The organism is Staphylococcus nepalensis (assembly GCF_014635045.1).
Classification (GTDB): Bacteria; Bacillota; Bacilli; order Staphylococcales; family Staphylococcaceae; genus Staphylococcus; species Staphylococcus nepalensis.
Genome location: NZ_BMCF01000008.1, coordinates 57,672 through 115,342, shown reverse-complemented (window position 1 = coordinate 115,342; position 57,671 = coordinate 57,672). Strand labels below are relative to the sequence as shown.

The following is a 57,671-nucleotide window of genomic DNA, read 5'->3' as shown; positions in this document are numbered from 1 at the left end:
TATTCACAGAAGGCATTACCATCGTTAGCTTCGATTATAAATTTAAAAATATCATTCATCCATAGTCACCCTATATAATCATTATAAATATAATTATCCAACTAATTACGCCTTGATGCAATACAGACGCTCTTGTCAAATAGAAAAATCACTTTATGTTGCATCGCTGAACAAATGAATACAAAAATTTCACCTTTTTATTTCACGTTAATAAATGTACTACCTAAAACATCTCGCACGTCGTGAATAACGAGAAAGGCGTTTTCGTCTTCTTCGTGTACGAGTTTTTTCACTCTCGTTACTTGAGACTGGGGTACAACTACATATAGCATGGTTGTATCTGTCTTAGCATAGCCACCTTTCCCGGTTAAGAGCGTTGATCCTCGACCAGTAAAGGTATTAATTTTATCACTGATTACTTCATTCTTACTAGAAATAATTGTCACGCCTTTTTTAGGGTTGAAACCTTCAATTATAAATGACGTTGCGCGCTCAGTGATGAACAGCATAATAATTGTAAATAACACGTGTTTCAATGGCAACACCATTAAAAATGATAAAACAACGATGGCATCTAATATAAAAATACCTTGTGATGTTTTCATTTCTGTGTATTTACTAATGATTTTAGCAATTACAGATGTGCCTCCAAGTGTACTACCTGTTGAGATAACTAAACCAGCACCAATACCGATGATGGCACCACCAAAGACCGAGTTAATAACAAAATTATCGATACCGAGATTAATATTTTCAGTTAAATGTAAAAAGAAAGACAATGCAGTATTTGAAACCACTGTATAAATAGCAACCATTTTACTTAAAAATTTCCAACCAATAAAAACGACAATAGTATTTATTATTAATGACGTCCACGCAGGGGATAAACCAAAGGCATACAGTAAGGAAAGTGATATACCTACCGTACCACCATCACCTAAATCTGATCCAAGTAGGAAGCAGTTTACACCTATCGCATTAATAAATGTCCCCAGCAAGCATAAGATAATATTTTTGTAGTGTTTTTTGATAAATGCTGACATTCATTCACCCCTAATCTCTTCGAAAATAAATTACTATTTAAATATAGTATGGATTATATTAAAAAGAGAGCGGAATAGAAATCTTTTATCCAAAAAAGATAACATTATCCCGCCCCTGGCACTATTAGCTAGAAAAACACACAAATTAAAACGCTTGCCTAAGAACTGCTCATTTTCTTATGCATCTTATATGAGATGGGCGCATGCATAAGTATCACTAACTCAATAAAATGGCAAAGTGGTACTTTATAGAACCAATCGTTTTTTAAGTTAAATATGCGTGTATCGTCATTCCAGATAATTACTACCAAAGTGTATATGAAGCTTACATATTAATCTACATGAAAGCTTTATTCACACAAAAACTAATTCAATTATTATAATATTAATGTGTTATATTTATCAATGATATTTTTGCAATTTCTAAAATTGATGTATTCCACTCATGGTAAATTCTGTCGTCACGCATAGTCAAAATGTTATAATTCTATCGTTTCACCACTACGTATTTTATCGGCAATTTCATTTAGTTTTCTTAAACGATGATTTACACCAGATTTTGAAATGGCACCTGACGACATCATTTCACCTAATTCTTTAAGCGAAATTTCTTGATGCTCTATTCTTAACTTAGCTATTTCACGTAGTCTATCAGGTAGGTTATCTAAACCGATTTCTTGATCTATTAATTGAATACTTTCTACTTGTTTCATTGCCGCACTAACTGTTTTATTTAGGTTAGCAGTCTCACAGTTGACCAACCTATTAACAGAATTTCTCATATCTCTAACAATGCGTACATCTTCAAATTTCAGTAAGGCTTGATAACCGCCAATGAGACTTAAGAAATCTGAAATTTTTTCAGCTTCTTTTAAATAAGCTATACTACCTTTTTTACGTTCTAAGTGTTTCGCGTTGAGTTCATATGCATTCATTAGATTCGTAATACCTTCTGAATGATCCTCATATAATGAAAATATTTCCAAATGATAAGAAGAAGTCTCGGGGTTATTAACGGAACCACCAGCCAAAAACGCCCCGCGCAGATAGCTTCTTTTCATTTCATCCTCGCGAATCATAGAAGCGTCGATTTCATGTGTAAAAACTCCATTTTTTAGGATACCTAGCTCATCTAATATTTCTTTAGCACGTGCTTTAATTCTACAAATATAAATATTATTCTTTTTTAATTTCATTTTCTTTCTTACAAGTAGCTCCACTTCAACATTAAACACTTTTTTTATTAACGAGTATATACGTCTTGCTGTTGTAGCATTTTCAGTTTGCACATTAATAACAAATTGTTGGTTGGAAAGACTGAGTGCACCATTCATACGTATGAGCGCACTGAGCTCTGCTTTTGCATTTGTTTCATCTACTTCGATTCTAGTGAGTTCATTTTTCATTTCCGATGCAAAGCTCATACTGCTTCAGTCCCTTCTTATCTAAGTTTAACGCTTAGGTTATCTTTTTATCGCTTAAATTCTATTGTATCCGTCTCTCTCATTGCAATCTCATAAATCATTTTAGACAAGACTTCGGTATTATGTCTAACATAGTTTTCTTGGGATACTTCTACTAAATTAGGATGTGTAAAAACTTTTATATTTTGTGCTTCCATATCACTCATATTACATTTAACTGGTTCAGCACCATCTTCTTTATATCGTTTTAGGACATCAGCAGTAAAATTCTGTGTACTACATATGGCATAATTAATACAATTACGCCCCATGTGATTATGTATTGCATTAACATGATCTACCGCAGTGTAACGGTTAGTCTCACCTGGTTGGGTCATGACGTTAGATACATATAATTGAGGTGCATTACATTTTAATAACGATTCGGCGATACCTTTTACGCATAAATTAGAAATCACGCTTGTATATAATGAACCAGGTCCTAGTACGATTAAATCTGCTTCTTCGATTGCTTCAACAGCTTCTTCCATAGGTTCTACATCTTCTGGTTCTAAGAATACACGCTTAATTTTCTTATTCATTTTAGGTATATTGGATTCGCCGTAAACCATTTCACCATCTTCCATCACAGCATTTAAACTTACACTCGAATTTGTAGATGGTATAACACGGCCTCTAATATTTAAAATTTTACTTAATTCTTTTACTGCATGTCCAAAATCGTCATTCATATTCGTTAGTGCAGCAATTAACAAATTGCCTAATGAATGTCCTTCAACTTGATTTTCTTTAAAACGATATTGGAACAATCTTTCAATTGTTGTTTCAGAGTCACTTAATGCTGAAATTACGTTTCGTATATCTCCTGGCGCAGGTATATCCATTTCACTTCTGATTTTCCCGGTACTACCACCATCATCAGCAACAGTGACAATAGCCGTAATATCAATTGGAAAATCTTTTAATCCACGTGCTAAAACAGATAAACCTGTACCACCACCAATAAGTACAAGTTTAATTCTCTTCATTTTTTTGCTTCACGCCACTTTCAATATGAGCATCTCGATGACGCACATATACATTATAGTCAAAATTTTCATTTAGTTCTGTGCTAATCCGTTTAGCTAAAGCTACAGAACGGTGTTGGCCACCAGTACAACCAATAGCAATCACAAGTTGTGATTTACCTTCTTTTTTATAACCTGGTATCATAAATTTCAATAAATCCATTAATTTTTCATAAAAAATATTTGTCGTTTTCCACTTCATAACATAATTATACACCGCTTCATCGTCACCTGTTAATGGTCTTAATTCATCCACATAATGCGGATTGGGTAAAAACCTTACGTCAAACAATAAGTCTGCATCCATTGGGATACCGTGTTTAAAGCCAAAACTCGTCACATTGATATTAAACGTTTGGTAGTTACTTTGATTAAAATAGTCTCCAATACGCTTTCGAAGCTCTTTGGGTTTCATTGATGACGTATCAATTGTGTAATTGGCTAGGCTTTGAATCTCAGTTAATAAATTACGTTCTTCCTCAATTGCTTCAAGCAACGATCGCTGTCCTTGTTCATTTAATGGATGTGCACGTCTTGTTTCTTTATAACGAGAAATTAATTTTTCATTGGATGCTTCTAAAAACATCATATCAACAATAATATCTGAATTGCTTTTTATTTGATCTATTTCTTTAATTAGGGATTTAAAAAGTTCCTTTCCTCTTAAATCAATGGCAATAGCTACCTTTTGCAACGAAGGATTTCCTTGCCCCATCAATTCTACAAATTTCGGTAATAATATCGGTGGCAAATTATCTACACAAAAATAACCAATATCTTCTAAACTTTGAATTACTACAGACTTACCCGCACCTGACAAACCAGTTACCACTAATAATTCACTTTTAGTTACTTCCTTTTCTTCTCGTTGCATTACTTTACACCATCCAAAAATTATTTTTAAATATTCCAATTTGTCGTTTATTTGCTTTAAATCAAAAAGTTAACTTTTTATTATGGTCATTTATGACCACTATGCTATCATATTATATTTTACATGAAAAAGGACTTCGGTAGTAGTTTTATCACTTAGCAAACAAATTTTACTATTAATCGTTGATTTAATCACGAATTGATAACAAAAAATAATGTGAATTAAATAAGCTTATAGCATTTTATTATCATTTTTCTATGTAAAAAAGCTAGAACGCCTCAACTTACATGAATAATGTAAGTCAGGCATTCTAGCTATGTCAGTACCTATAGATAAAGTAATCTCTCATCACTCTAAAAGCGTGTGCTTTAAAGTTATGCTTCTATAGCGTCTTTAAGTTCTTCAATATATGAAATTGCACTTTGTGCAGCAATACTTCCATCGCCTGTTGCAGTTACGATTTGACGTAAGCCTTTCGCACGCACATCGCCTGCAGCATAAACACCAGGTATTTTAGTACTCATATCTTCATTTGTTACAATATAGCCTACTTCATTTGTAATACCTAAATTTTCAAACGGAGTTGTTAATGGTTTCATACCGATATATACGAATACCCCGTCAGCATCGAATGTTTGCTCAGCGCCATCTTTAGTTGATTCCAATGTTACTGAGCCTACTTTACCATCTTTTTCATTAATTGTTTTAAGTGTATGACTCCAAATAAAATCGATTTTATCATTTTTAAAAGCGCGATCTTGTAATATTTTTTGAGCACGTAATTCATCTCTACGGTGAACAATCGTTACACTGTCAGCGAATTTTGTAAGGAATGTACCTTCTTCAACTGCAGAGTCTCCGCCTCCGATAACAAATAATTTTTTGTTTTTGAAGAATGCACCATCACATACAGCACAATAACTCACGCCACGGCCACCTAGTTCTTGTTCACCAGGTACACCGATTTTTTTATATTCTGCACCAGTTGAAATAATTACTGCGCGCGCCGTAACTTCACTGTTACCAAGGTTAATAACTTTATATGAACCTTTATCTTCGATTGATTTGATATCGCCATATTGATATTTTGCGCCAAATTTTTTCGCATGTTCGAACATTTTAGTTGATAAATCAGGCCCAGTTATCATTTCAAAACCAGGAAAGTTCTCAACTTCTTCTGTATTTGCCATTTGTCCACCTGGCATACCGCGTTCGATCATTACTGTACTTAAATTTGCACGCGATGCATAAACGGCAGCAGTCATGCCAGCTGGCCCTGCACCTACAATTGCAACATCAAAATCCACTGTTTCAGCCATTTAAATTGCCTCCTATTTATTAATTCATTATATGCATTATATACGTTTTCTTGCATTTTATAAAATTATATGCTTATCAAATAATCAATCGTCTTATTCAAACGATATGTTGTTATGTCAAACCACTCAACGACTTGTTGTTTCGTAATTTTCATATCCATACTCCGATAATACATATACACGAAAGCAGCAACATAATCATCTACGTGCGTTAAATCTGCTTTTTCAGCAATAATTGCTTCTGCTTTATCAATCCATACAATAAATAATTCTGAGTTGTTTTTCAAATAATCGATATTATATAACATTAACATGCCTCTATGAATAAAATCTAACTTATTGAGTTGTAATCCTTGGATTAGATAAGTTAAATATAATTTCTCATAATCATTCATACCTTCTAGCACAGCCCATATGTCTTGCGTTAATAAAACTTCTCGACCTTTTAATTGATTTAATAAGAAAATGCCATATAACCTATGGTGGCTATCATCACTTAACAGTAACGGTAATACTTGGTGATTAAAATAATCTTTACTTTCCTCAATTACCCATGGGGCGTAACCTACATCAACTTGCGAAATTTCTTGTAATCTAGACCAAAAATATTTGCTATCTTCAATATGATTTAAATGGAAATGATTATGGCTTAGGGCATTATACATTTGGATTGAAAGAAACTTACCTTTTCTATATAGAGGTTGTAATAAATTTTGCGAAGCTTCATATTGCTTTAAATAACAAAGTACAATACCTAATTTAAAGGATTCGTCGTCATTCATCGGTATGACTTTACTTAAGATATTTAAATAGCGCTGATATTTTTCTTTATCATTTGTGTTATATAATAATAATGTATAATGACAAAGTGCATGTACATCTGTATTGTCTTCATTAAGCAGGCGTTCGAACATGACTTTGGCAGTATCATATTCGTTTAAATATAGGTAACACATTGCAAGCAGATTTCTGACAACACGATGATCTTGAATCTCTCCATTTTGGTTCAGAATAAAATTGCGTGCTTCAGGTAATCTACCTTGTGAAAATAAATATTGAAAAATGAGCTGAATAGCGAATAGTTGACACTCGGTCTCAATCTTTTCCTCAGAATTATAAGAGACCTCAAACATGTCTTCTAATTCTTCTCTATAGTCTTCATCTTCTGCTAAAATCACGTAATTCATCCCAAATAAAAACGCTTTGTTTGCTTCGTTTAATGTGATGTTTAATTGACTAAGTTGATAATAACTATCGATTACAGATGTTTGTTTAGCAATCATTTCATAAAAAATATGTTCTGCTCTGTTATGATAACCAAGATGTGCTAAGCATTCTGAAAATTTCACTTTAATTTCAAAATCATCAAATTCTTGGGGTGACATTTCAAGCACTTTTTCATAATATTCTGCAGCCTTTTTATAATCTTGTTGTTGAAATTTTTGATCAGCTAATTTTTTATAAAAAGGACTGTCTAGTTTCATTGATATAACTTTATTGTTTTTTTGCGCCATCCATGCTCACCTCCTGTATCACTAATTATTTAAATTGCATCGGATTGCCAAATGCTAATGTATCATTTGGAACGTCTTTAGACACCACTGTACCCGCTCCAACTTTTACATTATCTCCTATTTTAACGCCAGGTAATATTGTAACATTCGCACCAATTAACGTGTTATTTCCTATATAGACACGCCCTGTTCTAAATTCATCTACTAAAAATTCATGTGTCAAAATCGTCGTATTATACCCTATCACACAATTTTCACCAATTGTTATATATTCAGGGTGTAGTAAATCTGGCACCACTTTAAAAGCAAATGACGTATGACTACCTATATTCATATTTAATAGTTTATGGTAAATCCAATGTTTTAATTTAACATTTGGTAAATAGCGACAAACCTCTATAATGCATGTTTGTTTAAACATTTTAAAACCGTTTATATAACGATACATATACCATAGAGGATTTTTACCGTTTACCTTCGTCTTTTTTAAGTCACGCATTATATTCTATCACTTCACCTTTTGATTTGGCCATGTTAAAGGCCCCACATCTTTATATCTTGGTGCGTTATATTTCACTCTTCTTATAATCATAAGTATGACACCTGCAATAATAAGTACGATAGACATCACTTGCGCTACACGGATATCACTCGTAAGCATTAAACTATCTGTACGCATACCTTCTACGAAAAATCTGCCAATAGAATACCAAATAAGGTATAGTGCAAATGTATCACCTATACGTAAATGTTTTCTCAGCAAGATCAATACGACAAATCCTAAAATATCCCATACAGATTCATATAAAAAGGTTGGTTGATAATATTGGCCTTCTATATACATATTATTAATAATGAAATCTGGAATGTGAAGATTTTCTAAAACTGTTTTAGAAACTGGGCCACCATGGGCTTCATGATTCATAAAGTTACCCCATCTTCCGATACCCTGTCCTAAAATTAAACTCGGTGCGACTACATCACCAATCTGGAATGGGTTGATATTTTTTTGCTTACAGACGATGATGCCGGTAATAAAACCGCCGATAAGGCCGCCATGTATTGCAATACCCCCATACCAAATCATTGGTATTTCTATTAGGTTTTGTGCGTAGTATGGCCATTGAAAAATGACGAAATAAATTCTAGCCACGATAAAGCCAAATATGGCACTCCAGAAGATAATGTCTACTAAAGTATCTTTATCAAATCCTATGCGTTTAATGCTTTCTTGTGCAATAAAATAACCCATTAATATGCCAACAGCAATAATAATGCCATACCAATGTACCGATATAGGCCCTAGTTCAAATGCAATTGGGTCGATGTAATTCAGTACCATTATTCATTCTCCTTGTTATTACTACCGTTACGTAATATTTCAGCATTTAAGCGATCATTGAATTCTTCAGCGGTATTAATGCCCATAATATTAAGACGATAATTCATCGCCGCAACTTCTATGATGACTGCTACGTTACGCCCAGGTCTTACTGGAATTGTTTTTTTAGTAATTTCAGTATCTAAAATACGTAAAGTTTCTTCGTTTAACCCTACACGATCATATAGTTTATCTTTATGCCAATTTTCTAAATGAATATTTAGGCGTAAACGTTTTTCAGTTAAAATAGAACCCGCTCCAAATAATGTCATCACGTTAATAATACCTAAACCTCTAATTTCTAGTAAATGCTCAATGAGTTTAGGTGGTCGACCTATTAATTCATCCTTACTAATTTCTCTAATTTCTACATTATCATCTGCTACAAGTCGATGCCCGCGCTTTATTAATTCAAGCGCTGTTTCACTTTTCCCTATGCCTGAATCACCAGTAATGAGTACACCAACGCCGTATACGTCTACAAGTACACCATGTAGAGATGTTGTGCGTGCTAATTCATGTTCTAAAAATGTAGTTAAACGACTCATCAATTGGGTCGTTGCAACTGTTGATGTAATCAATGGTGTATCAAACTCTTTCGCTGATGCCACCAATTCTTCAGGCGGTTCTAAATCTCTTGTCACGATAATCGCTGGTGTTTCTGGGCGACATAATTTTCTCATTCTACCTTTGCGTTCTTCGTCTGGAAGTAAATTATAAAATGATAATTCTGTTGTTCCTAGTAATTGAATACGGTCAGAGGCATAATGCGAAAAATAACCCGCCATTTCTAATCCTGGTCTTGAAATATCTGTATTTTTTATTTGTTTATTTAAACCCGGTTCCCCTGCAATAAGTTCAAGGTCAAAGCGTTCAATTAAACTCTTGGTTGTTAACATAAGTTCACCTCTATTAATATTTCTCCTGAATTTTCATATGTCATTATCATATCAAAAAGGAATGATAATCTATATAAAAAAGGATAAAAGGATAAAATTAAATTCCCATCCTTAATATCATACCTTATATTATTTATTAACGATATTACTAACTTTTATTTTATTTACGATACACTTAGCATTTGACATAGATTATTCAATTTTACGGATAAAAAAACTACTCTGTACATCCGGTTATGCCAGTTGTATAGAGTAGTTCCATCTCATTTATGAGAAATGATTATTTATTTCTTATTGATGCACTGTATCTCGCTCTAAGATTGGTTTTAAATATTGACCAGTATAACTTTCTTTCACTTCTGCAATAGCTTCTGGTGTACCAGTTGCCACAATAGTACCGCCGCCATCGCCGCCTTCTGGCCCTAAATCAATAATGTGATCTGCCATCTTAATAACATCTAAATTGTGTTCAATCACAACGACAGTATCCCCATTTTCTACTAATTTATTTAACACTTTTAATAAACGACTAATATCATCCGCATGTAAACCAGTGGTTGGTTCATCCAAAATATATATCGAACGACCTGTAGAGCGTTTGTGCAACTCTGAAGCAAGTTTAACACGTTGCGCTTCTCCGCCAGATAAAGTAGTCGCTGGTTGACCTAAAGTAATATAGCCTAAACCAACATCTACTAATGTTTTCAATTTACGGTAAATTTTCGGAACATTTTCAAAAAAGTTTGTCGCTTCTTCCGCAGTCATTGCTAAAACGTCTGCAATATTTTTACCTTTATAAGTCACTTCAAGCGTTTCTCGGTTGTATCTTGAACCGCCACAAACTTCACAAGGTACATACACATCTGGTAAAAAGTGCATTTCTATTTTAATAATGCCATCACCTTTACACGCTTCACAACGTCCGCCCTTAACATTAAAGCTAAAGCGGCCTTTAGAATAACCTCTTACTTTTGCTTCGTTTGTTTGGGCAAAAATATCTCTGATGTTATCAAATACACCTGTATAGGTCGCTGGATTTGAACGTGGCGTTCTTCCAATAGGTGATTGGTCTATATCAATAATTCTATCAAGTTGATCGATACCTTGAATTTCATCATAATCACCAGGTTTAACTTTAGATTTATTAATTTGTTTAGCCAAAGATTTATATAGTATTTCATTGACTAAAGTACTCTTACCAGATCCAGAAACCCCTGTAACAAGCGTCATAGTTGAAAGTGGGAAGTCCACATCGACACTTTTTAAGTTATTACTACGCGCTCCTTTAATGCTGACCGCTCTATCTGTAACTTCACGGCGTGATTCCGGGACTTCTATTTTCTTTTTACCACTTAAATATTGACCCGTTAATGACTTAGCATTTTTCATAACTTGTTTAGGTGTTCCACTAGCAACAATTTCTCCACCATGGTCTCCAGCGCCTGGACCAACATCCACTAAATAATCTGCAGCACGCATGGTATCATCATCATGTTCGACTACGATTAACGTGTTACCTAAATCACGCATTTCTTTCAATGTATTGATTAAACGATCGTTATCGCGCTGATGTAAACCAATAGATGGTTCGTCCAACACATAAAGAACACCAGAGAGCCTCGAACCAATCTGTGTTGCTAAACGAATACGTTGTGCTTCCCCACCTGATAAAGAGCCTGAAGCACGGTTTAATGTTAAATACTCTAACCCTACATTATATAAAAATTCTAGCCTAGAATTAATTTCTTTCAATATTTGATTGGCAATTTTTCTATCTTGTTCTGATAATGAAATATGTTCATAATTATATAATGCATCCTTAATAGAACGTTCTACAACCTCGCCAATGTTTTTACCATCTACGTATACAGATAATGCCTCGCGGCTTAACCTTTTACCATGACAAGTTTCACATGTAAGTTCTGTCATATATTTACTCATCATTTCTCTTACTAGTTCTGAAGGGGAATCATGATAGCGTCTATTAATGTTATTTATAACGCCTTCAAAAACCATTGTACGTTTTCTGGTTTGACCGTTACGTTGTTTAAAAGTGAATTCAATTTCTTTATCTTTTGAACCATAAAGTATAATGTCCTTTTGACGCTCTGTTAGTTTTTCAAAAGGTTTATCCATGTTAATTTTATATACTTCGCATACACGATTCAACAATGTTGGATAAAAATCTGAACTCGATGACTCCCAAGCGACAATTGCGCCTTCATTCAACGTCTTATGGTTATCAGGTATGACTAAATCTAAATCCACCATAAGTTTTTGTCCTAACCCATCACAAGTCGGACAAGCACCAAACGGGCTATTAAAACTAAACATACGTGGTTCTAGCTCTCCTATTGAGAATCCACAGATAGGGCAAGCATGATTTTCGGAAAATTTTAATGCTTCTCCACCAATGATATCTACAATTAAGTTACCTTCTGCTAGTTGCAAAGCAGTTTCGATAGAGTCAGCTAAGCGTGTTTCAATGCCTTCTTTTATAACAAGACGGTCTACCACAACTTCTATCGTATGATTTTTATTTTTATCGAGGTTCGGCACCTCATTAACATCTGTAATTTCACCATCAACGCGTACACGAACATAACCTTTTTTACTAATATCATCAATTAATTTCTCATGAGCGCCTTTTCGATGTGACACTATTGGTGCAAGTAACTGTATCTTAGTACGTGCTTCCAGTTGCAATACTTGGTCTACCATTTGTTGTACTGTTTGTGATTCTATTTCAATACCATGATTAGGACAAAATGGTTTCCCAATACGTGCATATAATAAGCGAATATAATCATAAATCTCTGTAACTGTCGCAACAGTAGATCTCGGATTCTTGCTCGTTGTCTTTTGGTCAATTGAAATAGCAGGCGATAAACCTTCTATCGTATCAACATCTGGTTTATCCATTTGTCCTAAAAATTGTCTTGCATATGCACTTAAGGATTCAACATATCTGCGTTGCCCTTCTGCATATATTGTATCGAAAGCAAGCGATGATTTACCTGAGCCTGATAAACCTGTCATTACAATAAGTTTATCCTTAGGTATTTCTATATCTACATCTTTTAAATTATGGGCACGTGCCCCTTTAACTACAATGGATGGTTGTTTCATATTTGTCACCCTTCTGCTTTTAATTCAAATAACATATCTCTGAGTTCAGTTGCTTTTTCAAAGTCTAGATCTTTAGCTGCTTGTTTCATTTCTTTTTCTATATTAGCAATTGTTTTTTCACGTTCTTTTTTCGTCATTTTCTTAGGTACTTCTGTACGTTGTTGTTCATTGGTTTCATCAGTTTCAACTGTAGCACTAATCACGTCATGTATTTTCTTGTTAATTGTAGTAGGCGTAATGTTATATTTCTCGTTATATTCTTTTTGGATGGAACGACGCCGTTCTGTCTCATCTAGCGCATAACGCATAGAATCAGTAATTTTATCACCGTACATAATAACTTCCCCACCACTATTACGCGCGGCACGCCCTATCGTTTGGACGAGTGATCGTTGTGAACGCAAGAAACCTTCCTTATCCGCGTCTAATATCACAACAAGAGATACTTCTGGTATATCAATACCCTCTCTTAATAAGTTAATACCTACAATAACATCATATGTGCCTACACGTAGGTCGCGAATAATTTCAATACGCTCTAATGTCTTGATTTCTGAATGTAAGTAATTGACTTTGATACCAGCTTCTTTCATATAAGTGGTCAAGTCTTCACTCATTTTCTTAGTCAGTGTTGTAACTAAAACACGTTCATTGCGATCGATACGTTCTTGAATTTCTCCAAGCAAGTCATCAATTTGATTCTCCGTTGGTCTTACTTCTATCTGAGGATCTAATAACCCGGTAGGACGTATGATTTGTTCGACCATTTCATCGGTATGTTCTAATTCATATGGCCCTGGCGTCGCAGAAACGTATACAAGTTGTTTTGTTTTATCTTCAAACTCTTCAAACTTTAATGGTCTATTGTCTAAAGCGCTAGGAAGCCTGAAACCATGATCAACTAAAACTTGCTTACGCGCACGGTCACCGTTATACATACCTCTAATTTGTGGCAACGTTACGTGTGATTCGTCTATCATAACAAGCCAATCGTCGCCAAAGTAATCTAGTAACGTATATGGTGTAGACCCCATCGGCCTTAAAGTCAAGTGTACTGAATAATTTTCAATACCTGAACAAAATCCCATTTCTCTCATCATTTCTAAATCATAGTTTGTTCTTTGTTCAAGACGCTGCGCTTCTAACAACTTATTTTCTGCACGAAGCTCTGCCAAACGTGCCTCGAGTTCATTTTCAATGCGCTGAATAGCTGATTTCATTTTCTCTTCACGTGTAACGAAGTGGGAGGCTGGGAAGATTGCAAAGTGTTCTCGGTCTCTCAATACTTCACCTGTTAAATAATTCACTTCGCGTATACGATCAATTTCATCACCGAAAAATTCAACGCGAATACACATTTCTTCACGAGAAGCTGGGAAGATTTCTACAACGTCACCTCTAACACGAAATGTACCACGTCTAAAATCAATGTCGTTTCTAGTATATTGTACATCTACAAGTTTTTTCAGCAATTCACTTCTATCCATTTCCATACCTACGCGTACACTTACTACTAAGTCACGGTATTCTTCCGGGTTCCCCAAGCCATAAATACAACTGACACTAGCAATAATGATTACATCATCTCTTTCAAACAATGCACTCGTAGCAGAATGGCGCAATTGGTCAATTTCATCATTGATTGACGCATCTTTTTCTATGAAAGTATCTGTCGATGGGACATAAGCTTCTGGTTGGTAATAATCATAATAACTGACAAAATATTCCACTCTATTTTCAGGAAAAAATTCTTTAAATTCACTATATAATTGACCAGCTAAAGTTTTATTATGGGCAATGATTAAGGTTGGTTTGCCAACTTGTTGAATCACATTACTCATCGTAAATGTTTTACCTGTACCTGTAGCACCAAGTAATGTCTGATGCCTTTTTCCTTCATTCACGCCATCTACGATTTTTTGTATTGCTGCTGGTTGATCCCCTTTAGGATCAAAATCTGATTTCAATTTAAATGGGTAGTGTTCCATAATAACACATGCCTCCTATTGTATTTCTATCGTACGAACATAACTTAACTAGCTAATTAATCACTCGACTAATTTATTTTTGGCGTATCTAGATTTTATTAAAATATACTCTTAACATTTTATATTTTAACAGATGCACAGATTCAAATACAAACATTTGTTCGTAGTTTCATATTACTTTATTCCTAAATAAAAACAAACATAGTAAACCACCATGTTTGTCTAAGTTACTATTTTTAATTCTAGAAAATGAAGTTAAATCATTATATACCGTTCCTAATATCGTATCAATTAAGTTGCTTAATACCTATTATTCAATCATCATCTTTTTTATGTAGCTCGAGTTGATCAATAATCAAGTAACCAGTTAATAATGAAGCTACATCTATAAAAATTATCCATTCATCATGGAAAAAGCCCTTTTCAATTGAAGTCCCTATTAAAATTAAAGTTAAAATAGTTCCTACCCATTTACTTCTTGTCAATACGCTAAAAAGCACTACAAGTATACAGGGAAAAAAGGATGCAAGTATATACCAAATCATTTATGTCACCCATTCCTATTATTTAAAATAGACATCGTCGTTTCTCGTAGTTCAGATTTAGGTATAAATTTCTCTGTTAGCATTTCTGGGATAATATTTTCTATAAAATCTTGTACTGAGTTTAAATGGTCAAACTGCATGATTGTTTCGAGAGACATTTCATATATCTCAAAAAATAAAGGTTCAGGATTACGTTTTTGTATTTCACCAAATGTTTCATATAATAAATCAATTTTATCAGCAACAGATAGAATTTGACCTTCTAGCGAATCATCTTTGCCTTCTTGAAGACGTTTACGATATATCGCTTGATATTGCTCTGGTATTTCTTCACTGATAAAATGATCAACCATTTCTTCTTCTACTTGAGAGAATAATTTTTTCAATTCACCACTAGCATATTTGACAGGCGTTTTAATATCTCCTGTGAAAATCTCAGCGAAATCATGGTTTAAGGCTTTTTCGTATAAACTTTTCCAATCTACTTCATTGCCGTGGTATTCTTCGACTGTACCTAAATATTGAGCAATTTTAGTTACCTTAAAGGAATGGGCAGCAACATTATGCTCAAAATATTTAAACTTTCCTGGCAATCTAATTAATTTTTCTAAATCTGATAAGCGTTTAAAATATTGATGTATTCCCATGATAGCGCCTCCTCATTTATTTAATGATTGATTATACTTGGTTTTATAATATCATTCAACAAGTAAAATGTCTTTTTAATATGGTTGATTGTCAATAATTAATACTGATTTAAAGATATAATCAAGTATACGCTTGTTTCAAGTTTTATCTGTTTTGATATTTTCAAAATACCACAAAAGTAGTTTAGAGATGTTATACGTTAAAAGTGGCATTATCTTACTATATAATGAATGATTTTATACAACATGTTTAATATAAATACATTTTCGCATCCATTTATTTAAGAACGTCATCATAATTAAGAGGCCGTGACATAAATAATGTCTCGACCTCAAATATGGTATCGTCAGCATATGGCTAAAATGAAAATAACTTAAGTTTAATTTCTAATGCATTATTGCTTATAAAGCGTTGCTTCTAAAGTACTACTTTTAAAGACATACTTATGCATGAGCTGAGCTCATGTAATACACTGAAACTAGCTAGTAGGAAAACTATAGCCCATGTATCACACTTGTTTCTAGTCATCTTTGCTAGGGTGGGTAGCAACGTGATTTTAGAAAATACGTTTTCTGTGCCATATCATCGTTTCATATATAAATGCTTATTGTTCCTACTGAAATGGAATCTATTTTATGGTAGTTAATGAATGTAATTATATTGTCCTGTATTATGAATCGTTCTATAAGATTTTTGGCCAAAGCCGTTCCAATTCATTTCTGACACTAAAATGGATCCGTCCGTATTTTGACGTTCAACAACGCCTACGTGACCATAATTTCCGGCACTGCTTTGAATGATAGCACCTACTTCTGGTGTGGAATTAACCACGTAACCATTTTGACGTGCTGCTGACGCCCAGTTATTTGCATTGCCCCATAGGCTACCCACTGATTTGCCAAGTTGTTGGCGTCTATCAAATGCATAATACGTACACTGACCCCAATCATAGTAATTCTGTCCATTGGCTACAGTTTGAGACGGTTGATAATAACTATCATGATGACCAACGTCGTTTACTTCATTATTTGAAGCCACGGCATTTGAATATGACCAAGTCTGTTGATATACAGGCGTTGAATGATTGGATAACGATGTATAATGATGTGTATTTGAAGCTGTTGATTCATTTATACTCGCAATACCAGACTCATTATTTTCATTGTTCGCACGTTGTGCATACATACTTGTTATTTGATTATTTAAATGCGATGAGCCCTTTTGCGACACAGCAATTAATTGTCCAGGATAAATGATTTCATTTAAATATGGATTTAATTGGTAAATTTCATCCAAAGTTAATTTATACTTATTCGCAATATCTTGTAGCGTGTCTCCTTCTTTAACTTCTACAATATCTGTATCTGGAAGTACTAATGTTTGGCCAACTTGAACTATTTGTACGTTCTCCAAGTGATTTAATGATTGTATTGTGTTTGTCGTTGTTGCAAACGCGCGCGCAATATCTGACAAGTTAGCCTCTTCTTTTACTGTATGAGTTTGATCAGCCGATGCTAATCCATTTATTCCTAAAAACAAAGCTGCTGATGTTACAGAAAATGTTAAGCCTTTCTTCATTATAAGTTTCAATCCTTTGCTGTCTAAATTTAATCAATCATAATATAGCATAAGCACTTAAGATTTAGGTGAATGTTATAGTTTTGTAATACAATAGATAATTATTAAAATATCTTTTAAAGTATAACGAATAAAAATCTTTCTATCTCTTGATACTGCCCCCTTATGTAAGAGGGCTGTTTTATATAAAAAAAACGACTGTAACATTTTAGTTTGCGTTTTACATATAACTTAAAATATTTTAAATTTTTGATAAAAATAACACTAAACGCTATATACTTACTTAAAATGATTGATTACATCAACAACAACTTTAGGTGAATATTTAAAAAGAAAGATAATGAAATAGTAGCTTATTAAAAACAGGAGTGAGTTAGAAATCAAATAAACTAAATTGGTTTCTTATACTCGCTCCCGTCATAAAAATATAATGCGGTTAAGGTAACAACAAGCAAACTTAACTTCAAAAAATATATTGGTAGATAACTGAGGTAGTACATGCATTTATAGTTAACTGTTTTCTGGTCAGTCGTCAGAAAGTTTCCAACCTACTCAAGCTTTACTATTTTCAGTATAATACTCTTCTAATTAATCCATTTGGCTTCGTAAATACGCTTCAATAAATGGACCTAAATCACCGTCCATGACTGCGTCTACTTTTCCTGTTTCTTCATTCGTTCTATGGTCTTTAACCATTGCATAAGGATGGAATACATACGATCTAATTTGACTGCCCCATCCGATTTCTTTTTGTTCACCACGAATTGCAGCCATCTCTTGTTCTTGCTCTTCTATTTTTAATTGATACAATTTCGCCTTCAATGTTTTCATTGCTGCTTCTCTGTTTTTGATTTGTGAACGTTCGTTTTGGTTATTCACAACGATACCTGTTGGATGGTGTGTAATTCTAATCGCTGATTCCGTTTTGTTGATATGTTGGCCACCTGCACCTGAAGCTCTAAATGTATCAACCGTAATATCGTCAGCATTGATTTCCACTTCTATTTCAGTGTTATTAAATTGAGGTATTACATCACATGATGCAAAGGAGGTATGTCTACGCCCAGATGAATCAAATGGTGAAATACGAACGAGTCTGTGCACGCCTTTTTCCGCTTTTAGATAACCATACGCATTATGACCTTTCACAATCATAGTCACACTTTTAACACCCGCTTCATCGCCTGGTAAATAATCTGCAATTTCAACTTTAAATCCTTTTTGTTCGCAATAACGTTGATACATTCTTAAAAGCATATTCGTCCAATCTTGTGATTCTGTGCCACCTGCACCTGGATGTAATTCAATGATTGCATCATTTGTATCATAAGGACCATCTAATAATAATTGCAATTCAAATTGATTTAGTTCTTTTTCAAAGTTGTTGACGTTTTCTTCTAACTCATTTTTCATAGAAGCGTCATCTTCTTCTAATAATAGTTCTCTTGTTGTTTCCATATCTTCAATACTCGCTTCTAAACTTTTATAAGCATTGACAACTTGTTTTAAGGTATTATTTTTATCAATGATTTCTTGTGCTTTGTCTTGATTGTCCCAAAATGTAGGATACGTCATCATTTCTTCGTATTCTTGTATATTCGTCTCTTTTTCTTCTAAGTCAAAGAGACCCCCTAAGCTGTTCTAATTTTTCCTTGTAAGCATCTAAGTTACGCTTCATTTCAGATAATTCCATTATGCATCTCTCCCGTTTTGTACGAATGAACATTTTCATTTCTATATTTATCACTATACTATCATACTTATTTTACAAAATTTAGAATAGTCATTTCAAATCAAGCATAGAAACAATACACTTGAACCTCACAAAAAAGCACCCTTTACAGATAGGCTAAAGCGTCTAATTGTAAAAGGTGCGTAGTATTCATGGTTTTATTAGTATCTATTCAACTGTCACAACAATATGCTGATTTTAAAGTATGACTAAGCACCATGACAGTTTTTGTATTTCTTACCACTGCCACAAGGACATGGGTCATTTCTGCCTATATGTTCATCTTTGACATATGGTTCCGCTTTGGCTTTTTCTTTTCCATCTTCTGCTGAAACATGTTCAGCTTTACCAAAATCAGTTGTCTTATCACGTTCTACATCATCTTCCACGGAAATAACTGATTTTAAGATATACTTGCTTACATCTTCCTCGATGTTCTGCATCATTGTATCAAATAGTTGGTGACCTTCATTTTGATAGTCACGTAATGGGTTTTGTTGGCCATAAGAACGCAAATGAATACCTTGACGCAATTGATCCATTGTATCTATATGATCTGTCCAATGTGTATCAATAGAACGAAGTAAAATCATACGTTCAAACTCATCAAATTGAGAGCCGATTTTCTCTTTTTGGTTTTTTAACGCAACCTCTATTTTAGACCATACAATATCAAAAATATCTTCATTATCTTTACCTTTAATCTCTTCTTCTTTTAATTCGCCTTCATTTAAGAACACGTCACCAATATAATTGATAAATGGCTCATAATCAGGCTCATCTTCTTCTTCACTTACATAATATTGAACGCTTCTTTCTAAAGTTGAACGAAGCATCGTATTAATTAATTCACCGCTCTCATCACTATCAATAATATTATTACGCTCACTGTATATAATTTCACGTTGTTTGCGTAAGACATCGTCATATTCAAGCACACGTTTACGGGCGTCGAAGTTATTACCTTCAACACGTTTTTGTGCTGATTCAACGGCACGTGATACCATTTTAGATTCAATCGGTGTCGAATCATCCATACCTAAACGGTTCATCATATTTTGTAATCGTTCAGAACCAAAGCGCACCATTAATTCATCTTGTAGCGATAAATAGAAGCGGCTGTCACCTCTGTCACCTTGACGTCCTGAACGACCACGCAATTGATCATCAATACGACGTGATTCATGACGTTCTGTACCAATAACTGCTAATCCGCCAATTTCTTCTACGCCTTCACCTAGTTTAATATCCGTACCACGGCCTGCCATGTTTGTAGCAATCGTTACAGCACCGCGCTGCCCTGCACTCGCAATAATATCGGCTTCACGTTCGTGATTTTTCGCATTTAACACATCATGACGTACGCCATGCTTTTTCAATAAATTAGAAATATATTCACTTGTTTCAACTGCTACTGTACCTAGTAAGACAGGTTGACCTTGTTTATGTTTTTGAATCACATCTTCAACTACTGCGTCAAATTTACCTTTTTGGCTAATATAAATTAAATCTGGTTTGTCTATACGTTGAACAGGTCTATTGGTAGGAATTTGGGTTACTGTCATATTATAAATATTTCTAAACTCTTCTTCCTCTGTTTTAGCAGTACCTGTCATACCAGACAATTTATTGTACATTCTAAAGTAATTTTGGAAGGTAATAGATGCCATTGTTTTTGATTCATTTTGAATCTTTACGCCCTCTTTAGCTTCAATTGCTTGGTGCAAGCCTTCTGAAAAACGACGCCCTGGCATCGTACGACCTGTAAATTGGTCAACAATTAACACTTCACCGTTATTTACCATATAGTCTACGTCTCTTTGTAATGTCACATGAGCACGTAATGCTGTATTGATATGACTAATAATATCAACATTTTTCACATCGTACAGATTATCTATTTTAAACATACGTTCTGCTTTATCAATACCTTGTTCTGTTAATTGAACTGCTTTTGTTTTTTCATCATAATTATAGTCATCTTCATTTTTAAGCATTTTGGCAAAAACATTTGCTTGTGTATAAAGTGAAGTTGATTTTTCTGCTTCCCCTGAAATGATCAGCGGCGTACGCGCTTCGTCAATTAAAATAGAGTCAACCTCATCAATAATCGCAAAATTAAGTGGTCGCATTACGCGTTCTTCTGCGTAGTTCACCATATTATCACGTAAATAATCAAAGCCTAATTCGTTATTTGTACTATACGTAATATCGCAAGCGTAGGCTTCTCTTTTTTCAGCAGTTGTCTTGCTATTTAAATTCAAACCGACACTTAATCCAAGGAACTCGTATAGTTCTGCCATTTCTTCACTTTGTACACTAGATAAATATTCATTGACCGTGATTACATGTACACCACGTCCAGTCAGAGCATTTAAATACACAGGCATGGTTGCTGTTAATGTTTTACCTTCACCAGTTCTCATTTCAGAAATGTCGCCACCGTGAATAGCGATACCGCCCATAACCTGTACTCTATATGGCGTCATATTGAACACACGTTTCGAACCTTCTCTAACTAATGCAAATGCTTCTGGTAAAATATCATCTAACATTTTATTTTGTTTTTTAATATCTTCTTCTTCTTGTAATTGTTCTTGGAATGATTTTGTTTTTGCTTTAATTTCTTCATCAGTTAATATCGACATATCCTCTTCTAATGCAAGGACTTTGTCGGCTAATTTACCAAGGCGTTTTATTTCTCTTTTATTGCCATCTGCAATTTTTGATAAAAAACCCATTTTGTTCGCTCCTTTAGCTTTATAACTCTTTGTTTACAACAATTTATAATATCATTTATTAGCTTAAATTTACACTTATTACATTTATTGTTTTACTATTTCCGCTGCTACTTTACTTACAGTAGATTGAATATTTTACAATTCATTAGATAGAATATACATAAACCTACTGTCTTACTTTCAAATTATTACATAATAACACAGCAAAAAATGAGCGTCCATGATTTCACTCAATCATGAACGCTACAGTTTTACATATTATGGCGCTAATGCAACTGAATTATTCAGTTGTTTCAATCAGTCCATACTTTCCATCTTTTCTTTTATATACGATACTAGTACCATCTGTTTCACGGTCCGTGAATATGAAGAAATCATGGCCTAATAAATCCATTTGTAACACTGCTTCTTCTGAATCCATGGGTTTTAAACTGAAATTTTTTGAACGAATAATTTCGATTTCACTATCATTGTCATCGTTTTGAAGATTTTCTGCTTCTTTTTCTTCGGGCAATGATGCAAATGCTTCTTGTTCGTCATTTTTTCTATTTTTACGATTTACGCGTGTTTTGTATTTTCTAACTTGTCTTTCTAATTTGCTGTTAATTAAGTCAATACCCGCATATAAATCATCATGACGCTCTTCCGCTCTTAGTGTAACATTCTTCAATGGAATAGTTACTTCTATTTTAGTAGTTGAGTTTTGGTATGTTTTCACTTTAACGTGTGCGGTTGCATTGGGCACATTGTTAAAATAACGTTCTAATTTACCAATTTTTTCCTCAATATAGTTGCGAATCGCATCAGTAATAGTGAGGTTCTCTCCGTGAATTTCAAATCTGATCATAGTAATCGACTCCTTTAAAACCTCTATATTGGTAATAGTGCTTATCTATATAATACCACGAATCACCTAACGTGCAAACGTAAACACATCGAATTTTCTGATTTTTCTATCAAATAATAGTTGTGCGGCATGATGAGCCGTTAAACCCGTGGTATAGATATCATCTACCAACAAAATATTTTTTTCTTTTAAATCAACCATTGAGATAATTTCAAATGGATTCGCTAATTGTGCACGCATTGGCTTACTTAACTTTGATTGTTTAGGACGTGATTGCATACGAAGCAAGCAATGATAGTTAACTTGTTTTAAATCTAAAACAAATCGGACGGGGTTAAATGTTCTTTCTTGATCTTTATAAACGGAAGAAGGTATAGGCACTACATAGTCATACTTTTGATGAGGTAATCTTATTTTTTCTACTAATATCTCAGCAATTGCAACGTCTTTCATAAATTTGTATTGATGTATCATTTCTTTTACAATGCCATCATATTGGTATGCGCAGTACAATTTATCCATTAAATTAAATTTTTCGGACAAGAATGCACAATCTAGACATATTGTTTCTGCGACGTTTAATTGCTTCAAACACTTTTGACAACGACCATCTATCTCTAATTTCATTTCGTCCCACTGTTCGTTACATACAGTACATAGTTTTGATGCTTTCTTATAAAATGTGGTAGCGTTCAAGGATTCAAACAAACGTGTTTGGCATTGCATGCATGTCTTTTTCAATCAATCCACCCTCTTTTTTGTGCGAGTTTGTTCATTTTCTTTATACTATGCCTGGCTTGTAACATCGGTAGTGTAATACCTTCATGCATACACAATACAAGACCTGTGGGTGCTTCGGCTTTTCTCCCTACTCTACCAGCAATTTGGACGATAGCATTGGCTTCGAACAAATGACTATTTAAAATCAAGACATCTAAATAGGCCATGGTAAATCCTCTTTCTAAAATAGTCGTCGTAAATACAATTTGGTGGTCGCCTCGTCTCAAACGCTCTATTTTATCAAATCGTAACGCGTCATCACTATATACATAAGTTAATGAAGGCACCTCATTTTTATATAGATGAAATAAACGTTTCATCACATCAATATTATTAAAAAAGACTAAAGTGTAGCGCTGTTGTTCGATTTGTTGTTGCAAGTACTTTAATAATTTATATTGCTTTTTATGGGGATTTATTTTTAAAAATTGGAAGCGAGGTACTGGTAAAGGATATCTGTGGAAACGGGCAGGTAATGCTATAACTTCTAAGTGTTTAATTTGTCTCATTAAAACACGTGGAGGCGTAGCCGTCATCAATATATGACAGTGTTTAAACTTTGAGGCATGTACTAATGTCTGCATTAAGGTAGGATCTACAGATAAAGGAAACGCGTCGACTTCATCGACTATAATTAAATCGAAATGTTGTTTAAAGCGGTAAAGTTGATGTACTGTAGCAATAACAAAATGACCGTCAAATTGTTGTTGTGAAGATTGATGTAAAACGTCGATATCTTCATCAACAAAAGCTTTCTTAATTCTCATACTTACTTCTATCACTACATCGACCCGTGGAGATACAATAGCAATATTAAGCCCTTCATTTCTCGCATATTTAATGCCTTCAAATATCATTTCTGTCTTACCCGCGCCTGTGACTGCATGGAGTAATAATGAACGTAAATGCGCAATGGCTGTTACTATTTTTTTAGAAGCAAACTGTTGTTGTTCAGATAATTCAAAGGGCAATTGGTAATGACATGAGGATTTAACATTGTGGGTTTCAATTAGAAACACATCATTCATATTATCCACCCTGCCGATATTCACACAATTACGACAATAAACTATCTTTTTATCCAAAATTACAGACCTATATTGATAAAAATGGGATTGCCGAGTTGAATGACATTGTGAACAAATCCATCTTCCATGCTTAAGCGTCACCCCCTTAGAAATTTGTTTCACATGTTCTCCAGTTAATAATGCTCGATTATGAATCACTCTTCCATAGTATTTAATCTCTTATAACCTCCAAACAAAAAAGCGGATTAGAAATTAAGTATTCACTTTTAATTTCATCCTCCGCTCTATAAAATATCTAACCATTTTTTAATATATATTAATCTAAACGAATTGCTCTACCAGTGTACCCTAAACCCATACCGCCAGAACCTAGATGCGCTGCTATAACAGGCCCTAAATGAGAGTAGTGAACTTTATATTGCGGGTATTTTTCTTGTAATTCGTTATACATCCAGTCTGCATCTTCTTTAATATCGCCACCAATTACAAATAAAGTCACGTCTTCATAATCTTTAACTAAATGTATCACTTTATTTATGATTTCTTGTAATGCACGTTTTTTGGTACGTACTTTTTCATCCGGTAAAATAAGTCCATCTTCAAATCTTAAGACAGGTTTCATTTTTAACATTGTACCAATCCACGCTTGAGCACCAGTAATACGACCACTTTTTTGCAAATTTTTCAAATCATCGACCATCAATATCGCACCTGTCTCTGCACGCATCGCTTTTAAATCGTCGATAATTTCTATTGGTTCATAACCTTGTTCTATCATTTCAATTGCGCGAAGTACATAGCTTCCTTGTACCATTGCTGAAATTTTCGAGTCGAATGTATGAACATCGATACCTTCTACCATTTCCCCTGCTTGTGTAGCAGTTTGGTAACTACCACTAATACCTGCAGAAAGAAAGACACAAATAACATCTGTATAGCCTTCATCACGTAACTTTTCAAAATTCGTTATAAATTCGCCAATCGCTGGTTGACTTGTCGTAGGAATTGTTTTAGATGATTTCATTCTTTCATAGAATTCATCTGCTGAAATCGATGCATTTTCCACAAAATTTTCACCATTGTCAAAAGTTACACTTAACGGAGCAATTTTTATATTATATTTATCAATTAATGTTTGAGACAGATAACTCGTTGAATCTGATAACACAGCAATTTTCATCATAATCCTCCTCAATTATACTCACAACTATGATACATTATTTTATATTAAAAGAAAATTTATTTTTACATTAAACTCCAATTCATAACAGTGTATAATACGATATAATGAATTGATGTATACTATGACTGGAGTGATTAGACATGGACGAAGCAATCATTACAATAAAAGAAGCACATACAATAGAGAATGTAATTAGCAAATCGCGATTTATCGCCCATATTCAACCTGTTGAAACTGAAGCAGAAGCCAAAAATTTTATAAAATCTATAAAATCACAACATCACGAAGCAACACATAATTGCTCAGCTTATACTGTTGGTGATCAAATGAACATTCAAAAAGCAAATGATGATGGTGAACCAAGTGGAACTGCTGGCATACCGATGCTAGAAGTATTAAAAAAACTTGAAGTACATAACGTTTGTGTCGTTGTAACACGTTATTTTGGAGGAATCAAACTAGGGGGTGGCGGTTTAATTCGGGCTTACAGTGGCGCGGTGAGAGATGTCATTTATGATATAGGTCGCGTTGCACTCCGTTCAGCTATACCTACGACTGTAACGATAGATTACGACCTTACTGGTAAGTTTGAATATGAGTTAGAACGGACATCTTTTTTCTTAAGGGAAACGCAGTATACTGATAAGGTCAGCTATCAAATAGATGTAGTTGAAGCAGAGTATGAATCATTTATCTCATTTTTAAATAGCATTACTTCAGGTAAGTATGGCCTGATTAAACAAGATATGGTTCAATTACCATTTGATATACCAACAAACTAACCGGTATAAAAAAGATGTTTTATCATATAGTTAGTTCAATTAACATTTAAAATAACCGGTAATTTCAAATTCTGTTGAAATTGCCGGTTACTTTTTATGGTATGTCATTATTTATTTTTCTTTATGCCTATCTTTATTTTCAATTAATTTCAATAGTGGTTTGTAATCATCATCTATTAATCCTGTAAACTCTACGATAAGTTCGATTGTAATTAGTATTAGAATGAGCATCATAAGTACGCCCCACGGTTGTGATAAGTATAAGATGATACTCGAAAGACTAAATAACAATGCGATAGAATAAATAAGGATAACCGTTTGACGATGAGAATACCCCAATTCTAGCAATTTATGATGCAAATGTGATTTGTCTGCTTGCATAATATGTTGACCTTTTTTCACGCGTCGAATCATAGCAAACAGCGTATCAATAAATGGAACAGCTAAAATAACAATTGGGAAAAATAAAGACACAAACGTAATATTTTTAAAACCTAAGAGTGAAAGGAAGCCCACTATAAATCCGATTAGCAATGCACCACTATCACCTAAAAATATTTTAGCAGGATGAAAATTAAAGAATAAGAACCCTAATAGTGCACCAATTAGCACACTACAAATCATCATGATAAATATATTTGCTTGTAATATAGCTATAAACCCAATAGTCATTAAAGCGATAGTTGCTACACCAGAAGCTAACCCATCTAACCCATCGATTAAGTTAATCGCATTGGTAATCGCTACAATCCAAACGACAGTAATAGGAATACCTAATATACCAAAATGTATGGTTGGCCCAATTGGTAAAGATATGAAATCAATGGTTACACCATAGTATACTACAACTAATGCTGCAATCACTTGCCCTAATAATTTAATTATTGGCGTCAGATCATAGATATCATCTATTAATCCTACTAAGTAGATTAATACTGCCCCAATGACAAGTGGTTTCACTTCTGTTTCGATTGGATGTCCCAACCAAATACCTAGTAAAAAAGAAAGAAGTATAACGGTACCTCCAAGCACAGAGGTTGGGTTTTTATGTACTTTTCTAAAATTAGGCTGATCTACAACCCCTAATTTATGTGAAACTTTGATAACAATGGGTGTAAGTATTAAACTGACAATCATTGAAAAAATGATTAATAATAATGTATACATCAGTTCACCTTCATTAATTTAAGTCTTTAAAAATTGAATTTAAATATCAATTATCTATATATTTCAAATACGAAATTTTATTTATAATGAATACACATAGTGTGTTTTATGCCATAATAAAATTTATTTTTATTGAGTGATGCTATGAACAATCTCATTAATTCTATAATACATGATGTACTTTTGCTAATACAAATAGTAATGTGGTGGTTAGAGCAAAATAACTCGTAACTTAGTATTTTTATAGAATAATCAAATTATTTATTTTATAGTCACTCAAATTAACATTTTAACATGAATTTTAAACAAATGTTATTAATATCTATATATCAATGATGACAAAATGTAACTTTTCACTTACAATAACTAAGTGTTTATTTAAAGGAGCGTAAGGAAATGTTTGAAGCTATTATTTACAATATTGCGGTTACTGTCGCAGGCATCTATTTATTCCATCGTTTACAGTACTCAGAAAATAAAAACATGGTATTTTCAAAAGAATATGTCACAATTTTAATGACAATTGTAGCGTTGTTATTAACCATAAAACCAATACCTATTTTCCATGAATATGTACTTTACTTATCTTTTGTTCCTATTCTATTTTTAGGTAGATATACAAACATGGTTTATACAGTGCTAGCAGCATTTATAGTTTCTCTCGTCAACGTATTAATTGGTGATTATACCATCATTAGCGCAATGATACTCATTGTTATTGCTATAATTGTAGGCGCAGTCGGACCATTTTTAAAACAAAATGATATTATCTCGTTACAGATTCTCAACTTAATTACGTTAGTTATCTTTATCATCTTGTCATTTATCAGTCCTTATTATGAATTTAAAGAAGTATTATATTTAATTCCATTATCTTTCATCTTAACTATCACTTCTTCGATTACGTTCGTGGACATTTGGCATTTCTTCTCATTAGTAAATCGATACGAAAACGAAGATAGATTTGATTATCTAACGGGGTTAGGCAACGTCAAAGAATTCGATAGACATTTAAACGAAACGACGCGTATTGCTGAGAAAAATGGTGAAAGTTTAGGTTTATTACTTATTGACATAGATGGATTTAAAGACGTGAACGACACGTACTCACATGATTCTGGCGACGCAGTGTTAAGACAAATCGCCCAATTGTTAAAAAATTACGTCCCACAACAGTTTAGTATCTATCGTAACGGGGGCGAAGAGTTTTCTGTAGTTTTATATGACTATACATTAGATCAATGTGTAAAATTGAGCGAAAGCATCCGTAAAGGGGTTGAACAATCAACGTTCCACTTGCCAAATAAAGAAGTTATTAAATTATCTGTTTCTATCGGTGTCGGTTATCTAACCAAAGATGATTATAAATCTCAACGTACAGTCTTTAAAGTCGCGGATGATATGTTACACATGGCTAAAAATGAAGGCCGCAACCAAGTTATGTTCAACCCTATTGTTAAGCTATAACGCTCGAATAATATAATGATAAAAGGCATTGAATTTTGTTGGATTATTAAAATGAACGATTTGTTTTAAATTGATCGTGCTAGGAATAAGACAGAAATTACATTTTCATTCCAGCCATCCCTATCCCTTACTTGTACTATATCTGGCCGAAACATCTTTATGTTTCGGCCCTTTTTGTGTTATATAATGAAAATATCAATGAATGCTATTTAAAACAATAGTCTTCTTGGGCACATATGCTTTTAAAATCAAATGTAAAACATATCATTTCTAAATTTAAGTTTGTTACAATATAGAAGGTAATTATAAAAACCATCTATACAGATGAAACACGAATGAAAGTTGCATGCGTATATTGTAAACTTTTTATTCATTTATGAACTACTTAGGAGGTGCAAAGCTATGACCGATTCAATCACTATCATCGATGAAGATAAAGTAATTGATGTTGTACTCATTGCAGGCAGAATTTTGCTTGAAAGTGGTGCAGAAACTTATCGTGTAGAAGATACGATGACACGAATTGCCGCTAGTTTCGGTTTGGATGATACATATAGTTTCGTGACATCTACTGCGATTATATTTTCACTTAATAATCGCACGAACACTAGATTAATACGTATACGTGAGCGGACTACTGATTTAGAAAAAATTGCATTAACTAATAGCTTATCTCGAAAAATTTCAAGTAATCAATTGAGTATAGATGAAGCAAAATCAGAACTTATTCACCTACACCACGCGTCATTACAATTTTCATCTGTCACTAAATTCTTTGCAGCTGCTATTGCATGTGGATTTTTCTTATTTATGTTCGGTGGCGTTATAAATGATTTCTTTTTTGCTATACTTGCAGGAGCTGGCGCATTTTTAACATTTGATTTTGTGCAGCGCTATATTCAAATAAAATTCTTTTCAGAATTTATCAGTGCTGCCGTTGTTATTATGATAGCGGCCACATTTTCAAAATTTGGCCTAACAGAAAACCAAGATATTATCACCATAGCCGGCGTTATGCCTCTTGTACCTGGTATTTTAATTACAAACGCAATTCGAGATCTCATGGCGGGGGAATTACTTGCTGGCATGTCACGTGGTGTAGAAGCAGCACTAACATCATTTGCTATTGGTGCTGGCGTTGCAATCGTTTTATTAATATTTTAAAAGGGGTGCTTGTATGGTCATTGGCTACTATGTTTTACAATTTATAATTAGTTATCTAGCAACGATGCTATTTTCTGTTATTTTTAATGCACCCCGACGTCTCCTTTTAGCTTGTGGTTTCGTTGGCGCTATGGGGTGGATTATTTATAAAGTGACATTTGATTTAGAATTAGGTAAAGTAATGGCCTCATTTTTAGGTAGTTTTATTTTAGCTATTATGAGTCACACGATGAGTAGACGTTATAAACGGCCCGTCATTATTTTTATCGTGCCTGGGATTATTCCACTTGTTCCTGGTGGACTTGCATATGAAGCTACACGTTTCTTAGTGAGTAACCAATATACCCATGCTGTAAATACTTTTCTTGAGGTAACACTGATTTCAGGCGCCATTGCTTTTGGTATTTTATGCGCCGAGATTATATACTACATCTATACGCGTATTAAACAGCATTACGGTAAAATGCATGGTAAAATATATAAGAAGTCGTATAATATGAATAACAGAGCATAAGGGGTGTTTTTAATGAAAAACGATATTATAGATAGGCTTACAAGATATGTAAAAATTGATACACAATCTGATCCACAATCTAATTCAACACCTTCCACTCAAAAACAGTGGGATTTATTGAATTTATTAAATGATGAAATCACAGACTTAGGGTTAGAAACAGATATGGATGAAAATGGTTATTTATTTGCAACATTAGAAAGTAATGTTGACCAAGAACTTCCTACTGTAGGATTTTTAGCACATGTTGATACTTCTCCAGATTTCAACGCTACAAACGTTAATCCACAAATTATTGAAAGTTACGACGGGCAACCCATAAAACTTGGAGAAACAAATCGTACTTTAAGTCAGGATGTATTCCCTGCTATGAAAGAAGTAGAGGGACACACATTAATGGTTACTGATGGTACATCATTGTTAGGTGCAGATGATAAAGCTGGCGTAGTTGAAATTATGGAGGCTTTAAAATACTTAACGATGCATCCAGAAATCAAACATGGTCGAATTAGAGTAGCTTTTACACCTGATGAAGAGATTGGTAAAGGTCCACATGCCTTTGATGTCGAACGTTTCAATGCTGATTTTGCCTATACAATGGATGGCAGCCAATTTGGAGAATTACAATACGAAAGCTTCAATGCTGCAGAAGCGATTGTCACTTGTCATGGTGTCAACGTTCATCCAGGTTCTGCCAAAGATGCAATGGTTAACGCTGTGCTTTTAGGTCAACAATTCAATACTCTATTACCACAAAATGAAGTTCCTGAGCGTACCGAAGGCTATGAAGGTTTCTATCACTTAATGAAGTTTGATGGTGATGTTGAACAAGCAAAACTTTACTACATTATTCGTGACCATGATAGCGTTAAATTTGATTTACGTAAAAAACGTTTAGTGGAAATTCAAAATGATATCAACAGTCACTTTGAAGATGAACCAATTGAAATTGAAATGAACGATCAATATTACAATATGGGCGAAAAAATTAAGCCAAATCCACACGTCATAGATATTCCTAAACGTGTCTTTAGTAAATTAGGCATTCCAGCTAATACCGAGCCTATTCGTGGAGGTACAGACGGATCCCAATTATCATTTATGGGACTTCCAACACCAAATATCTTCACTGGCTGTGATAATTTCCATGGTCCTTTCGAATATGCTTCAATCGACGTCATGGAAAAAGCAGTTCGCGTTATTATTGGTATAGCACAAGAAGTCGTACAAACTTATGAGAAATAACGAGTGGGATAAAATCTATATTTCTATGGTATGATTTTATTGGTCCCTTTCAGTAAGAATGAATAGAAAAAAGAGTACAATTAAATAATTAAAGTTGTTAACTAGGCTGACTTCCTACCATTCGGTACGTAGTCAGCCATTTTTAATGAAATTAAATAAAAAGTGATGTTAACCAAATGTCAGTTTATGAATTCAATCTAAAACTGGTTGATTTATATGAAGTGTTTGATTTTGAAAGCGCCCCACCATTCTAATACTCTCATTGAGTAACTTTTTTACTTTATGACTAGAAAACACAGTTCGTGTATAAGCGTATAGCATAATTTTCAGCATGATTTTTGAATGTTAAACAGATGCCTCACGATGATGTTGCAATTTGTCGAATTCGTTTTCAAGTGTTGCTTCAATAATGTTATTTACATAGCGTGGTATATCTTTAGTAGAAGTTAAAATTGAAGTTTCCAGTGTTAATGTAAATTGAGTCATGTTATGACTATTATACGTACCGCGCTTCGCTAATTTAGTTTAGTGATGTTTATTAAATTATACAAAGTATCTTATTTTTGTAATAAAAAATCTGTGATAATGATATGTAGTTTAAAAAATCGTTTCGGTTGTGAAGCACCTGCAGGAAGGCCGTGTCCTAAAGGAGCAAAATAATATGAAGGGACATAAAACAAGCCCCAAAAATTCCTTGTGTTAGAAATATTTTGGGGCTGAATGATGAGATTGATGTCTCAACTTCTAGCATATCTATACTACATTATTTATTAAACACGCTATAAAAGCGTGGCGCGCAGTTGTACAAAATAAATAAGGTGTTATAGATTATAACTTTATCATCGTGTGTAACTTATGATTTTTCAAAATTTGAATGTTATAACGCTTCTACTAAATAATATTTAAGCCAAAACTAATTTAAAAAATAATCCTTTTCTGACCATATGAACCCTTTTTCAATAGGTTTGAAAGCAACTTGACGAGTAATCCTAATAGTTCTTCTAACCATTCAAAAAATTGGTTGACTTATCATTTTAAATTTTTAATCATACTTGTTCGTCTCACTCATCTATATGGCTATTATCAGTGATAGCCTCTTAAGCTATTATTGGTTTACATCAAATTGCGTTTTTAATAGCTTAATCGCTTGAATCGTATAATGTCTAATTTGAATACCCATTTTAAAATCTGTAAATGTTTCTGGCATTTCAATAAACGTGTTAAACATTGCTGTCACGCCCATTGATTCAAATAAATCGAATTTATCATCTGTTGCACAAATTGCTATTGAAGGTTTTTCATGTTTCGTAGCCAGTTCTGCTAAACGCACTGTTGTCGTTTCTAAAATTTGATCAGCTTCATTCACACCTTCACCAAATATAATTAAATCCGCTTGTTGTATTAAAGTGTCCAAATGCGTTATTTGGTCTACTAATTCATGACTTGTCATAATTTCAGCACCATATAGTCCATTGAATACTGCAGCGATACCGCCGCCAGCTCCACCTCTTTGAACGGGACCTAACGCGATTTTCAGCTCTGCTTTAAATATCTCGCTTAAATACCAAACTAAATTATCAATTTCAGCAGCTTCTTGATGTGTAACATGATATGTTTCATACGTTTGCATAATTTCACTGTTTTTACCATATAATTTACTATCAAAATCTGACATTAGTTGAATGCGCATATCTTTCAACTTAGGGTTGATTTGAGACATATCAACACGACGAATATATTTTAAAACTTGACTACCTTGCGTAACATCAACCACTTCAGCTTCATCATCAAAGAACCTAACACCTAGTGCTTGTAGCATACCAGCTCCACCATCAAAGCTACCAATACCTCCAAGAGAAATGATTAAATGCTCAGCGCCGTTATCAATAGCATCTTCGATTACTTCACCCAGACCAAAACTTGTTCGTTCTTTTATAGGTTTTTGTCCTTTTAAAAACAAATTGCCTTCAATAATCGTCATTCCATTATCTGTAATGCCATAGACAGCTTCTACTTCATTCATATCTGCATCATGTGCAGCCACTCTATATTTCGTCCCAGATTGCCATAAAAAAACTGAATCCATAAGCTCATGTCGACCATTAAATAAAGGTACTTGTACAATGTCAGCTTTCTCTATTTGACTAGCTACTGCTTCCTCCACATAACGATTAGCTTGATAGCTAGATATAATACCATTAAATTCATCCATTGCCACTAATACTTTCATTTTGTCACCTCTAATATTAATATACATCGTTAACTGTATTTTATTTTAATATAATGTATTTAGACTTTATGTAGTATAATTAACTAAATCTTACTTTTATCATTATATTGTTGAATTTCAAATACTTGGTACATTTTAATCCAATTTTTATTATTTTACGCTTCAAAGTTAGATAGATTTTCAATCAGGCTAGACTATAGTCTTTTTTTGAAAACACTCTCTTTCATCCATGTGCATTTTTTATAAAAAATACGCACCTCATTATTCTAATCGTAGGGATTCGAGATAACATCTAAACCACACCATATCAGTAGTTGATATGATGAAAATTACTCAAAACATGCAATTGATTTTATCAAACTATTCTCCACACAACTTATAAACCATCACGATTTCTAGTATGGTTTTAGGCATAGCGAGTGTATATGATATATTACATGTTTATTTAGTAAAATAATCATATATAAAATTGAACGCACTGTTCCTAAACTTTTTTACTAATTCAACTACTTATTATACATGTCCTAAGACTTTTTTTCACATTATAAGAAACGCTTGTTAAACTTCTCAATGTTAATTAGAGTCCAACAAGCGTTTCATTTTAACGTATTTATTTTTTATTCTTCAGCATCTGCTAAAGATTTGACATTAATATGATCGTGATCAGCATTCCAAATCGCTTGTCCCTTCACAAAATAAAATGCTTGTGGCGATTCATGCTTCACTTTTGTTTTTTCTTCAATGTAATCTGATAAATCTCTTTCTTGTTGTACAATTAAATAATAGCCATCCATATCTCTTTCATATAAAAATTTGTTGAATTGATCCATCGCGTTTGCTGAAATCGGGCATGTTTCAACACAAACACATAATTATTTTCTTTTAAAACTTGCTCAAACTGGTCAATCGAACTCAGCTTTATAGCCATTCTATTCACCTCTAAAAATATTTAACACACCATATCGTTTCTAAAAGTGTGAAATTCCAACGATATTCACATATCATTGTTTTCAATTATACACAAATACCTTTTTATTGTTAACAGTTTATTCTAAATCTTATGACTTAACTAGATCATTTATTTTTGATATTTATCTTTTATATCGGCATATTTCTCATTAAACTTCTTATCATATGGCTCCAAATCTTTGCTTTCTTGAGGTAATTTATTGATGTCGATTTTAGCCAATGATTCACCAATTTCAATTGTCTCTTCTCTAGTTTCATAATAATTTTGTAGACTATAGTACATTTCAATCGTATTTTTACGTGCATCGTTGACATAGCCATCTGTAATCTCTGCCTTGTTTAAATCTTTAATTTGTTTATTTATGAGCGGCATAATTTGTGTCTCTATTGTTTTCTTTTCTGCTTTAGCATCCATCATATTGGATTGTTTTTCTGCAGTAAGTTTCAAATCTCTATTATTCTGTTCTAATTTATGTTTAAAATCTTTTACATTTTCACCAGCATTATTAGCTTTTTCCATATTATCTTCTACTTGTGATCTGTTTTTCTCAAAGAGTTTTGTATAATCTAATATATCTTCATTCGCTTTAACTGATTGATTATATAAATCTACAAAGTTTTTAACTTCATTAATTGCGTCTTTTTTCTTTTTAACCGCTTCTAAGTATTCAGCTTTTAATTCTTTAGTTTCTTCTGATTCTGCTGGTAACTTTTTAGCAGCTTTATCATAAGCCTCAAGTTTAGGCATTAACTTGCTATTTAACTTGTTTTGTAATTGATTGAATTCTTTTTTGTTTTTATCCGTCATATCTGTTTTACTTAAATCATCGATATAGCTCAAATCAATTGAATCCATTGTTTTATTGAACGCTTTTTCTTTGTTATTCACATCGCTTAGCGTGCTATCAAAATCTTTAAATTCATTTGCACCTTCGCGTCCGCAAGCTACAAGTACTACAGAAACACACACTAATAAAATAAAGCATATTATTTTTTTCATTTCTGCACTCCTTATCATTTTGTATTATACAGAAACTTATTTGACTTGAAAATAATATATGATATATTATTTCAGAATTTACAGTTTAACAATTAAATATTCATATTTAAAGGAGTGTTTTAATTCAATGCATTCTGACGTTCAACCTTTTATCAAAGACGATGTTCAGCAAAATTTTATAAAACAATATGAGGCGCTAAGCCATAAGTTATTTAATCTGTTAGATACGCCAATCCGATCAACGCATCACATAGGTGAGACGAGCCATTTCAATTATCCAACAGAGCCTATTTTAGATATTTTAGCCGGTGTCAATCATTTACATGACATTACTTCTTTAGGTGAAAAACGCTTGATTTATGAAGGGTTTTATAGGCTACATCATCCATATAATAAAAAAGTAATCATGGCTAAATTTAATAATTTAATTGACTTAAAACAAACCGTACGGTTACATATTATTCAAAAACACTCAAATCTTTATGATGATTATTTAAAAACAAATGATTTTCTATAAGCCAACCCATCTTTAGCAACACATTTTGGTGAACAAAAATATTCTTTAGCCAATGATGTATTACAAATACGTATTTATAAAAATCAAAACAAGCGCTTTTTAACCAATTGTTACGGCAGCTAAACAATGAATGACCTAGAAACCAAAAATAATTATTTATAACTTAAATCGTAAGTCACCTTATTAACTTTCAAAATAAATATTTCAAATTATCCTTTATACTATTTAACAAATATGGTAAATCATTGGTATAATATATAAATGAATTCAACAGGAAAGGATGTTCTATAATTGCATAAAGATGACATCTTAAAAGAATTAGAATCGATTGTCCCAAAAGAAATTATAAAAGTAGATGAACCTCTAAAACGTTATACATACACAGAAACAGGAGGACAAGCTGACTATTATTTATCTCCAACTCAAAATGAACATGTTCAAGCCATAGTTCACTTTGCATACACAAATGATATTCCTATTACTTATTTAGGCAATGGATCAAATATCATTATACGTGAAGGTGGCATCAGAGGTATTGTAATTAGTTTGCTTCAGCTAGATTATATCGATGTATCTGACGATGCGATTATCTCAGGTAGTGGCGCTGCGATTATTGACGTATCCCGTACTGCACGCGATTATGCGCTCACTGGTTTAGAGTTTGCATGTGGTATTCCAGGCTCTATAGGCGGCGCTGTATTTATGAACGCAGGCGCATATGGCGGCGAAGTCAAGGATTGTATTGATTATGCACTATGTGTTAATAACAAAGGTGATTTAATTACACTTACCAATAAGGAACTTGAATTAGATTACCGAAATAGTATCGTTCAGAAAGCGCACTTAGTGGTATTAGAAGCTGCATTTACGTTAGCGCCTGGCGTTAAAAAAGAGATTCAAGCAAAAATGGACGATTTAACGGAAAGAAGAGAATCTAAACAACCTTTAGAATACCCATCTTGTGGCAGTGTCTTCCAACGACCACCAGGTCACTTTGCTGGGAAATTGATACAAGATTCAAATTTACAAGGCTATCGTATAGGTGGCGTTGAAGTATCAAAGAAACATGCTGGCTTTATGGTAAATGTGGGTAAGGGCACAGCAACTGACTATGAAGATTTAATTCACTACGTGCAAAAGACAGTTAAAGAAAAATTTGATGTTGAACTTCACCCTGAAGTAAGAATTATTGGTGAACATCCAACAGATTGATAGGAGCAGGTCAATGATACCCAAAATTTACGGTGCGACTATAGATAATGAAACTCGTTGTACACACTATCACACGCCTTTAGATATTATTGCTATCAAATTCAAGTGCTGTGATAAGTATTATCCATGCTACAAATGTCATAATGAAGATGTATCTCACGCGATAAAAAGATGGTCTGCTGATGAATTTGATACGAAGGCTATTTTATGTGGTGTATGCAAATACGAGATGACAATCAATGAATATATGCTTATTGAAGCGTGCCCAAACTGTGATGCGCATTTCAATAATCGATGTAAATACCATTACAGTACTTATTTTGAAATATAAATAATGACAAAATAAAAAATCTGGAACACAAATGAATGCCCCAGGTGTGCCCATGCTATCGTCAGATACAATTAGTAATTTGTATACAATCAAGCGCTTGGGCTTTTGTATTCTGTTACTCGTTACCTTTTAATAATAGCGCAACAAGACCCAATTTAAAAATTAGGTTTCTGTCTGCGCTTTTTTATTTATTTTAAACTTTAAACATTTGGCTTTAAATGTTGCATAAACGATTTAATTTGCCTCAGATATTCTAGTCAAATATCTATTCTATTTTATCATTAACATATTGTACGAACGCCTCAGCATCGCCCTTTTGTATCGCTTTCATTGGCATAAGACCGATGTTAAATGTGAAATGAATTTGGCCATCTTCATATGTAATATTTTCTACTTCATCATATCCAATATTTCTATAATAAAATTCTCCATTCATATCCACATTTAGAATAATTCGCTCATTGGTAGCTATAAATGCCCCTTCAAATTCAGAAGTACCTTGTACTGAGTATTCAATTGTACCTAACACGCTTGGCCCTTTCTTCTCTGTTGGAAACAAATCATTTGGGTTTACATTATCTAAAATCATTGACATCCTACCTTTCTCGTATTTTAATTCATTATACAAGTTTTCACATTATTTTATTATCGAACTGCTCAACTAGAAAGTTAGTAAAGCTATCAAATTTTCCAATAAGTATTTATGCTCTTAATTATTGAGAACGAATAATGAAACATTTAATATAAATGCTTTTTCTGACTTGGTTAACGCATACGCATATTATATGCAACTTAGAAGCTAATTTTGAGCCCATTTTGAATTTTTATAAACATATGCCAGCTATAACTTCATCCTCCCCCCTTGTTAATGCGTAAAAAAGCAGCAGTGAAAAATCATATTTATCGATTCTTCACTGCTGCTTTTAAAAAGTCATACTTTAGACAGTCCCCACTTAATGTCTATTTTATTTTTTATCTAATGCTTTTTCTACTTCGTCAATTTGTTTGATTGCTGTAGTCGTTGAACCACTTGCAAAGTACCAAAGTTTTGGATCTAATTCATAAACTTTGTCATTTTTAATTGCATCAACGTTTTGAATAACATCGTTACTTAACGCTTGTTTAGCAGTTGACTTACCACCAATGGCTTGTCCACGGTCCATAGCAAAGATAATATTTGGATTTTTCTCTGAAATATATTCGTTTGTCACGTTTTGCCCATGTTTACTATTTTTGATATTGTCATCAGCTGCTGTGAAGCCCATTGTATCAAAAATCATTGCACCAAAACGTTCACCAGATCCGAATGTAGATAGTTCACCTTCATTAACTAATAAGAACATTGCTTTTTCGTCTTTTAAGTCTTTAGTTTTATCTTTGATGCTTGAAATTTTGTCATCTAATTTTTTATTTATAGATTTAACTTTATCTTCTTTTTGATAAATTTCACCTAATTTTTCAGCATTGTCTTTTAATGATTTCACTTCATCTTTATCGTCAGCGCCCATGTATACTACTTTTGCATCAGGAGCTGCTTTTTTAAATTCATCAAGATTTTTTTGATTTGCTGTACGTCCAGATATGAAGATAACTTCTGGTTTAGCTTCTGCAACTTTATCAAAATTAACTTCTTTCAGGCTACCAGTGTTTAAGTATTTTTCGTCTTTAAAATCACTTAAGAAATCAGGTAGTGATTTATTTCCTTCACCTTTAGGAACTGCTTTAACTTTATCTTCGACACCCAATTCTTTTAATGTATCTAATGTACCATAGTCAAATACAACTGCATTTTTAGGGTTTGTAGGTACTTCAACTGTTTCTTTAACTTCTTTAGCGTCACTACCGTCACGCTTTTCCCCACTCGCTTGATATTTATTTTCAATTTTTACAGTTTTATTTGAATCTTCATTATCTGATTTAGTATCTGATGATTTTTTATCATCTGATCCACCATTACTACATGCTACTAATAAAAACATTAATCCTACTACTAACAATAAAGCAAATTTTTTCATGTGCTTACTCCTCCTGAAATCCTAATGGTTTGTCCCTTTTATACACCTAAAAAGTTAAACAACGTTACAGGTGCATCACTCCTTTCAATGAATATATCTATTTGTACATCATACAGATTCTACTAACGATAATTCTTGGTCTGTTGTTAATTCATCGAAATAAATACAAATACGTTGGCCTCGAATTTGTTCGATTTGGACTTCCATTTCATATAATTCTCTCAATGTGTCGCATTGAATCACATCATCCTTAGTACTCGCTTTAATGACTTCGCCATCTTTGAGCGCAATGATATCGTCTGAATAACATGAGGCAAAGTTAATGTCATGTATTACTACAACAATAGTTTTATTCAGTGACTTCGCAAGTTGACGTAGCGTCTGCATAATTTGAACTGAATGTTTCATATCTAAATTGTTTAGCGGTTCGTCTAACAATATATAATCAGTATCTTGGGCTATGGTCATCGCAACATATGCACGTTGGCGTTGGCCTCCAGAAAGTGTTTTTAAATAGCGATGTCTGATTTCTTTAAGCTGTAACAATTCTAACGCGTATTCAACTTGTTCTTTATCCTCTTGTTTTAAATGTCCTTTTGAGTATGGAAAACGCCCAAAATTAACTAATTGTTCGACCGTAATATTCAATTCTGTATGGTTAGATTGTTTTAAAATAGATAGTTTTTTAGCTAATTCATTACTTTTATAATCTGAAATAGATTTATTCTCTATTTCTATACCACCATCTTCAAAATCTATAAGTCGCGTAATAGCTGAGAGCAGTGTACTCTTACCAGCCCCATTAGGCCCAATTATAGAGGTCAATCGACCTTTATTTATATCAACATTTATCTCTTTTAAAATCGCTTTATCTTGAATCGTTTTATTAAGACCTTGTACACTAATCAATTTGCATGTCTCCTTTTTATCAATAAATAGATAAAGTAAGAACCACCTACTAAATCAATAATAATACTTACTTGCGTTGTTGCTTCGAATAAATTTTCTACGACACCTTGTGCAATAAATAAACTTAACCAACTAATACAAATTGTTGCAGGCAGTATATATTTATGTTCATACGTTTTCATCAATTCATGTGCTAAGTTTACTGTTAATAAACCTAAAAATGTAATTGGCCCTACAAGCGCAGTAGAAATTGATACTAATATTGCCACAAGAATGAGCAATAGCCGTGTTAACCGCTTATAAGAAATGCCCAAATTAATAGCCTGGTCTTTACCTAATAAAAGCACATCTAGGTAAGGTATGGCTATCACTGTAACGAACACCAATATAATTAATATGATGCCGCATAATGTTACTAATTTACTATTAGAAGCATCAAAGTTTGCAAACATAGCACTTTGGACTGCTAGAAAATCTTCTGGGTTAATGATAAGCTCTAAAAATCCAGTAATGCTTCTAAAGAAAGTACCTAGAATGACACCGACTAGCAAAATAAAATAAACTGATACGTTTCCTATTCTAAAAATGCCTTGGAATAATAATAATGAAAAAGCAACCATAACAATTAATGTAATCGCAAAGCTCAAATACAAGTTAGTTACTAAAGCTGATTGAACACCAAATACAAAAACAATTAGAACTTTAACAAACATATATACTGCATCCAGCCCCATAATTGAAGGCGTTAACAGTCGGTTATTGGTAATTGCTTGAAAGATAACTACTGATGCAGCTATTGCCCCTCCAACTAACACCATAAGAATAAGTTTTCTTAATCGACTAGAAAATTGATATTGGAAAATATCAAAATCAATACCTATAACAAGATAGAGTCCAGCTGCTAACAGCGTTATTGCTATTAAAATAAATAATTTTGTCTTAGCGCTAATTTGCATAATCATGTCGTCCTTTCATCAGCAAAATCAAGAAAATAATAGTGCCAAATACACCTATCGTTAATCCGATGTTAATTTCGTACGGATATACTATAATTCTGCCGATTATATCTGAAAACATAACAAAAACAGCGCCTAACATGGCCGTATGAGGCAATGCGTTTTTCAAGTGGTCTCCTCTAAAAATTGACACAATATTCGGAACTATTAATCCTAAGAAAGGTAAAGTTCCAACAGTAACAACTACTAACGCAGTAATCGTTGCTGTGATAAATAAACCAATATTAGTTATTTTTTCATAATTAACCCCTAAATTATTGCTAAAATCTTTCCCCATGCCAGCAATTGTAAAATGATTGGCAAATATGTATGTAAGAATTAGTAATGGGATGCTTAAGTATAATATTTCATATCTTCCACTGGTGATGATTGCAAAATTGCCATTTAACCAGTTTCCAATACTTTGAACTGTATTGGTTTTTAACGCTGTAAATGTTGAAAAACTAGACACAATACCACCGAGCATAATACCTAATAACGGAATAAAAATAACATCTGTAAAACGTATATATTGAACTAATTTCACAAATATAAATGTTCCACCAATACTTAAGATCACAGCGAATATTAATTTAATGATAATATTTTCTTGTGGAAAAAAAATCATTGATATCAATATGCCTAACTTAGCCCATTCGGTCGTTCCTGCAGTCGTAGGACTTACAAATTTATTTTGCATCATCTGTTGCATAATGAGACCCGAAAGTGCCAAAGTGCTTCCTGAAATTAATATACTAACTGTTCTAGGTATTCTACTAGATACAATGATATTAATTTGCTCTTGGGATAAATGAAAAATATCAGTAATCGACACCTTACTTACACCGATAAATAAAGAAAGGATAGTTAAGATGAATAAAATAATAGATAAGACCACACCATTTAATAAAAATTTCATAGTGAGTATATAATCCTTTCATAAACTTTTATATTTCATTGGCGATGATAATCATTATCAACGTTTATAATTAAATTTTATCATCTTTATATGTAAATTCAATAGCTACTACTGAGTTTGTACAAATAATTAGCTTAATAAATGAATAATCTGCAATAAAAACCCATCCAATCTATTAATAGCCAATAGAAAGGATGGGTTTTTTAATTATTATAATTATATTTATGTGACTTTCACTTAATCTTCAAATATGAAATCTTCGTCTTGTAGTGCTTCAACATTTAGCGCTAAAGTATATCCATCGCCTTTAACAGAGAAGAAATCATGGTTTTTTGTGGATGTATCTAAAGCATTTTCGATAATTGGGTTAAATTCTTTTTCTTCAAAATACGGATCAAATCCAAGGTTAGATAGTGCTTTATTACCATTATATCTCACATAATTCAGCACATCTTCAGTTAAACCAATATCATCATATAACGACTGAGTATAAGAAACTTCGTTTTTATATAATTCATCTAGTAGTTTGTACATTTCTTGATCAGCTTGTTGTTTTTCACTTTCAGATAATTCATTACGTAAACTTTGTGCATCCATACCAGTAAACACACCATGAATAGATTCATCTAATAAAATTTTACGAATGATTTCTCCTGACGTCGTCATTTTTCCTTGTCCAGCTAAATATAATGGATAATAGAAACCAGAATAGAATAAAAATGTTTCTAGAAAAACACTTGATACACGAGCGATGTATTGATCATAAATTGAGGCTTCTTTGCCCCAAAGTTTATGATAGTTATTTACAATTTTATCTGATTTAAATTTCAAGTGTGGTTCTTCTAACACCCATTTATCTAATAAATAATTAGTTTCGCTAGATGGTAATAATGTAGTAAAAATATGAGAATAACTTTTAGCATGAATTTGTTCCATCATTGCCATAAAAGAATACACAGCCTTTTTACGTAAATCTGTTGTATGTAACATGATTAAAGGCATACCATCATCTGCTTGATGTGTGTCTAAACCAGTTAAACCAGCTAATGCTTTTTTGAATGCATTTTTTTCTTCATCAGATAATGTCTTCCAACTTGCAATATCCTTTGATACTTTAAACTCAGTTTCTACCCACATTTGTGAAATATTTTGTCGCCAAAACATATTTGTCATATCTTCTTGAGTATTCCAATTGACTGCTTTCATTTAGATAATTCCCCTATCTAGTAAATATTTAATTAATAAGTGACTTACAGAAAACGGGGCAGAAATCTAAATTTAAATCTAGATTTCCTCCCCTTTGCAAAAAGAATAAATTTCGAAAAACTCGGTATATATTACTTTGAAATTCATTCTCTTAATACACTTTAACTTTACCTACTTAAAGCATATGCTATTTCCATTCTTATCAACGCTCGTTATCATTAATACAAAAGTTACATTTTATATTGAACAGCTCGTACATTCTTCAACACTTAATAATTTATTTCTAGTGTAATATAAAGATTTCAATCCTTTATGATGCGCATAAACGTATAATCTAGATAATTCACGTGTAGATATTTCTGAATTAACATAAAGAATTGTAGAAATGCCTTGATCCACATGTGTTTGAATCGTTGCAATTAAATCAATTAGCTTCATTTGATCAGTGTTAAATGCTGATTTATAGTACCACATTGTTTCTGGTGATAGGAATGGCATCGGATAAAATGTTTCCGCATTGCCATAAGTACGACGTTCAATTTGGTCTACAATAGGCATAACAGAGCTTGTAGCATTTTGCACATATGAAATACTTTGAGTCGGTGCAATCGCTAAACGATAAGCATGGAATAAACCGTGAGTTTCAACTTCTTTTTGCAATGCTTTCCAATCTTCAGGCGTTGGGATTTCTAAACCATCAAATAATTTACGTACTTTTTCGTATTTCGGTTCAAATGATTGCGAAGTATAAAATTCGAAATATTTTCCATTTGCATAATCTGACTTATCAAAGTCTTTAAACGTTTCCTGTCTTTCTTTTGCTATTTGCATTGATCTTTCAAGTGAATAGTAATTCATCATCATAAAGAATATATTAGCAAAATCTTTAGCTTCTTCCGACTCATAGCCAATTTTGTTTTTAGCAAGATAGCCATGTAAGTTCATAACACCTAAGCCGACTGAATGAAGCTCACTATTGGCTTTTCTAACGCCCGGCGCATTTTGTATATCAGCTTCGTCACTCACTACAGTCAACGCGTCCATGCCTGTATGCACTGAGTCTTTAAACTTCCCTGATTCCATAACGTTAACAATATTTAAAGAACCTAAGTTACATGAAATATCACGTTTAATTTCATCTTCCATACCATAGTCATTAATGATAGAAGTTTCTTGTAATTGGAAAATTTCAGTACATAAGTTGCTCATTTTAATTTGACCAATATTAGAGTTTGGGTGCACTTTATTAGCATTGTCTTTAAACATTAAATATGGATACCCAGATTGTAGTTGTGTTTGAGCAATCATATTTAACATTTCACGAGCATCTTTTTTCTTTTTATCAACATTTGGATTAGCAACTAAATCATCATAATATTCATCTAAATTAATATCATCTAGTGTAACACCGTACTCATTGTAAACTGTATGCGGCGCGAACATATGAAAATCTTTACCTTCTTTAGCTAAGTCAAAGAATTTTGAAGGTACGATTAATCCAGTAGAAATCGTTGATAAACGTAAGTCTTCATCTGCGTTCACTTTTTTAGTATCTAAAAATTCTTCAACATCGTAGTGGAAGATATTTAAATATACAGCACCCGCACCGGGACGTTGGCCTAATTGATCTGCATAACTAAAGCCGCCTTCAAGAGATTTTGCAACTGGTAAGACACCTTTGGCTACGCCTTTAATGCCTTTAATCGCTTCACCTCTTGCACGTAATTTAGATAAGTTAATCGCAACGCCGCCACCAATTTTACTCAATTGTTTAGCTGTGGAATCGATAAAGTTAATTGAATTTAAACTATCATCTACTTCCAATAAGAAACATGATACGAGTTCACCACGACGCGCACGACCAGCATTTAAAAATGTAGGTGTTGCTGGTTGATAACGTTGTTCAATCATAGCTGAAATAAGTTGTCTAGCTGTAGGTTTATGTCCATTTGCTAAATAAAGCGCGACAATGACAACATGTTGCTTGTAATCTTCTAAGAATTGAGATTTGTCATTTGTTCTTAATGCATAATCTTTAAAGAATTTACTAGCTGACATATAGCTTGCAAAACGAAACGGGATACTTTTAGCATAATCTGTAATTTCCACCAAATCTGCTTCAGCGTATTTTTCGAAAACATCAAAATAAAAGTCATTATCTACAAGATAACGAAGGCGTTCAATTTCACTATCAAAATAAATTGTTTTATCTTGAATTTCTTCTAAATAAACTGCTAACGCTTCTTGATCTTTTTCTAAATTAAAGAAACCATTCTCTTTACGCTTTGTAACCTCATTATTTAATTCAATATGATTGTATTTCTTCTCGTCCATAATCTTCATTGAAATTACCCACCTTCTCTTTAAATTCATTTACATCATTTGCTGTACCTTGTACTTCAAACTTCAATAGCAATGGAACTTGATAGCGTTCCGAAATAGATCGTCCAGCTTTCGCGAAATTTTGTCCCCAGTTACGATTTCCGCTTGCTGCAACAGCTTTTAATAAATCTTCATTTACATCTAAAAATGATTGAACTGGTTGGGGCACTTCACCAAATCCTATTGTTCCAGTGACCAAAACGAATGGCTCCTCTATTCTCTCAGAACAATTATTCTGCGTGAGTTCCATAACGTCAGTTAGTTCAGTTCGTTTAATAAATCTACGCACGTTGCCGGAAAATGAAAAATATACCACTTTCATTGGATCACCTTCTTTCTAAATAGACATATGTAAAATGGAAAATCGAAAGGCTTTCGAGGTATAATATTAATATGTTTTAAATGATTGAAGTAACCACTATATATAGTAACTTTTAATTCTATTAAGTAGGTATGTAAAAACTCAACATTTAAGTATTAATGCCTTATTTGTCATTATTCAAAGCCTAAAACTGTGTGATTTTACTTTAAATTTGATTTATTATAAATAAATTGACTGTCTATTGAAACACAATATATAGTGTTTCGTCTCTAACAGTAATACTATATTATGTGTTTCATTATACATAACTCATCGACTGATTAAAAGCCTTTAATTTATGACAAAATGATGAAAAGAGAATGAAAATGGCACCAATTCAACCTTAAAATCATTTTTTCATTGTTCAAAAATTTTTTTATCATTTTTAGAGTCACAATGCTTGCTTTTTTCAATTCTTCTGTAGCCCTTGATGTACGCACGTTGATCCATTCAATGTGGTATATTGCGTTTTATATATTTTATTTTTTAATTGATGATACTTTTAAATAGCTTCGAGCTTTTTTCTCATTTCAACCTCAACAAAAAGAACGTTTGTTCGTATTAGTAGCGTATTATATTTTTTCTCTCGTTTCAAGCATATATACATAATCTAATTAACTATGCTAATATAGATACGTTAAATTATTAAAATTGAGGCGATATATGTGAATCCAAAAATGAAAGGTATTATTGCTATTCTAATTTCTGCAATTGGCTTTAGCTTTATGTCTGTTTTTTTTAGATTAGCTGGAGATCTCCCTGTCTTTCAGAAGTCATTGGCTAGAAATTTAGTTGCAATGTTTATACCTTTATATTTTATTTTTAAATACAAACAACCGCTTTTTGGTAAATTAAGTAGCCAACCATTATTAATTTCTCGTTCTGCACTAGGATTAATTGGCGTACTATTAAATATATATGCAATTGACCATATGATTTTAAGTGATGCAGATACTTTAATGAAATTAAATCCTTTTTGGACTATTCTACTTAGTTTAATTTTCTTAAATGAAAAAGTTCGAAACTATCAATTTATTGCAATGATTGTAGCCATTTTTGGTATGTTATTCGTTGTAAAACCAGAATTTTCTTCATCAATGATACCAGCTATTGGTGGGTTATTCTCAGGTATTTTTGCTGCAAGTGCTTATACGTGTGTTCGCGCATTAAGTAATAGAGAAGCACCTTATACAATTGTATTTTACTTTTCATTCTTTTCTATTATAGTGCTCATTCCATTTACAATGTTCACATTCGAACCAATGTCTACTATGCAAGTCATTTATTTGATAGGCGCTGGACTAGCGGCGGCAGCTGGCCAAATTGGTATTACCTTAGCATATAGTTTCGCGCCAGCTAAAGATATTTCAATATTTACGTATGCGTCTATTATCTTCACAGCATTATTTGGCTTTATTTTATTCGGAGAATCTCCAGATTTCTATGCCATTCTAGGTTACGCTATTATCATAGGTGCAAGTTATTACATGTTTGAAAAAGCAAGACGTCAACCATTAACAATTCAAAAAAAAGAACAAAAATCTAAATATTAAAGGAGCGCGTATTATGTCTGAAGGACGCAATCAAGAAGATTTAACTGATATTACTTTACTAGGAAACCAAAACAATAAATATGATTTCGATTATCGCCCAGATGTTTTAGAGTCTTTCGATAACAAGCATCAAGGCCGTGATTATTTTGTTAAATTTAATTGCCCTGAATTTACATCTTTATGCCCTATTACAGGCCAACCCGATTTTGCTACAATTTATATTTCTTATATACCAAACGTTAAAATGGTAGAATCTAAATCTTTAAAATTATATTTATTTAGCTTCAGAAATCATGGTGACTTTCATGAAGATTGTATGAATATTATTATGAATGACCTTATCGAGTTAATGGATCCGCATTATATTGAAGTTTGGGGTAAATTCACCCCTCGCGGTGGCATCTCTATTGATCCTTATACAAACTATGGTCGTCCTGACTCTAAATACGAAAAAATGGCTGAACATCGTTTGATGAATCACGATCTTTACCCAGAGAAAATAGATAACCGTTAAAATAATATGAATAAGTAAACAAAATTGAACTCATATTTTAAATTAGTTTCGAGAGATTATCGCGGCAGAGGTGGCTAAAAACAGAAAGTTAAGTTATGCCCTTACACACGCTTAGGCTCATGCATAAACACTACTAGCTCAGGAATCAGGAATCCAAGAACCAAGACTCTTGAGTAAAAAATAGTACGTTAAAAATAGTTTTTAGAAAAGATAGTTTACATTTTAATTTTAGTCATCTACTGACTATACAATATTTATGGCCGAGACATTATGATTTACGTCTCGGCTTATTTTTTTCATCTCAGTTCATTTAACTATCAAATTCCTTGAATATATTTTAATTTATTTCATATTATACTTGTTATTTGAATAAATACAGTATAGAATGTATCCAATCGTTAAAGGGGAGGGAAATTATGAAGAAAACTAATTATACGCACGAAGAAATTATGAAAGATATTCCAAATAAAGGTTTCTTCGGGCATCCAAAAGGGCTAAGCACTTTATTCTTCACTGAATTTTGGGAGAGATTCAGTTACTATGGTATGAAGGCCATTTTAATTTACTACTTATATTACACAGTAGCAGATGGCGGTTTTGCGTTACCACAAAGCGTTGCCATGCAAATTGTTGCAATATACGGTACGTTAATTTATATGTCAGGCATTATCGGGGGTTGGATTGCAGACCGAATTACTGGTACCCAAAATGCGGTCTTCTACGGTGGATTCCTCATCATGATTGGCCATATTTTACTGTCATTACCGAATAATTTAACAGTTGTACTTATCGCTTTAGGCGTAATTATTGCCGGCACCGGATTACTAAAACCAAATATTTCAACAACTGTCGGAGAATTGTATGAACGAAATGATGTTAGAAGAGACGCAGCGTTCACTTTATTTTATATGGGGATCAACTTTGGTAGTCTATTTGCGCCATTAATCACAGGCTATTTACAAACTAGAATCAGTTTCCATGCTGGTTTTTTAGCAGCAGCCATTGGTATGTTCTGCGGGTTAGTAGTTTACGCATTAAAACGTAAAAAATATCTAGGTCTTGCAGGTCGTAATGTACCAAAACCGTTAACTAAACCAGAAATCAAAAAATTCACCTTAATTACTACTGTGGTCATCGTATTGTTTTTAATCTATTTATTTATACTACATTTAAACGACGCACTTACATTAGGTAACTTTAGCTTCTTAATCACAATTTTAGGGATTGTGTTACCGATATACATATTTATCAATATGATTGTGAGTAAAGATGTTACGAAAGATGAACGTTCTCGTGTATACAGCTATGTACCATTATATATTACATCTGTTGCATTTTGGATGATTCAAGAACAAGGAGCGACGATACTTGCAACATTTGCTGATAAAAAAACACAATTAGAAATGTCAGTGTTAACCAATGGATTAATTGATTTTTCAATACCAGCTTCATGGGCGCAATCATTAAACCCAATTTTTATTGTGCTATTAGCACCAGTGTTTGCAACATTATGGATGAAGTTAGGTAAACGTAACCCACCTACAGTTCATAAATTTGCTTACGGTGCTATTATCGCTGGTTTTTCATATTTAATCATGATAATCCCGTTGGCAACGGGTAACGAGTTAGTCAATCCATTATGGCTCGTATTAAGTTTCTTATTAATTACCATCGGCGAATTATGCATATCACCTGTCGGTTTATCAACTACTACGAAACTTGCACCACTCACTTTTACTGCACGTATGATGAGCTTATGGATGTTAAGTAATGCCACAGCTCAAGGTCTTAACGCTCAACTTGTTGTTGTATACACAAAAATAAATCAAAGTGATTACTTTATGTACTCAGGTTTAGTTGCCGTAGTCATTGGTGTTATTCTGTTGTTCATTTCTCCAATAGTAAAACGCGCAATGAAAGGTGTATACTAATTATTGGTATATAAAGTGTGGCGTCAAATTGAATATAGCGTTATATCATAAATTTCAATTCAAGCTTCAATAATAGGCAAAGCAAAAAAATCATTTTTGCTTTGCCTATTTTTTTGTAACTATACTATTTAATAACTTTAATTTATATGAATATAAATTTATTATTATATTCCCTACATAAATAACTGAATATTTTGAATATTGTTGTTTTGAGAATATTATTGCAATTTAATTTGATTAAGCGTAAAATCATTTTTATACATTCTTATTGGGAGCAAGAAAGGACGGGGAATGTTGCTTATGCAAAATCAAGATAAAGCCCATGAACAAGCTGTTCAATCTATTCCACAGAAAGGATTTTTTGGACACCCTAAAGGGCTAGGCGTTTTATTCTTTGTTGAATTTTGGGAGAGGTTCAGCTACTACGGTATGCGTGCCCTACTTATTTTCTATATGTATTTCGCTATTAAAGATGGCGGATTAGGTATGGACAAAGGCACTGCTCAGTCTATTATGGCTGTATATGGTGCGTTAATTTATATGACATCTGTGCTTGGCGGATGGATTTCCGATAGGATTACTGGTACACGTGCTGCAACGTTTTATGGTGGTGTGCTCATTATTATTGGTCATATTTTCTTAAGCTTACCTTTAGATATTGCTGGATTATTTATTTCTATGTTCTTCATTATCGTAGGTTCTGGTTTAATGAAACCAAGTATTTCCAATATTGTTGGCAGATTGTATCCAGATAGAGATACACGTATCGATGCTGGATTTGTTATATTCTATATGTCAGTGAACTTAGGTGCATTAATTTCACCAATTATCTTAGATCAATTCGTGCAAACTGGTAATTTCCATGGTGGTTTCTTAATCGCTGCAATTGGTATGGCACTTGGACTTGTTTGGTATATGTTTTTTAACAAAAAAAATATTGGGCCAATCGGTACTAAACCATCAAATCCATTAAGCAAAAGTGAGAAAAAGAAATATGGACTTTTATTTGCCGCTATCATCGTTATTATAGCAGTGGTGGTATTAATTACTGGATTAACAGGTACACTGTCATTTAGCTTAGTCAGTACAACTGTACTTATACTAGGTGTAGCGTTACCTATCATTTATTTCACAATTATGATTCGAAGCAAAGAAGTAACTGATGACGAGCGTTCAAGAGTTATTGCGTTTATACCTTTATTTATTCTTGGTGTTGTATTCTGGTCAATTCAAGAACAAGGCGCTAACGTACTTAACTTATTTGCTTTTGAAAGCAGTGATATGAAATTAAATATATTTGGATGGACAGCAGACTTTGGTCCTGCACTTTTCCAATCCATTAACCCATTATTTATCGTGTTGCTCGCGCCAGTTGTTTCACTCATATGGGCTAAAATGGCTCGACGCCAACCAAGTCTTGCAACAAAATTTGTTTTAGGTGCACTGTTAGCCGGCGCTTCTTACATAATGATTGGCTCTATCGGTCATGCTTCAGGCGGTGCATCGATCAGCGTTAACTGGGTTATTTTATCTTATATCATTTGTGTCATTGGTGAGCTATGTTTATCACCAACTGGTAACAGTGCAGCAGTAAAACTTGCACCAAAAGCTTTCAACACACAAATGATGAGCTTATGGTTATTAACTAATGCTTGTGCTCAAGCAATTAACGGAACTTTAGTTAAATTAATTGATCCCCTTGGTTACAAAAACTATTTCTTACTCTTAGGTTGCATCGCAATCGTAGTCAGCTTAATTATTTTAGCTTTTGTACCAAAAATTGTAAAAGGCATGCGTGGCATTAAATAATAAGTTCGAGGGAGCGGTACAAAAATCACTTTTTCCTAAAATGATTTTTGACCTGCTCCTTCTTTTTATATTTACATCTAGTAAATTTGGGGTAAAGTTTAGGAGAAAGCAAAATTCAAAGGAATATGGTGACTCAATTGGAAAGTAATAAATTCAAACACGGTGTCTTATTTTACCATGAACAAAGCGGTATTAAAGATATTTATAGAGGATTAGGAGATGTTGCAACGTCGTTAACTACATTTTGCAAACATCTTTCTATACAATTAAGTGAAAATGAAGGAGATATTATTCAATATTGTCAAAAGATTAAAAACCAAAGTTACAGTGATGATGTTGATATTATCTTTATTCTAGGTGGAGACGGGACAATAAATGAATTAGTAAACGGCATCATGCAACATGAATTGGATGTCCCTATCGGTATTATCCCTGGTGGTACATTTAATGACTTTGTTAAAACGTTAAACATAAGCCCACGTCATAAAACCGCTAGCCAACAACTTATCCAATCAGAGTTGCAATCCTACGATGTTATGAAAATTAATGACCAATACGCATTAAACTTTGCGGGATTGGGACTCATTGTGCAAAATGCTGAAAATGTTCAAAACGGTAACAAAGATCTCTTTGGTAAATTGAGTTATGTAAGTTCTACTGTTAAAACATTGCTTAACCCAGAACACTTTGACTACAAATTGACAGTAGATGATACAGTCATTGATGGTAATACAGCGATGCTTGTCGTTGCAAATGGCTTATTCATAGGTGGCAGTCGCATACCTTTAACAGACCTTTCTCCTAATGATGGGTATTTAAATTTATTTATTTTTGAAGAACATAGTTCAAGCGTCCTAAGTGATATATTTAAACAAAGAGACAGCATGAATTGGAATCATATGACAGACGGTATTCAACATCTCTTATCTAAAAAGATATCCATAGAAACTGAACCTCAAATAAAGGTCGATATCGATGGAGAAATTGCATTGAAAACGCCCATTAATATTGAAATAATACCTAACGCAATTAAAATTTTAACCTTGCCTGCTAATAAAAAAGAACAATATGATGATTAAACTTATTATCACATTAACAAGAGCGATAAAAACATCTACATTACAGATTGTTTCATCGCTCTTTGTTTGAGTTAGATAATAAATATCTTATAAAAAGTTAAATTTCTGTTTAACTGATATCTATTTGACTGGTTATAAAAAACTTCTATTTCTAGATAATGATTTATAACTACTTTTTATCTTGTCTATCTTAAATGTTATATTCACTATCGCCTAAGAAATATTGCTCCACATCATACCAATTATTCACCCGTGTAAACCTGTCATCATTCACGTTATGTGAAGCTGTGTACATGATTGATTTACCAGTAAATATCGCGAGTTGGCGCGGATTGTCATCGATTAAATAATCTGCATTAACGATATCTTTGCGACCGCAAAATACAAAATGCTGTGGGTCTAAAAATGGAAAATATTCTCTTAACCATGCATACTTGTCATGAAATGAAGTCGGGACATCCATCGCAGCAGTAGCAATAAATACATCGTAATGTTCAGTAAGTTTTTTAACTACTTTTTGCGAATGTGCCATTACTTTTAATTTTTTGAAAAAACCTGGCTCGCGTAAAATTTCATGTAATAAGCCATCATGTTCTGGCATTGCGTGTCTTAATTTCTTGCCATCTAACATGTCATACGTAATTCCCAAATCTGTACGTTTATTTACATCTTCAATAAGTGCGCCTACTGTATCAGCAAGCACTTCATCCATATCAATAGCAATTGATTTTCTTGTCATCTAATACTCTACTCCCTTTTAAAATCTCATTCCTCAATTATTCTAATGTGCTAATCTTGTATCCTATCACATTATTGCGCTATGAATCACTAACAGTATAGCAAAAAACGCTCAACTAAACCAAATTTATATATAGCTTTCTCATATAATCTTACAGCAATTATATATCTATACTATGGCGTTAATATATTTGAGTTCGTTGAGCGTTTTATTTTTATATTTAAAGTTTTATAGATTAAAGTTATTTAAAACTTCAATCATTTTATCATTTTGTTCTGGGAATCCTATTGTAATTCTAACACCGTTAGGAAATTCTCTTGTAATACATCCTACTTTTAATAATGCTTCATATAATTCGTGTGGCTTAGATGTATGCACAAAAATGAAATTCGTTTGACTTGGGTTTAATCGATCACTTTTCACTAAATTAAAAAATTTAGTTCTTTCTCGTGCATTTTTTTCACGAATAGAAGTTAAATAATCTTGGTCTGCCAATGCTGCTAGTGCAGCATGTTCTGATAGACGCCCTACGTTAAATGGTGGACGAATGATATTCCATTTCTCAATAGCTTCTTGGGCAGCAACAACATAACCGATACGCATACCTGCTAAGCCATATGCTTTAGAGAAAGTTCTAAGTAAGAAGGCATTCGAGAATGCTTCTTGTAATGCTAATGAATTAGGAAAATCTTCAGCCGTTACGAATTCGACATAAGCCTCATCAATAATTACTGGAATATGACTTGGCACACGTTCTAAGAAACTTTTTAATTCATTATGTGTAAAATATGTACCAGTAGGGTTGTTCGGATTACATAGCCATACTAATTTGGTATTATCGTCAACTTCGGATAAGATACCTTCTAAATCAAATCCGCCTTCTTTTAAAGGTACTTGCACAACGTCTGCCGATTCTACAATTGCATTATGATAATATTGGCCAAAAGTCATCTCACTTGTGACGATTTTATCCCCTGCTGTTAGCACAGCACGCGAAATCATCAATATAACTTCATCTAGCCCTGCGCCAAATAAAATACGTGCAGGATCAACGTTTAAATGCTTACTTATTGCTTCTTTAATTAACGGAGAACCCGTTTCAGGGTAAAATTGCAATTCATCTAAATGATTTTTAATTGCTTCTTTTACTTTTGGAGATGGTCCATACAAGTTTTCGTTAGAGGCTAATTTATACAACTCACCTTCAATCCCGTATTGTTCTTTTAATGCTCTAGGTGATAAGCCTGGTTGGTATGCTGATAATTGTTCAATTTGTTTTTTCATTGTTAGTTCGGGCCTCCTTAAATTTACAGAAATTTCAAAACTTAGTAACTATTATAAACCTTATGCCTATTGAAAATCAATGCGCCTTTATTTATAAAACCAGAGTTGTACACCAAAAATAAATACAAGTTCAAATGAACCCGCTTATTTTCTAGCTAATAAAGGTTTCATTGAACTTGTATATATCTATGAGTTAATCCACTAAATCATGTTTTTCTAGATAATTTTTCGCTACCTGATATGGATCTTGTTTTTTTACTGTAACTTCATAATTCATTTGTTGCATATCTTCATCAGAAATTTTATCTTCCAGTTTATTCAGTGGTGCTTTTATTTCAGGATGAGATTCTAAATACGACGTTTTAAACATTGGAGCGCCTTGATATGGAGGGAATACTTTTTTATCATCCTCTAGTATAACCATATCATATTGCTTTAACTCAGCATCAGTTGAATATGCGTCTATTAAATTAATATCGCCGCTTTCAACTGCTTGATATCTTAATTTTGGTTCCATTGTCTTCGCTTTACCAACATTTAAATCATATGCTTTTTTAACTGCTGGATAGCCATCACTACGGTCGTTAAACTCTAACGTAAAACCAGGTTTAATCTGATCGCTCACTTTATTCAAATCACCTATTGTTTTGAGGTCATGTTTTTCTGCAAAATCTTTTTTTACCGCTAATGAATAAGTATTATTGTATTTCATTGGCTTCAACATTGTTATATCATATTTATCTTCTAAACTCGATTTAGCTTGATTATATACTTTATCTTCTTGCTTAGATTTTAAATCTTCTTTCGTTAATTCTCCAAGCACAGTTCCTGTAAATTCTAGATAACCATCGATATCATCAGATTTCAATGCGTTGAAAAGGAATGTGGTTTTCCCCATACCATCTTTAACTTCAACTGTGTTATCTGTTTCATCTTCAATTAAAATCTTATACATATTTGTAATTACGGATGGTTCTGAACCAAGTTTACCCGCTAATGTAATCTTATCACCTTTTTGTGCAAGCATTGGTCCAACAATAACTAATAGCAATATGACGACCATTGAACCGAGAGAAATAAGTAATTTTTTGTAAGAAATTTTTTGCATATAACGCAGAACTAAATCAAATAGGATCGCTAATAAAGCGGCAGGAATAGCACCAATGATTATAAGTGATGTATCATTTCTATCAATACCTAAAAGAATTAAATCACCTAAACCCCCAGCACCTATTAAAGCTGCCAACGTAGCAGTTCCTATTATAAGCACCATAGCCGTTCTAATACCTGCCATAATTACTGGGGTCGCTAATGGTAATTCTACTTTCGTTAGTCTTCGCCCTGGTTTCATACCGATACCTTTTGCAGCTTCTATTAGTGAGCTATCTACCTCACTAATGCCTGTATATGTATTTCTTAATATCGGCAATAATGCATAAACAACTAATGCAATGACTGCGGGAACCTTCCCAATGCCAAACAATGGTATCATCAACCCTAATAATGCTAATGATGGTATTGTTTGCAATACTGCTGCAATATTCATCACAATTTCAGAGATCTTATCTGTTTTTGTTAGCAAAATACCAAGTGGAACACCAATTACTGCAGCGATAAGTAGCGCGATAAAAGATATCTGTATATGTTCTAATATCGT

The 57,671-nt window shown here is 33.1% G+C and carries 49 protein-coding genes and 1 pseudogene (2 of these 50 cut by a window edge); 13 read left to right on the top strand and 37 right to left on the bottom strand.

All coding sequences use genetic code 11. From position 1 onward, the window contains the following. The 21 genes from IEU88_RS11490 to fakB1 all read right to left on the bottom strand — a co-directional run. Nucleotides 1–59: the start of a hypothetical protein gene (locus IEU88_RS11490; protein WP_096810666.1), read on the bottom strand. Its footprint begins 160 nt before the window's first position; the window shows 59 of its 219 coding nt (coding positions 1–59); its start codon is at nt 57–59; the stop codon falls past the left edge of the window. A 138-nt stretch (nt 60–197) separates the two neighbouring features. Further along, entirely contained in the window at nt 198–1,043 is an 846-nt protein-coding gene (locus IEU88_RS11485; RefSeq protein WP_096810667.1) for a YitT family protein, read from the bottom strand. A gap of 479 nt (nt 1,044–1,522) precedes the next feature. Then, a complete protein-coding gene (whiA, locus tag IEU88_RS11480; protein ID WP_096810668.1) occupies nt 1,523–2,467 on the bottom strand; it encodes a DNA-binding protein WhiA in 945 nt (314 codons plus the stop codon). 47 nt (nt 2,468–2,514) lie between these two features. Beyond that, a complete protein-coding gene (gene mgfK, locus IEU88_RS11475) occupies nt 2,515–3,495 on the bottom strand; it encodes a gluconeogenesis morphogenetic factor MgfK (protein ID WP_096810669.1) in 981 nt (326 codons plus the stop codon). Then, nucleotides 3,482–4,408, bottom strand: coding sequence for an RNase adapter RapZ (rapZ, locus tag IEU88_RS11470; RefSeq protein ID WP_096810670.1), 927 nt, complete (start codon nt 4,406–4,408; stop codon nt 3,482–3,484). Before rapZ ends, mgfK begins: the two co-directional genes overlap by 14 nt. A gap of 374 nt (nt 4,409–4,782) precedes the next feature. Beyond that, the gene (gene trxB / locus IEU88_RS11465; RefSeq protein ID WP_096810671.1) at nt 4,783–5,727 is read right to left on the bottom strand and encodes a thioredoxin-disulfide reductase; all 945 of its coding nucleotides are present in this window, start codon (nt 5,725–5,727) and stop codon (nt 4,783–4,785) included. Nucleotides 5,728–5,792: 65 nt separating this feature from the next. Continuing rightward, nucleotides 5,793–7,241 carry a tetratricopeptide repeat protein gene (locus tag IEU88_RS11460; protein WP_103373505.1) on the bottom strand — a complete coding sequence of 483 codons (1,449 nt, stop codon included), beginning with the start codon at nt 7,239–7,241 and terminating at the stop codon, nt 5,793–5,795. A gap of 25 nt (nt 7,242–7,266) precedes the next feature. Then, nucleotides 7,267–7,740: an acyltransferase gene (locus tag IEU88_RS11455; protein WP_103373506.1), complete on the bottom strand. Its 474-nt coding sequence runs from the start codon at nt 7,738–7,740 to the stop codon at nt 7,267–7,269. A 9-nt stretch (nt 7,741–7,749) separates the two neighbouring features. Beyond that, a complete protein-coding gene (gene lgt / locus IEU88_RS11450) occupies nt 7,750–8,583 on the bottom strand; it encodes a prolipoprotein diacylglyceryl transferase (protein WP_174221771.1) in 834 nt (277 codons plus the stop codon). Beyond that, nucleotides 8,583–9,521: an HPr(Ser) kinase/phosphatase gene (gene hprK, locus IEU88_RS11445; RefSeq protein ID WP_096810675.1), complete on the bottom strand. Its 939-nt coding sequence runs from the start codon at nt 9,519–9,521 to the stop codon at nt 8,583–8,585. The genes lgt and hprK overlap by 1 nt, the downstream gene beginning before the upstream one ends. Nucleotides 9,522–9,812: 291 nt before the next feature. Next, a complete protein-coding gene (gene uvrA / locus IEU88_RS11440) occupies nt 9,813–12,650 on the bottom strand; it encodes an excinuclease ABC subunit UvrA (RefSeq protein ID WP_096810676.1) in 2,838 nt (945 codons plus the stop codon). Between the two features lie 5 nt (nt 12,651–12,655). Continuing rightward, nucleotides 12,656–14,641: an excinuclease ABC subunit UvrB gene (gene uvrB / locus IEU88_RS11435; protein ID WP_174221781.1), complete on the bottom strand. Its 1,986-nt coding sequence runs from the start codon at nt 14,639–14,641 to the stop codon at nt 12,656–12,658. A gap of 311 nt (nt 14,642–14,952) precedes the next feature. Continuing rightward, on the bottom strand, nt 14,953–15,183 hold the full coding sequence (locus IEU88_RS11430) for a CsbA family protein (RefSeq protein WP_096810678.1): 231 nt from the start codon (nt 15,181–15,183) through the stop codon (nt 14,953–14,955). A gap of 5 nt (nt 15,184–15,188) precedes the next feature. Next, nucleotides 15,189–15,830, bottom strand: a complete 642-nt coding sequence (locus tag IEU88_RS11425) for a YfbR-like 5'-deoxynucleotidase (RefSeq protein WP_096810679.1) — start codon at nt 15,828–15,830, stop codon at nt 15,189–15,191. 643 nt (nt 15,831–16,473) lie between these two features. Further along, complete coding sequence (locus IEU88_RS11420) at nt 16,474–17,409, bottom strand: COG3942 and LysM peptidoglycan-binding domain-containing protein (RefSeq protein WP_103373008.1); 936 nt, start codon at nt 17,407–17,409, stop codon at nt 16,474–16,476. Between the two features lie 588 nt (nt 17,410–17,997). After that, a protein-coding gene (prfB, locus tag IEU88_RS11415; protein WP_103373009.1) for a peptide chain release factor 2 occupies nt 17,998–19,102 on the bottom strand; the annotation gives its coding sequence in 2 pieces (ribosomal slippage) (nt 17,998–19,029 and nt 19,031–19,102; 1,104 coding nt in all). Nucleotides 19,103–19,350: 248 nt separating this feature from the next. Further along, on the bottom strand, nt 19,351–21,882 hold the full coding sequence (gene secA / locus IEU88_RS11410; RefSeq protein ID WP_103373010.1) for a preprotein translocase subunit SecA: 2,532 nt from the start codon (nt 21,880–21,882) through the stop codon (nt 19,351–19,353). Nucleotides 21,883–22,162: 280 nt separating this feature from the next. Continuing rightward, complete coding sequence (gene hpf, locus IEU88_RS11405) at nt 22,163–22,729, bottom strand: ribosome hibernation-promoting factor, HPF/YfiA family (protein WP_096810683.1); 567 nt, start codon at nt 22,727–22,729, stop codon at nt 22,163–22,165. A 66-nt stretch (nt 22,730–22,795) separates the two neighbouring features. Continuing rightward, on the bottom strand, nt 22,796–23,455 hold the full coding sequence (locus IEU88_RS11400; RefSeq protein ID WP_103373012.1) for a ComF family protein: 660 nt from the start codon (nt 23,453–23,455) through the stop codon (nt 22,796–22,798). An 11-nt stretch (nt 23,456–23,466) separates the two neighbouring features. Then, nucleotides 23,467–24,732: a DEAD/DEAH box helicase family protein gene (locus IEU88_RS11395; RefSeq protein ID WP_491178378.1), complete on the bottom strand. Its 1,266-nt coding sequence runs from the start codon at nt 24,730–24,732 to the stop codon at nt 23,467–23,469. A 121-nt stretch (nt 24,733–24,853) separates the two neighbouring features. Beyond that, nucleotides 24,854–25,717 (bottom strand): fatty acid kinase binding subunit FakB1, encoded by an 864-nt coding sequence (fakB1, locus tag IEU88_RS11390; RefSeq protein WP_096810685.1) that lies wholly within the window; start codon nt 25,715–25,717, stop codon nt 24,854–24,856. A 143-nt stretch (nt 25,718–25,860) separates the two neighbouring features. On the opposite strand from fakB1, the gene IEU88_RS11385 reads away from it, so the two are divergent. Beyond that, entirely contained in the window at nt 25,861–26,502 is a 642-nt protein-coding gene (locus IEU88_RS11385; protein WP_096810686.1) for a YigZ family protein, read from the top strand. A 111-nt stretch (nt 26,503–26,613) separates the two neighbouring features. Here the strand turns inward: IEU88_RS11385 and IEU88_RS11380 are convergent, their stop codons facing one another. Beyond that, a complete protein-coding gene (locus IEU88_RS11380) occupies nt 26,614–27,669 on the bottom strand; it encodes a glycosyltransferase family 4 protein (protein ID WP_096810687.1) in 1,056 nt (351 codons plus the stop codon). A gap of 396 nt (nt 27,670–28,065) precedes the next feature. Between IEU88_RS11380 and gdpS the strand changes: the two genes are divergently transcribed. The 4 genes from gdpS to pepT all read left to right on the top strand — a co-directional run bounded on the left by gdpS (nt 28,066) and on the right by pepT (nt 32,059). Further along, a complete protein-coding gene (gene gdpS / locus IEU88_RS11375) occupies nt 28,066–29,136 on the top strand; it encodes a GGDEF domain-containing protein GdpS (protein WP_096810688.1) in 1,071 nt (356 codons plus the stop codon). Between the two features lie 402 nt (nt 29,137–29,538). Further along, complete coding sequence (locus tag IEU88_RS11370) at nt 29,539–30,300, top strand: threonine/serine exporter family protein (RefSeq protein ID WP_096810689.1); 762 nt, start codon at nt 29,539–29,541, stop codon at nt 30,298–30,300. A gap of 13 nt (nt 30,301–30,313) precedes the next feature. Beyond that, nucleotides 30,314–30,814 (top strand): threonine/serine exporter family protein, encoded by a 501-nt coding sequence (locus tag IEU88_RS11365; RefSeq protein WP_096810690.1) that lies wholly within the window; start codon nt 30,314–30,316, stop codon nt 30,812–30,814. Nucleotides 30,815–30,826: 12 nt separating this feature from the next. After that, nucleotides 30,827–32,059 carry a peptidase T gene (pepT, locus tag IEU88_RS11360; RefSeq protein WP_103373377.1) on the top strand — a complete coding sequence of 411 codons (1,233 nt, stop codon included), beginning with the start codon at nt 30,827–30,829 and terminating at the stop codon, nt 32,057–32,059. A gap of 345 nt (nt 32,060–32,404) precedes the next feature. On the opposite strand, the gene IEU88_RS11355 is transcribed toward pepT, so the two are convergent. The 4 genes and pseudogenes from IEU88_RS11355 to IEU88_RS11340 all read right to left on the bottom strand — a co-directional run bounded on the left by IEU88_RS11355 (nt 32,405) and on the right by IEU88_RS11340 (nt 36,258). Beyond that, on the bottom strand, nt 32,405–32,545 hold the full coding sequence (locus tag IEU88_RS11355; protein ID WP_157772556.1) for a hypothetical protein: 141 nt from the start codon (nt 32,543–32,545) through the stop codon (nt 32,405–32,407). Between the two features lie 619 nt (nt 32,546–33,164). Next, a complete protein-coding gene (locus tag IEU88_RS11350) occupies nt 33,165–34,289 on the bottom strand; it encodes a glycerate kinase (protein WP_096810692.1) in 1,125 nt (374 codons plus the stop codon). A gap of 617 nt (nt 34,290–34,906) precedes the next feature. Next, nucleotides 34,907–35,217 (bottom strand): annotated as a pseudogene (gene ytxJ, locus IEU88_RS11345) (bacillithiol system redox-active protein YtxJ). A gap of 150 nt (nt 35,218–35,367) precedes the next feature. Next, complete coding sequence (locus tag IEU88_RS11340) at nt 35,368–36,258, bottom strand: EMYY motif lipoprotein (RefSeq protein WP_103373376.1); 891 nt, start codon at nt 36,256–36,258, stop codon at nt 35,368–35,370. A 127-nt stretch (nt 36,259–36,385) separates the two neighbouring features. On the opposite strand from IEU88_RS11340, the gene IEU88_RS11335 reads away from it, so the two are divergent. The 3 genes from IEU88_RS11335 (at nt 36,386) to IEU88_RS11325 (ending at nt 38,318) form a co-directional block, all read left to right on the top strand. After that, nucleotides 36,386–36,775: a GrpB family protein gene (locus IEU88_RS11335; RefSeq protein ID WP_170006914.1), complete on the top strand. Its 390-nt coding sequence runs from the start codon at nt 36,386–36,388 to the stop codon at nt 36,773–36,775. Nucleotides 36,776–37,066: 291 nt separating this feature from the next. After that, nucleotides 37,067–37,987: a UDP-N-acetylmuramate dehydrogenase gene (gene murB / locus IEU88_RS11330; RefSeq protein WP_103373375.1), complete on the top strand. Its 921-nt coding sequence runs from the start codon at nt 37,067–37,069 to the stop codon at nt 37,985–37,987. Between the two features lie 16 nt (nt 37,988–38,003). Further along, complete coding sequence (locus tag IEU88_RS11325) at nt 38,004–38,318, top strand: CHY zinc finger protein (protein WP_096811237.1); 315 nt, start codon at nt 38,004–38,006, stop codon at nt 38,316–38,318. Between the two features lie 265 nt (nt 38,319–38,583). On the opposite strand, the gene IEU88_RS11320 is transcribed toward IEU88_RS11325, so the two are convergent. From IEU88_RS11320 to nrdI, 8 genes are all read right to left on the bottom strand, one after another. After that, nucleotides 38,584–38,907: a PH domain-containing protein gene (locus IEU88_RS11320; protein ID WP_096810696.1), complete on the bottom strand. Its 324-nt coding sequence runs from the start codon at nt 38,905–38,907 to the stop codon at nt 38,584–38,586. A 376-nt stretch (nt 38,908–39,283) separates the two neighbouring features. Beyond that, on the bottom strand, nt 39,284–40,333 hold the full coding sequence (locus IEU88_RS11315; RefSeq protein WP_103373374.1) for a ferrated catecholamine ABC transporter substrate-binding lipoprotein SstD: 1,050 nt from the start codon (nt 40,331–40,333) through the stop codon (nt 39,284–39,286). A gap of 108 nt (nt 40,334–40,441) precedes the next feature. Next, the gene (locus tag IEU88_RS11310) at nt 40,442–41,242 is read right to left on the bottom strand and encodes an iron ABC transporter ATP-binding protein (RefSeq protein ID WP_096810698.1); all 801 of its coding nucleotides are present in this window, start codon (nt 41,240–41,242) and stop codon (nt 40,442–40,444) included. After that, nucleotides 41,239–42,198, bottom strand: a complete 960-nt coding sequence (locus tag IEU88_RS11305) for an iron chelate uptake ABC transporter family permease subunit (protein ID WP_103373373.1) — start codon at nt 42,196–42,198, stop codon at nt 41,239–41,241. Before IEU88_RS11305 ends, IEU88_RS11310 begins: the two co-directional genes overlap by 4 nt. Further along, nucleotides 42,188–43,156 (bottom strand): ABC transporter permease, encoded by a 969-nt coding sequence (locus IEU88_RS11300; protein ID WP_103373372.1) that lies wholly within the window; start codon nt 43,154–43,156, stop codon nt 42,188–42,190. The genes IEU88_RS11305 and IEU88_RS11300 overlap by 11 nt, the downstream gene beginning before the upstream one ends. A 237-nt stretch (nt 43,157–43,393) precedes the next feature. Continuing rightward, nucleotides 43,394–44,362, bottom strand: coding sequence for a class 1b ribonucleoside-diphosphate reductase subunit beta (gene nrdF, locus IEU88_RS11295; RefSeq protein ID WP_096810701.1), 969 nt, complete (start codon nt 44,360–44,362; stop codon nt 43,394–43,396). A 237-nt stretch (nt 44,363–44,599) separates the two neighbouring features. Next, the gene (gene nrdE / locus IEU88_RS11290) at nt 44,600–46,705 is read right to left on the bottom strand and encodes a class 1b ribonucleoside-diphosphate reductase subunit alpha (RefSeq protein ID WP_103373371.1); all 2,106 of its coding nucleotides are present in this window, start codon (nt 46,703–46,705) and stop codon (nt 44,600–44,602) included. Then, on the bottom strand, nt 46,668–47,066 hold the full coding sequence (nrdI, locus tag IEU88_RS11285; protein WP_096810703.1) for a class Ib ribonucleoside-diphosphate reductase assembly flavoprotein NrdI: 399 nt from the start codon (nt 47,064–47,066) through the stop codon (nt 46,668–46,670). The genes nrdE and nrdI overlap by 38 nt, the downstream gene beginning before the upstream one ends. A 704-nt stretch (nt 47,067–47,770) precedes the next feature. On the opposite strand from nrdI, the gene IEU88_RS11280 reads away from it, so the two are divergent. The 5 genes from IEU88_RS11280 to IEU88_RS11260 all read left to right on the top strand — a co-directional run bounded on the left by IEU88_RS11280 (nt 47,771) and on the right by IEU88_RS11260 (nt 53,991). Next, a complete protein-coding gene (locus IEU88_RS11280; RefSeq protein ID WP_096810704.1) occupies nt 47,771–48,658 on the top strand; it encodes a DMT family transporter in 888 nt (295 codons plus the stop codon). A gap of 13 nt (nt 48,659–48,671) precedes the next feature. Then, nucleotides 48,672–49,172 carry a preQ(1) synthase gene (queF, locus tag IEU88_RS11275; protein ID WP_096810705.1) on the top strand — a complete coding sequence of 167 codons (501 nt, stop codon included), beginning with the start codon at nt 48,672–48,674 and terminating at the stop codon, nt 49,170–49,172. A 416-nt stretch (nt 49,173–49,588) separates the two neighbouring features. Further along, nucleotides 49,589–51,103, top strand: coding sequence for a peptide MFS transporter (locus IEU88_RS11270; protein WP_096810706.1), 1,515 nt, complete (start codon nt 49,589–49,591; stop codon nt 51,101–51,103). A gap of 300 nt (nt 51,104–51,403) precedes the next feature. Beyond that, a complete protein-coding gene (locus tag IEU88_RS11265) occupies nt 51,404–52,912 on the top strand; it encodes a peptide MFS transporter (protein ID WP_096810707.1) in 1,509 nt (502 codons plus the stop codon). A 137-nt stretch (nt 52,913–53,049) separates the two neighbouring features. Next, nucleotides 53,050–53,991, top strand: a complete 942-nt coding sequence (locus IEU88_RS11260) for a diacylglycerol/lipid kinase family protein (protein WP_096810708.1) — start codon at nt 53,050–53,052, stop codon at nt 53,989–53,991. A gap of 190 nt (nt 53,992–54,181) precedes the next feature. Here IEU88_RS11260 and IEU88_RS11255 read toward each other — a convergent pair whose 3' ends face one another. The 3 genes from IEU88_RS11255 to IEU88_RS11245 form a co-directional block, all read right to left on the bottom strand. Beyond that, nucleotides 54,182–54,730, bottom strand: coding sequence for a 5' nucleotidase, NT5C type (locus tag IEU88_RS11255; protein WP_096810709.1), 549 nt, complete (start codon nt 54,728–54,730; stop codon nt 54,182–54,184). Nucleotides 54,731–54,958: 228 nt separating this feature from the next. Then, on the bottom strand, nt 54,959–56,014 hold the full coding sequence (gene hisC, locus IEU88_RS11250) for a histidinol-phosphate transaminase (protein WP_096810710.1): 1,056 nt from the start codon (nt 56,012–56,014) through the stop codon (nt 54,959–54,961). Nucleotides 56,015–56,207: 193 nt separating this feature from the next. Then, nucleotides 56,208–57,671: the 3' portion of an ABC transporter permease/substrate-binding protein gene (locus tag IEU88_RS11245; RefSeq protein WP_096810711.1), read on the bottom strand. 51 nt of this gene lie beyond the right edge of the window; the window shows 1,464 of its 1,515 coding nt (coding positions 52–1,515); its start codon lies beyond the right edge, outside the window; its stop codon occupies nt 56,208–56,210.

What these genes read in the sequence shown, in the direction of transcription:
- rapZ (WP_096810670.1), bottom strand. Translation starts at nt 4,408, where the DNA reads ATGCAACGAGAAGAAAAGGAAGTAACTAAAAGTGAATTATTAGTGGTA.
- lgt (WP_174221771.1), bottom strand. Translation starts at nt 8,583, where the DNA reads ATGGTACTGAATTACATCGACCCAATTGCATTTGAACTAGGGCCTATA.
- IEU88_RS11300 (WP_103373372.1), bottom strand. Translation starts at nt 43,156, where the DNA reads ATGAAATTTTTATTAAATGGTGTGGTCTTATCTATTATTTTATTCATC.
- IEU88_RS11420 (WP_103373008.1), bottom strand. Translation starts at nt 17,409, where the DNA reads ATGAAGAAAGGCTTAACATTTTCTGTAACATCAGCAGCTTTGTTTTTA.
- IEU88_RS11320 (WP_096810696.1), bottom strand. Translation starts at nt 38,907, where the DNA reads ATGATTTTAGATAATGTAAACCCAAATGATTTGTTTCCAACAGAGAAG.
- IEU88_RS11455 (WP_103373506.1), bottom strand. Translation starts at nt 7,740, where the DNA reads ATGCGTGACTTAAAAAAGACGAAGGTAAACGGTAAAAATCCTCTATGG.
- secA (WP_103373010.1), bottom strand. Translation starts at nt 21,882, where the DNA reads ATGGGTTTTTTATCAAAAATTGCAGATGGCAATAAAAGAGAAATAAAA.
- uvrA (WP_096810676.1), bottom strand. Translation starts at nt 12,650, where the DNA reads ATGAAACAACCATCCATTGTAGTTAAAGGGGCACGTGCCCATAATTTA.
- queF (WP_096810705.1), top strand. Translation starts at nt 48,672, where the DNA reads ATGTCTGAAGGACGCAATCAAGAAGATTTAACTGATATTACTTTACTA.
- IEU88_RS11340 (WP_103373376.1), bottom strand. Translation starts at nt 36,258, where the DNA reads ATGAAAAAAATAATATGCTTTATTTTATTAGTGTGTGTTTCTGTAGTA.
- IEU88_RS11485 (WP_096810667.1), bottom strand. Translation starts at nt 1,043, where the DNA reads ATGTCAGCATTTATCAAAAAACACTACAAAAATATTATCTTATGCTTG.
- IEU88_RS11350 (WP_096810692.1), bottom strand. Translation starts at nt 34,289, where the DNA reads ATGAAAGTATTAGTGGCAATGGATGAATTTAATGGTATTATATCTAGC.
- nrdE (WP_103373371.1), bottom strand. Translation starts at nt 46,705, where the DNA reads ATGAAGATTATGGACGAGAAGAAATACAATCATATTGAATTAAATAAT.
- pepT (WP_103373377.1), top strand. Translation starts at nt 30,827, where the DNA reads ATGAAAAACGATATTATAGATAGGCTTACAAGATATGTAAAAATTGAT.
- IEU88_RS11370 (WP_096810689.1), top strand. Translation starts at nt 29,539, where the DNA reads ATGACCGATTCAATCACTATCATCGATGAAGATAAAGTAATTGATGTT.
- IEU88_RS11315 (WP_103373374.1), bottom strand. Translation starts at nt 40,333, where the DNA reads ATGAAAAAATTTGCTTTATTGTTAGTAGTAGGATTAATGTTTTTATTA.
- IEU88_RS11385 (WP_096810686.1), top strand. Translation starts at nt 25,861, where the DNA reads ATGGACGAAGCAATCATTACAATAAAAGAAGCACATACAATAGAGAAT.
- hprK (WP_096810675.1), bottom strand. Translation starts at nt 9,521, where the DNA reads ATGTTAACAACCAAGAGTTTAATTGAACGCTTTGACCTTGAACTTATT.
- IEU88_RS11355 (WP_157772556.1), bottom strand. Translation starts at nt 32,545, where the DNA reads ATGACTCAATTTACATTAACACTGGAAACTTCAATTTTAACTTCTACT.
- hpf (WP_096810683.1), bottom strand. Translation starts at nt 22,729, where the DNA reads ATGATCAGATTTGAAATTCACGGAGAGAACCTCACTATTACTGATGCG.
- IEU88_RS11255 (WP_096810709.1), bottom strand. Translation starts at nt 54,730, where the DNA reads ATGACAAGAAAATCAATTGCTATTGATATGGATGAAGTGCTTGCTGAT.
- IEU88_RS11335 (WP_170006914.1), top strand. Translation starts at nt 36,386, where the DNA reads ATGCATTCTGACGTTCAACCTTTTATCAAAGACGATGTTCAGCAAAAT.
- nrdI (WP_096810703.1), bottom strand. Translation starts at nt 47,066, where the DNA reads ATGAAAGTGGTATATTTTTCATTTTCCGGCAACGTGCGTAGATTTATT.
- IEU88_RS11430 (WP_096810678.1), bottom strand. Translation starts at nt 15,183, where the DNA reads ATGATTTGGTATATACTTGCATCCTTTTTTCCCTGTATACTTGTAGTG.
- IEU88_RS11305 (WP_103373373.1), bottom strand. Translation starts at nt 42,198, where the DNA reads ATGCAAATTAGCGCTAAGACAAAATTATTTATTTTAATAGCAATAACG.
- IEU88_RS11270 (WP_096810706.1), top strand. Translation starts at nt 49,589, where the DNA reads ATGAAGAAAACTAATTATACGCACGAAGAAATTATGAAAGATATTCCA.
- IEU88_RS11265 (WP_096810707.1), top strand. Translation starts at nt 51,404, where the DNA reads ATGCAAAATCAAGATAAAGCCCATGAACAAGCTGTTCAATCTATTCCA.
- whiA (WP_096810668.1), bottom strand. Translation starts at nt 2,467, where the DNA reads ATGAGCTTTGCATCGGAAATGAAAAATGAACTCACTAGAATCGAAGTA.
- mgfK (WP_096810669.1), bottom strand. Translation starts at nt 3,495, where the DNA reads ATGAAGAGAATTAAACTTGTACTTATTGGTGGTGGTACAGGTTTATCT.
- IEU88_RS11400 (WP_103373012.1), bottom strand. Translation starts at nt 23,455, where the DNA reads ATGCAATGCCAAACACGTTTGTTTGAATCCTTGAACGCTACCACATTT.
- IEU88_RS11460 (WP_103373505.1), bottom strand. Translation starts at nt 7,241, where the DNA reads ATGGCGCAAAAAAACAATAAAGTTATATCAATGAAACTAGACAGTCCT.
- IEU88_RS11365 (WP_096810690.1), top strand. Translation starts at nt 30,314, where the DNA reads ATGGTCATTGGCTACTATGTTTTACAATTTATAATTAGTTATCTAGCA.
- trxB (WP_096810671.1), bottom strand. Translation starts at nt 5,727, where the DNA reads ATGGCTGAAACAGTGGATTTTGATGTTGCAATTGTAGGTGCAGGGCCA.
- fakB1 (WP_096810685.1), bottom strand. Translation starts at nt 25,717, where the DNA reads ATGAAAATTGCTGTGTTATCAGATTCAACGAGTTATCTGTCTCAAACA.
- hisC (WP_096810710.1), bottom strand. Translation starts at nt 56,014, where the DNA reads ATGAAAAAACAAATTGAACAATTATCAGCATACCAACCAGGCTTATCA.
- IEU88_RS11380 (WP_096810687.1), bottom strand. Translation starts at nt 27,669, where the DNA reads ATGTATACATTATTATTAATCATTTTTTCAATGATTGTCAGTTTAATA.
- IEU88_RS11425 (WP_096810679.1), bottom strand. Translation starts at nt 15,830, where the DNA reads ATGGGAATACATCAATATTTTAAACGCTTATCAGATTTAGAAAAATTA.
- nrdF (WP_096810701.1), bottom strand. Translation starts at nt 44,362, where the DNA reads ATGAAAGCAGTCAATTGGAATACTCAAGAAGATATGACAAATATGTTT.
- gdpS (WP_096810688.1), top strand. Translation starts at nt 28,066, where the DNA reads ATGTTTGAAGCTATTATTTACAATATTGCGGTTACTGTCGCAGGCATC.